At 36.1% G+C, this 57,671-nt stretch carries 55 protein-coding genes (2 of these 55 only partly in view); all 55 read left to right on the plus strand.

Annotated elements, in window-relative coordinates:
- A protein-coding gene (locus tag CIB95_RS03200) for a branched-chain amino acid ABC transporter permease (RefSeq protein WP_094921694.1) crosses the window boundary here: on the plus strand, nt 1-633 show its 3' portion. The gene continues 405 nt to the left of window position 1, outside the view; the window shows 633 of its 1,038 coding nt (coding positions 406-1,038); its start codon lies off the left edge, out of view; the stop codon is at nt 631-633.
- A complete protein-coding gene (locus tag CIB95_RS03205; RefSeq protein ID WP_094921696.1) occupies nt 626-1,408 on the plus strand; it encodes an ABC transporter ATP-binding protein in 783 nt (260 codons plus the stop codon). The genes CIB95_RS03200 and CIB95_RS03205 overlap by 8 nt, the downstream gene beginning before the upstream one ends.
- Nucleotides 1,405-2,142, plus strand: a complete 738-nt coding sequence (locus CIB95_RS03210) for an ABC transporter ATP-binding protein (RefSeq protein ID WP_094921699.1) — start codon at nt 1,405-1,407, stop codon at nt 2,140-2,142. The genes CIB95_RS03205 and CIB95_RS03210 overlap by 4 nt, the downstream gene beginning before the upstream one ends.
- Nucleotides 2,143-2,218: 76 nt before the next feature.
- A complete protein-coding gene (locus CIB95_RS03215; protein WP_094921702.1) occupies nt 2,219-3,376 on the plus strand; it encodes an ABC transporter substrate-binding protein in 1,158 nt (385 codons plus the stop codon).
- Between the two features lie 58 nt (nt 3,377-3,434).
- A complete protein-coding gene (paaI, locus tag CIB95_RS03220; RefSeq protein ID WP_094921705.1) occupies nt 3,435-3,845 on the plus strand; it encodes a hydroxyphenylacetyl-CoA thioesterase PaaI in 411 nt (136 codons plus the stop codon).
- A gap of 50 nt (nt 3,846-3,895) precedes the next feature.
- A complete protein-coding gene (gene dprA / locus CIB95_RS03225; protein WP_094921708.1) occupies nt 3,896-4,786 on the plus strand; it encodes a DNA-processing protein DprA in 891 nt (296 codons plus the stop codon).
- A 100-nt stretch (nt 4,787-4,886) separates the two neighbouring features.
- Entirely contained in the window at nt 4,887-6,959 is a 2,073-nt protein-coding gene (topA, locus tag CIB95_RS03230) for a type I DNA topoisomerase (RefSeq protein ID WP_094921711.1), read from the plus strand.
- An 18-nt stretch (nt 6,960-6,977) separates the two neighbouring features.
- Entirely contained in the window at nt 6,978-8,285 is a 1,308-nt protein-coding gene (gene trmFO, locus CIB95_RS03235; RefSeq protein ID WP_094921714.1) for an FADH(2)-oxidizing methylenetetrahydrofolate--tRNA-(uracil(54)-C(5))-methyltransferase TrmFO, read from the plus strand.
- Nucleotides 8,286-8,346: 61 nt separating this feature from the next.
- Nucleotides 8,347-9,246 (plus strand): tyrosine recombinase XerC, encoded by a 900-nt coding sequence (gene xerC / locus CIB95_RS03240; RefSeq protein WP_094921716.1) that lies wholly within the window; start codon nt 8,347-8,349, stop codon nt 9,244-9,246.
- Between the two features lie 19 nt (nt 9,247-9,265).
- Nucleotides 9,266-9,808, plus strand: a complete 543-nt coding sequence (hslV, locus tag CIB95_RS03245; RefSeq protein WP_094921719.1) for an ATP-dependent protease subunit HslV — start codon at nt 9,266-9,268, stop codon at nt 9,806-9,808.
- 19 nt (nt 9,809-9,827) lie between these two features.
- A complete protein-coding gene (gene hslU / locus CIB95_RS03250) occupies nt 9,828-11,219 on the plus strand; it encodes an ATP-dependent protease ATPase subunit HslU (protein ID WP_094921722.1) in 1,392 nt (463 codons plus the stop codon).
- Nucleotides 11,220-11,255: 36 nt separating this feature from the next.
- On the plus strand, nt 11,256-12,035 hold the full coding sequence (gene codY / locus CIB95_RS03255) for a GTP-sensing pleiotropic transcriptional regulator CodY (RefSeq protein ID WP_094921725.1): 780 nt from the start codon (nt 11,256-11,258) through the stop codon (nt 12,033-12,035).
- 279 nt (nt 12,036-12,314) lie between these two features.
- Nucleotides 12,315-13,040: a 30S ribosomal protein S2 gene (gene rpsB / locus CIB95_RS03260; RefSeq protein WP_094921728.1), complete on the plus strand. Its 726-nt coding sequence runs from the start codon at nt 12,315-12,317 to the stop codon at nt 13,038-13,040.
- A gap of 102 nt (nt 13,041-13,142) precedes the next feature.
- The gene (gene tsf / locus CIB95_RS03265) at nt 13,143-14,027 is read left to right on the plus strand and encodes a translation elongation factor Ts (RefSeq protein ID WP_094921731.1); all 885 of its coding nucleotides are present in this window, start codon (nt 13,143-13,145) and stop codon (nt 14,025-14,027) included.
- 75 nt (nt 14,028-14,102) lie between these two features.
- Nucleotides 14,103-14,825, plus strand: a complete 723-nt coding sequence (gene pyrH, locus CIB95_RS03270; protein ID WP_094921733.1) for a UMP kinase — start codon at nt 14,103-14,105, stop codon at nt 14,823-14,825.
- A 1-nt stretch (nt 14,826) separates the two neighbouring features.
- Nucleotides 14,827-15,384, plus strand: a complete 558-nt coding sequence (gene frr / locus CIB95_RS03275) for a ribosome recycling factor (protein ID WP_094921736.1) — start codon at nt 14,827-14,829, stop codon at nt 15,382-15,384.
- A gap of 154 nt (nt 15,385-15,538) precedes the next feature.
- On the plus strand, nt 15,539-16,315 hold the full coding sequence (locus CIB95_RS03280) for an isoprenyl transferase (RefSeq protein ID WP_094921739.1): 777 nt from the start codon (nt 15,539-15,541) through the stop codon (nt 16,313-16,315).
- Nucleotides 16,316-16,324: 9 nt separating this feature from the next.
- Nucleotides 16,325-17,116, plus strand: coding sequence for a phosphatidate cytidylyltransferase (locus CIB95_RS03285; RefSeq protein ID WP_094921742.1), 792 nt, complete (start codon nt 16,325-16,327; stop codon nt 17,114-17,116).
- Nucleotides 17,117-17,147: 31 nt separating this feature from the next.
- Nucleotides 17,148-18,296, plus strand: coding sequence for a 1-deoxy-D-xylulose-5-phosphate reductoisomerase (gene dxr, locus CIB95_RS03290; RefSeq protein WP_094921745.1), 1,149 nt, complete (start codon nt 17,148-17,150; stop codon nt 18,294-18,296).
- Between the two features lie 15 nt (nt 18,297-18,311).
- Nucleotides 18,312-19,577, plus strand: coding sequence for an RIP metalloprotease RseP (gene rseP / locus CIB95_RS03295; protein ID WP_094921748.1), 1,266 nt, complete (start codon nt 18,312-18,314; stop codon nt 19,575-19,577).
- A 101-nt stretch (nt 19,578-19,678) separates the two neighbouring features.
- Nucleotides 19,679-21,379: a proline--tRNA ligase gene (locus CIB95_RS03300; protein WP_094921751.1), complete on the plus strand. Its 1,701-nt coding sequence runs from the start codon at nt 19,679-19,681 to the stop codon at nt 21,377-21,379.
- 137 nt (nt 21,380-21,516) lie between these two features.
- Nucleotides 21,517-25,824, plus strand: coding sequence for a PolC-type DNA polymerase III (locus tag CIB95_RS03305; RefSeq protein ID WP_094921754.1), 4,308 nt, complete (start codon nt 21,517-21,519; stop codon nt 25,822-25,824).
- A gap of 147 nt (nt 25,825-25,971) precedes the next feature.
- Nucleotides 25,972-26,445 carry a ribosome maturation factor RimP gene (gene rimP, locus CIB95_RS03310; RefSeq protein ID WP_142296458.1) on the plus strand — a complete coding sequence of 158 codons (474 nt, stop codon included), beginning with the start codon at nt 25,972-25,974 and terminating at the stop codon, nt 26,443-26,445.
- Between the two features lie 18 nt (nt 26,446-26,463).
- Nucleotides 26,464-27,543, plus strand: coding sequence for a transcription termination factor NusA (gene nusA, locus CIB95_RS03315; protein WP_094921757.1), 1,080 nt, complete (start codon nt 26,464-26,466; stop codon nt 27,541-27,543).
- 19 nt (nt 27,544-27,562) lie between these two features.
- Complete coding sequence (gene rnpM, locus CIB95_RS03320) at nt 27,563-27,832, plus strand: RNase P modulator RnpM (RefSeq protein ID WP_094921760.1); 270 nt, start codon at nt 27,563-27,565, stop codon at nt 27,830-27,832.
- Between the two features lie 5 nt (nt 27,833-27,837).
- A complete protein-coding gene (locus CIB95_RS03325; protein WP_094922165.1) occupies nt 27,838-28,137 on the plus strand; it encodes a YlxQ family RNA-binding protein in 300 nt (99 codons plus the stop codon).
- Nucleotides 28,138-28,153: 16 nt separating this feature from the next.
- Nucleotides 28,154-30,388 (plus strand): translation initiation factor IF-2, encoded by a 2,235-nt coding sequence (gene infB / locus CIB95_RS03330; RefSeq protein ID WP_094921763.1) that lies wholly within the window; start codon nt 28,154-28,156, stop codon nt 30,386-30,388.
- On the plus strand, nt 30,385-30,663 hold the full coding sequence (locus CIB95_RS03335) for a DUF503 domain-containing protein (RefSeq protein WP_094921766.1): 279 nt from the start codon (nt 30,385-30,387) through the stop codon (nt 30,661-30,663). Before infB ends, CIB95_RS03335 begins: the two co-directional genes overlap by 4 nt.
- 19 nt (nt 30,664-30,682) lie before the next feature.
- Complete coding sequence (rbfA, locus tag CIB95_RS03340; RefSeq protein ID WP_094921769.1) at nt 30,683-31,027, plus strand: 30S ribosome-binding factor RbfA; 345 nt, start codon at nt 30,683-30,685, stop codon at nt 31,025-31,027.
- Nucleotides 31,028-31,163: 136 nt separating this feature from the next.
- A complete protein-coding gene (truB, locus tag CIB95_RS03345; RefSeq protein ID WP_094921772.1) occupies nt 31,164-32,069 on the plus strand; it encodes a tRNA pseudouridine(55) synthase TruB in 906 nt (301 codons plus the stop codon).
- Nucleotides 32,070-32,080: 11 nt separating this feature from the next.
- Nucleotides 32,081-33,019, plus strand: a complete 939-nt coding sequence (locus CIB95_RS03350) for a bifunctional riboflavin kinase/FAD synthetase (protein ID WP_094921775.1) — start codon at nt 32,081-32,083, stop codon at nt 33,017-33,019.
- Nucleotides 33,020-33,156: 137 nt separating this feature from the next.
- Nucleotides 33,157-33,426: a 30S ribosomal protein S15 gene (rpsO, locus tag CIB95_RS03355; protein ID WP_094921777.1), complete on the plus strand. Its 270-nt coding sequence runs from the start codon at nt 33,157-33,159 to the stop codon at nt 33,424-33,426.
- 155 nt (nt 33,427-33,581) lie between these two features.
- Nucleotides 33,582-35,708: a polyribonucleotide nucleotidyltransferase gene (gene pnp, locus CIB95_RS03360; RefSeq protein ID WP_094921780.1), complete on the plus strand. Its 2,127-nt coding sequence runs from the start codon at nt 33,582-33,584 to the stop codon at nt 35,706-35,708.
- Nucleotides 35,709-35,851: 143 nt separating this feature from the next.
- A complete protein-coding gene (locus tag CIB95_RS03365; RefSeq protein WP_094921783.1) occupies nt 35,852-36,811 on the plus strand; it encodes a polysaccharide deacetylase family protein in 960 nt (319 codons plus the stop codon).
- A gap of 101 nt (nt 36,812-36,912) precedes the next feature.
- Nucleotides 36,913-38,130, plus strand: a complete 1,218-nt coding sequence (locus tag CIB95_RS03370; protein ID WP_094921785.1) for a M16 family metallopeptidase — start codon at nt 36,913-36,915, stop codon at nt 38,128-38,130.
- A gap of 86 nt (nt 38,131-38,216) precedes the next feature.
- Complete coding sequence (locus CIB95_RS03375; RefSeq protein ID WP_094921788.1) at nt 38,217-39,152, plus strand: hypothetical protein; 936 nt, start codon at nt 38,217-38,219, stop codon at nt 39,150-39,152.
- A 146-nt stretch (nt 39,153-39,298) separates the two neighbouring features.
- Nucleotides 39,299-39,538, plus strand: a complete 240-nt coding sequence (locus tag CIB95_RS03380; RefSeq protein WP_094921791.1) for a YlmC/YmxH family sporulation protein — start codon at nt 39,299-39,301, stop codon at nt 39,536-39,538.
- Between the two features lie 134 nt (nt 39,539-39,672).
- Complete coding sequence (gene dpaA, locus CIB95_RS03385) at nt 39,673-40,575, plus strand: dipicolinic acid synthetase subunit A (RefSeq protein WP_094921794.1); 903 nt, start codon at nt 39,673-39,675, stop codon at nt 40,573-40,575.
- On the plus strand, nt 40,572-41,174 hold the full coding sequence (gene dpaB, locus CIB95_RS03390; RefSeq protein WP_094921796.1) for a dipicolinate synthase subunit B: 603 nt from the start codon (nt 40,572-40,574) through the stop codon (nt 41,172-41,174). The genes dpaA and dpaB overlap by 4 nt, the downstream gene beginning before the upstream one ends.
- Nucleotides 41,175-41,296: 122 nt before the next feature.
- Nucleotides 41,297-42,328, plus strand: coding sequence for an aspartate-semialdehyde dehydrogenase (locus tag CIB95_RS03395; RefSeq protein ID WP_094921799.1), 1,032 nt, complete (start codon nt 41,297-41,299; stop codon nt 42,326-42,328).
- A gap of 17 nt (nt 42,329-42,345) precedes the next feature.
- Nucleotides 42,346-43,578, plus strand: a complete 1,233-nt coding sequence (gene dapG, locus CIB95_RS03400; RefSeq protein WP_094921801.1) for an aspartate kinase — start codon at nt 42,346-42,348, stop codon at nt 43,576-43,578.
- Nucleotides 43,579-43,593: 15 nt separating this feature from the next.
- Nucleotides 43,594-44,457, plus strand: a complete 864-nt coding sequence (gene dapA / locus CIB95_RS03405) for a 4-hydroxy-tetrahydrodipicolinate synthase (RefSeq protein WP_269844950.1) — start codon at nt 43,594-43,596, stop codon at nt 44,455-44,457.
- A gap of 285 nt (nt 44,458-44,742) precedes the next feature.
- Nucleotides 44,743-46,410 (plus strand): ribonuclease J, encoded by a 1,668-nt coding sequence (locus tag CIB95_RS03410; RefSeq protein ID WP_094921823.1) that lies wholly within the window; start codon nt 44,743-44,745, stop codon nt 46,408-46,410.
- 141 nt (nt 46,411-46,551) lie between these two features.
- Complete coding sequence (locus CIB95_RS03415) at nt 46,552-47,268, plus strand: ClpP family protease (protein WP_094921826.1); 717 nt, start codon at nt 46,552-46,554, stop codon at nt 47,266-47,268.
- Nucleotides 47,265-47,480, plus strand: a complete 216-nt coding sequence (locus tag CIB95_RS03420) for a YlzJ-like family protein (RefSeq protein ID WP_094921829.1) — start codon at nt 47,265-47,267, stop codon at nt 47,478-47,480. The genes CIB95_RS03415 and CIB95_RS03420 overlap by 4 nt, the downstream gene beginning before the upstream one ends.
- 150 nt (nt 47,481-47,630) lie before the next feature.
- Nucleotides 47,631-50,000, plus strand: a complete 2,370-nt coding sequence (locus tag CIB95_RS03425; RefSeq protein WP_094921832.1) for an FtsK/SpoIIIE family DNA translocase — start codon at nt 47,631-47,633, stop codon at nt 49,998-50,000.
- A gap of 13 nt (nt 50,001-50,013) precedes the next feature.
- The gene (locus CIB95_RS03430; protein ID WP_094921835.1) at nt 50,014-50,739 is read left to right on the plus strand and encodes a GntR family transcriptional regulator; all 726 of its coding nucleotides are present in this window, start codon (nt 50,014-50,016) and stop codon (nt 50,737-50,739) included.
- 138 nt (nt 50,740-50,877) lie between these two features.
- Nucleotides 50,878-52,158, plus strand: coding sequence for an EF-P 5-aminopentanol modification-associated protein YfmF (yfmF, locus tag CIB95_RS03435; RefSeq protein WP_094921837.1), 1,281 nt, complete (start codon nt 50,878-50,880; stop codon nt 52,156-52,158).
- Complete coding sequence (gene yfmH / locus CIB95_RS03440) at nt 52,155-53,438, plus strand: EF-P 5-aminopentanol modification-associated protein YfmH (RefSeq protein ID WP_094921839.1); 1,284 nt, start codon at nt 52,155-52,157, stop codon at nt 53,436-53,438. Before yfmF ends, yfmH begins: the two co-directional genes overlap by 4 nt.
- A gap of 63 nt (nt 53,439-53,501) precedes the next feature.
- The gene (ymfI, locus tag CIB95_RS03445) at nt 53,502-54,227 is read left to right on the plus strand and encodes an elongation factor P 5-aminopentanone reductase (protein ID WP_094921842.1); all 726 of its coding nucleotides are present in this window, start codon (nt 53,502-53,504) and stop codon (nt 54,225-54,227) included.
- Nucleotides 54,228-54,294: 67 nt separating this feature from the next.
- The gene (locus CIB95_RS03450) at nt 54,295-54,552 is read left to right on the plus strand and encodes a DUF3243 domain-containing protein (RefSeq protein ID WP_094921845.1); all 258 of its coding nucleotides are present in this window, start codon (nt 54,295-54,297) and stop codon (nt 54,550-54,552) included.
- 158 nt (nt 54,553-54,710) lie between these two features.
- Complete coding sequence (locus tag CIB95_RS03455) at nt 54,711-55,499, plus strand: DUF3388 domain-containing protein (RefSeq protein WP_094921847.1); 789 nt, start codon at nt 54,711-54,713, stop codon at nt 55,497-55,499.
- Nucleotides 55,500-55,517: 18 nt separating this feature from the next.
- Nucleotides 55,518-56,372 carry a helix-turn-helix domain-containing protein gene (locus tag CIB95_RS03460; protein WP_094921849.1) on the plus strand — a complete coding sequence of 285 codons (855 nt, stop codon included), beginning with the start codon at nt 55,518-55,520 and terminating at the stop codon, nt 56,370-56,372.
- Between the two features lie 148 nt (nt 56,373-56,520).
- On the plus strand, nt 56,521-57,099 hold the full coding sequence (gene pgsA / locus CIB95_RS03465) for a CDP-diacylglycerol--glycerol-3-phosphate 3-phosphatidyltransferase (RefSeq protein WP_094921852.1): 579 nt from the start codon (nt 56,521-56,523) through the stop codon (nt 57,097-57,099).
- A gap of 21 nt (nt 57,100-57,120) precedes the next feature.
- Nucleotides 57,121-57,671, plus strand: partial view of a competence/damage-inducible protein A gene (locus CIB95_RS03470; RefSeq protein WP_094921854.1) — the 5' end (the start) only. The gene runs 688 nt beyond the window's last position; only the first 551 of its 1,239 coding nucleotides appear in the window; the start codon lies at nt 57,121-57,123; its stop codon lies off the right edge, out of view.

Consider the following 57,671-nt stretch of genomic DNA (forward strand, 5'->3'; position numbering starts at 1 on the left):
TCTGTCACAAAAGGTGCTTCAGGACTATATGGTGTACCTAAAATTGAAATCTTTGGTTTTGCTTTTAAACAAGGTCTTTCCTATTACTACTTAGTATGGACTTTTGCGTTAATTGTTATTATTATCTCTTTAAATATTATCCACTCTCGCATCGGTCGAGCACTTCGTTCCATCCATGATAGTGAAATTGCATCTAGTGCAATGGGAGTTGATACAGGTAAATATAAGATGCAAGTGTTCATTATCAGTGCAATGTTTGCAGGTCTTGCAGGCTGGCTGTTTGCACATATGAGTTACAGTATTTCTCCGACATCGTTCGGTTTAAACCATTCGATTCTCTTTTTAACAATGGTTGTACTAGGAGGAGCAACATCGGTATGGGGGGCGGTTTTTGGAGCTTTCCTTATTTCTTTAATAAACATTCTAGTACATACATTAGGTTCTCATATTTCCTTTATAACTAGTGATTTTGAACATGTGTTATACGGCTTAATTTTAATGCTTGTCGTTATTTTCTTGCCTCGTGGAGTATTTCCTTCATTAGTATCACTGCTCAAAAGTTACGATTATAAAGGGAAGAAGAAAAAAGAAAAAGGGCAAGTGGAAGCAGTAAAGGGGGAACATCATGTCTAATCTTCTCGAAGTAAAAGGTGTTACAAAACGGTTTGGAGGAGTAATAGCAAACAAAGATGTTACTTTCAGTGTTGAAACTGGTAATATAACCGGGCTTATAGGACCAAATGGTGCAGGGAAGAGCACAATGTTTAATATGGTATCTGCTGTTTTTCCGCCAACAGAAGGAGAAATTTGGTTTCAAGGAAAAAGGATTGATCAATTGCCTTCCTATAAAGTTGCTCCACTTGGTATTTCTCGAACATTTCAAAACTTGCAAGTATTTAAAACAATGACAGTCCTTGAAAATGTCATGGTAGGGTTACATACGAAAACTAAGTCTGGAATAGTGGCAGCGGCATTGAAAACGAAAAAAATGAGACAAGAAGAAGAGGATATGTATGAAAATGCCTTACAGTGGATCGATTTTGTCGGTTTAAGTGATGTAGTAGCAACAGAGGCTAGTAATCTCCCTTTAGGGAAGTTGAGATTACTAGAATTAGCACGAGCACTTGCAACTAGTCCTTCGTTATTATTGTTAGATGAAATTGCAGCTGGATTAAATAATCAGGAAACATTGGAAATGGCGAATTTAATAAAAGCGATTCGTGACAAAGGTATTTCTATCTTCGTCGTAGAACACGACATGGACTTAGTAATGACGATATGCGATAAAATCATTGTTTTAGATCAAGGGGAAAAAATCGCCGAAGGTACACCGAAGGAAGTTCAAAGTAATGAACGAGTTGTTGAGGCTTACCTCGGTGCAAGTGAAGATGAGGAGGTAATATCATGAGTACTTCTCTCTTGCAAGTTAGAGATGTTTCTTTTAGCTACGGTCCGATAAAAGCACTCGATCAAGTTAATTTTCAAGTTAACAAAGGAGAAATTGTAGCCTTGCTAGGAGCAAATGGTTCTGGGAAAACAACGATGTTAAAAAACATCTCTGGATTATTAAGGCCTTCAAAAGGAGCAATCCTTTTTAATGAAGAGGATGTTACTAAGCTTGAAGCAGAAAGTATTGTAGAAAGAAGTTTAATACAAGTACCAGAACATCGCCAAGTCTTTTCAACTATGTCTGTTGTAGAAAACTTATATTTGGGAGCTTACCACCACTACCGTAAAACTGGTAAAAAGAAAGTGGATAGTGATATAGAAAAAGTTTTTGAACTCTTTCCTATATTGAAGGAGAGAAAAGATCAACTTGCTGGTACGCTTTCAGGTGGGCAACAGCAAATGTTAGCAATTGCTAGAGCTGTTATGGCTAGACCAGTTTTACTTTTATTAGATGAGCCATCACTTGGCCTTGCACCACTCATTGTTAAAGAAGTTTTGCAATATGTAAAACGACTAAGAGATGAGTTTGGTGTAACTGTTTTACTTATTGAACAAAACGTATCGGCTTCATTAAAAATAGCTGATCGAGGCTATGTCATGTCACATGGTTCAGTGATTAAACAAGGAAGTGCAAAAGACTTGCTAAATGATCAAGAAGTAAAAGAAGCATTTTTAGGCCATACAGTTTCATAAGCTAATCATTTTGAATTAAGCGCTAACACTAGCGTTTAATATAAATAAAACAAACAAAATTACGGGGGTAAAGACGATGAAAAAGCTTTTAACATTAATGCTAACACTTTTGTTGGCGACAGCTTTAGCTGCATGTAGTAGTTCAGAAGAACAACCTGAAGTTTACAAGATTGGCGCTATTTATTCTAAAACAGGTCCAGCTAGTCCACTAGGAGAACCGGAATGGAACGCTGCCAAGCTATTAGAAAAGCAAATTAATGACGCTGGTGGTATTAATGGGGTACCAGTTGAGATTATTTTAGCGGATGATGAAACTTCTCAAGAAAAAGCAACGGAAGAAATGAATCGTCTAATCCACGATGAAAATGTAGTAGCGATTTTAGGTACAACTACTTCAGGAGCTTCACTAGCTATGAAAGGGATAGCGATGGATAACGAAGTTCCAATGATCTCTGCAGGTGCTTCTGTACATATCGTATCACCTGCAAGTGAAGCTAAGTGGGTTTTTAAAACACCTCACTCAGATGCACATGCTGCAGAACGAGTATTTATGTATTTAAAGGATGCAGGTCTAACTAAGATTGCTGCATTAACAGATTCAAATGCATTTGGTGCTAGTGGTTTAGAACAGATGGAAGCTATTCATAATAAATACGGTATTGAAATTGTAACTTCTGAAACTTACAATACGAAAGATCCTGATATGAAGGCGCAATTAACGAAAATTAACAAATCTAGTGCACAAGCAATTATTGTTTGGGGAACAAATCCAGGTCCAGCGATAATTGCAAAAAATATGAAAGAATTAGGCATCGATATTCCGTTTATCGGAAGCCACGGTATTGCTAACCAATCGTTTATAGATTTAGCTGGTGATGCAGCTGAAGGCGTAGTAATTCCAACTGGAAAGTTGTTATTCCCAACTCAAATTACTGAGAGCGATGCGCAATATGAAGTAATCTCTAGCTTTTATAATGATTACAAAGCTGAGTATGGCAGTGAGCCAACTAATTTCGGTTCATACGGGTATGACAATGTTATGCTAATCGTTGAGGCACTTAAAGCTGGTGCTACTGATCGTGAATCAATTCGTGATTATTTAGAAAAGAATATCAATGGTTATGTTGGAGCGACAGGAATTTTTACATTTAGTGCAGATGATCACAATGGGTTAAAAGCAGATAGTATGGTATTAGCAGAAGTTAAAAATGGTAAGTGGGTATTAAAAAAATAAGTGAAAATGAGAGGCATTCATTCCCGTGAATGCCTTTTATCTACATATAGGAGGGCCTATGAATAAAGCTATCTTTGATTTTATGAGTAATGATCCATTTGCAAGAAGTTTAGGTATGTCAATCACATCAGTTGAAGAAGGGTTTGCAAAACTTTCAATGACAGTTGATGATTCAATGGTAAATTTCCATGGAGCAATGCATGGGGGAGTAATATTTGCATTGGCAGATAGTGCCTTTGCTCTTGCAAGTAATTCTTACGGAAGTGTCGCAGTTGGAATTAATGTTTCGATGAATTTTATTAAAGCAGCGATGCCTGGTGATAAACTTATTGCTGAGGCTAGCGAAGTTTCAAAAAATTTCAAACTAGGAATTTATCAAATGAAGGTGAAAAATGAGTCGGGAGATTTAATTGCGACTGCTGAAGGAATGGTATATCGAAAAAAGGATAAATTCGGAGAATTAGTTTAAAAAAAATGTCCTTTGGGTAAAGCCTCTATATTGAATGGGGGCTTTATTGTATGGATGATATTAAGAAAAGATTAGTACATATTTCAGCATGTAGTCACATTAGTTGGAGTAAACTAGCTGAATTCTTTAAAGATGATACGTCACTTTGTTCCGTTTATAATTACTCTGTTAGCGAATTAATAAAGACATTTAAATGGAAGGAAAAGAATGCAGAAAATTTCATAAAAGATTTGCATTCTCTATCAATCACCCGTATTCTTAACAATTATAAAAGCAAAAACATAAAGGTAGTTACTATTTTTGATGATAATTATCCACGCTTGCTGAAAGAAATATATGATCCGCCTTGGGTTTTATATTGTAAAGGTAATCCTTCATTATTCTCGAATAATAAGAAGATAAGTATTGTAGGTACAAGATATCCATCACAATATGGTTTGAAATGTGTGGAATATCTCACTAAGCCTTTTATTCAACAAGGATGGATGATTATAAGTGGTCTTGCATATGGTATTGATACAGCTGCACATCTTCAAGCAATGAAGAAAAATGGTGCGACAATTGCGGTTCTTGGTTCAGGAATAAATACAATTTATCCTAAAAACAATGAAGAAATCGGTCAAGAAATTGCCAAAAACCATTTACTTATTAGTGAATATACACCAAATACCCTCCCTAAGAGATGGATGTTTCCTAGGAGAAATCGTATAATAAGCGGACTTTCTTTAGCTACTATAGTAATAGAAGCAAATAGAGAAAGCGGTTCTTTAATCACTGCTAACCTTGCAAATATGGAAGGTAGAGAGGTATTTGCAGTTCCAGGATCAATTTTATCGCAAAAAGCGACCGGTACGAATGAACTAATAATGGCAGGTGCACAATTAGCGGTAAATGGGGAGAAAATTATCGAACAATTACAGCCAATGCTAGATAAATATTAAGTAATTACTACCTATCTTAGTAGATATTGTTTGACAAACAATACTCTATATTAAATAATAGTGAGGATTTTAGTTTACCTCTTAAGGGGATGAATGAAACATGGAAGAATATTTAGTAATAGTAGAGTCTCCAGCAAAAGCAAAGACAATTAAACGGTATTTAGGGAAAAAATATGCAGTTAAAGCTTCAATGGGACATGTTCGTGATTTACCACGAAGTCAAATGGGAGTGGACGTTGAAGAAGAATTTAACCCAAAATACATAACAATACGCGGAAAAGGCCCTGTTTTAAAAGAATTAAAAACAGCTGCTAAAAAAGTTAAAAAAATATATCTCGCAGCTGACCCGGATCGCGAAGGGGAAGCTATTGCTTGGCACTTAGCACAATCATTAGATGTAGATGTTACTTCTGATTGTCGAGTTGTTTTCAATGAAATTACAAAAGATGCAATAAAAGCATCATTTAAACATCCAAGAGCAATTAATATGGATCTAGTAGATGCACAACAAGCACGCCGAGTGTTAGACCGATTAGTCGGGTATAACATAAGTCCTTTATTATGGAAGAAAGTGAAAAAAGGATTAAGTGCAGGGAGAGTACAATCGGTTGCCGTGAAACTAATCGTCGATCGAGAAAAAGAAATTGCTGCGTTTGTTCCAGAAGAATATTGGACGATTAAAGGAAACTTCCTGAAAGGAAAGGAAGCGTTTGAAGCACAGTTTTATGGGATAGATGGTAAAAAGGTAGAGTTAAAGTCTCAACAAGAAGTGGAGCAAATTTTATCAAAATTATCAGGTGATGACTTTTCTATTGCTTCCGTTAAGAAAAAAGAAAGAAAAAGAAACCCTGCTGCACCATTTACTACATCATCTCTACAACAAGAAGCTGCTAGAAAATTAAACTTTCGTGCTAAGAAAACAATGATGCTTGCACAGCAACTATACGAAGGTATTGAATTAGGCAAAAAGGGTACTGTCGGTTTAATTACGTATATGAGAACAGATTCAACTCGCGTATCAGAAACAGCTGAAAATGAAGCGCGTAACTATATCGAGAACAAATATGGGCAAGAATACACTAGAACGGCAAAGCGAAATGATAAAAAATCTTCTAATTCACAAGATGCCCATGAAGCAGTTCGTCCAACATACGCTGATAAATCACCTAGCGAATTGAAAGCATATTTAAGTCGTGATCAACTTCGTTTATATAAATTAATTTGGGAGCGATTTATTGCAAGTCAAATGGCACCGGCTGTATTAGATACAGTAGTAGCGGAACTTGTGAATAATGGCGTTACATTCCGTGCAAATGGATCTTCTGTTAAATTCAACGGCTTTATGAAAGTTTATGTGGAAGGTAATGATGATAATAAAAAAGAGGAAGATCGTATTTTACCTGAATTACTTCAAGGTGAAACAGTTAAAAATAGTAAAATAGATCCGAATCAACATTTTACACAACCGCCACCAAGATACTCGGAAGCAAGGCTTGTTAAAACAATGGAAGAGTTAGGTATAGGGAGACCATCAACTTATGCTCCTACATTGGATACAATTCAGAAGCGTGGCTATGTCGCGTTACAAGAAAAACGCTTTGTTCCTACTGAGCTTGGTGAAATTGTGCTAGAATTAATGAATGAATTTTTCCCTGAAATTATTTCTGCTGACTTTACTGCCCAAATGGAGGCAAATCTAGATTCCATTGAAGACGGTAAAATCCGTTGGGTTGAAGTAATGGATAACTTTTATAAAGATTTCGCCAAACGTTTATCTGTTGCCGAAGAAGAAATGAAAGAAGTAGAAATCAAAGATGAGCCTGCAGGAGAAGATTGTGAAAAATGTGGGCATGAAATGGTTTATAAAATGGGGCGATTCGGTAAATTTATGGCTTGTTCGAACTTCCCTGATTGCCGAAATACGAAGGCAATCTTAAAAGAAATTGGTGTGAAATGTCCTGATTGTAAAGAAGGTAATGTCGTAGAACGTAAAAGTAAAAAGCGTCGCATTTTTTACGGCTGTGACCGTTATCCTACATGTGAATATACTTCTTGGGACAAACCAATAGCTAGAGAGTGCCCAAAATGTAGTACTCAGTTAGTGGAAAAGAAACTGAAAAAAGGTGTACAAGTGCAATGTCCAGCTTGTGACTTTTCAGAAAAACCGAATTAATTTAGGAGGTTAGCAACGATGAGTGATCAACATGTAACTGTCATTGGAGCAGGACTTGCAGGTAGTGAAGCTGCTTGGCAAATTGCTGAACAAGGAATTAAAGTTCATTTATATGAAATGCGTCCGAAGCAGCAAACGCCTGCACACCATACTGATAAATTTGCAGAACTAGTTTGTAGTAATTCCTTACGAGGAAATTCCTTAACAAACGCGGTCGGAGTTTTAAAAGAAGAAATGCGTCGTTTAAACTCTGTAATTATTTCTTCAGCTGACAATAGTGCAGTGCCAGCTGGAGGAGCATTAGCAGTAGACCGACATGATTTTGCAGGTCTTGTAACAGAAAACGTAAAGAACCACCCAAACGTAACAGTATTTACAGAAGAATTAACGGAAATTCCAGATGGGCCTACAGTGGTAGCCACTGGCCCATTAACATCACCTGCTTTAGCGGAACAATTAAAGCAACTAACAGGTGAAGATTACTTTTACTTTTATGATGCTGCCGCACCGATCATTGAAAAAGATAGCATTGACATGGACAAGGTGTACTTAAAGTCTCGTTATGATAAAGGTGAAGCTGCATACTTAAACTGTCCTATGACTGAGGAAGAGTTTGACCGTTTTTATGAAGCGCTAATTTCAGCGGAAACAGTTCCATTAAAGGAATTTGAAAAAGAAATTTTCTTTGAAGGTTGTATGCCGATTGAAGTCATGGCTAAGCGTGGTAGAAAAACAATGTTATTCGGTCCAATGAAACCTGTAGGATTGGAAGACCCTCGTACAGGCAAGCGTCCATTTGCAGTCGTTCAATTAAGGCAAGACGATAGTGCTGGAACATTATATAACTTGGTAGGGTTTCAAACGCATTTAAAATGGGGTCCACAAAAAGAAGTATTACAATTAATTCCTGGTTTAGAAAATGCCGAAATCATACGCTATGGTGTAATGCACCGTAATACATTTATAAACTCGCCAAAACTATTGAAGCCAACTTATCAATATAAAGAGCGAGAGAACTTGTTCTTTGCTGGACAAATGACAGGTGTAGAAGGGTATGTTGAATCTGCTGCTTCTGGATTAATTGCGGGGTTAAATGCTGCTCGCCTTGTAAAAGGTGAAGAATTACTAGTTTTCCCTAAAGAAACGACAATTGGTAGCATGGCAAATTATATTACTACGACTAGTAGCAAAAACTTTCAACCAATGAATGCTAACTTCGGTTTATTGCCGGCTTTAGAAGAAAGAATAAAAGCGAAAAAAGATCGATATGAGAAGCTTGCTAATCGTTCATTAGAAACAATTCAGAATTTTGTAAATAATTTGTAATTTAATATTGATTAGAAGAATAATATGTGATAAGATTGAGGTCGCTTAGAGGTGATAACGTATGGAAAATCATCGAGCGGTCTCTTTATTTGTCGAATTTTTGCAAATCGAGAAAAATTGTTCGAAACTAACTATTGAGCATTACTTAAAAGATATCAAACACTTTGAAACATTTATGAAGCAGCAAAAGATTAATACCTTTGCTGCTGTTTCTTATGGTGATATACGAGTTTACTTAACAAAGTTACATAAAGAACAATACGCTAGAGCAACAGTTTCAAGGAAAATTTCTTGCATGAGAAGTTTGTTTAAATTTTTAATGCGAGAAAAAATTGTTGAAAGAAATGATTTTACTTTGGCTCCGCTCCCTAAAAAAGAGCAATTGTTACCGAATTTCTTATATGAAGAAGAATTAAAGAAGTTATTTACTATAAGTGATTTAACGAAGCCGATGGGCCAACGTGATCAAGCGATATTAGAACTTTTTTATGCCACTGGAATTCGAGTAAGCGAATGTTCCAATCTTTCATTAAGAGACATTGACTTTCATATAGGGACAATTTTAGTTTTAGGAAAAGGAAACAAAGAAAGGTTCGTACCGTTTGGAAGTTTTGCACAATCATCACTGCAAAATTATGTGAATGATGGACGAAAGAAACTTATGAAACAAAATGAAAATGCGCATGAGTTTTTATTTGTAAACTATCGCGGAGAGAGACTGTCATCAAGAGGAATGCGCACGATATTAAATAAAATGATTGAAAATGCGGCTCTAACGATACAGATTAGTCCACACGTCTTAAGACACACCTTTGCAACTCATATGTTAAATGCAGGTGCCGACCTTCGTGGAGTTCAAGAAATGTTAGGTCATGCACATTTATCATCAACTCAGATTTACACGCACGTGACTAAAGACCGTCTGCAAACCGTGTACAAAAATTTTCATCCACGAGCTTAATTTCAAAGGAGGAAAACCAATGGAACATTCTTTTCATGCTACGACAATATTTGCCATTCAACATAATGGGGAATGTGCAATGTCAGGTGATGGTCAAGTAACATTCGGTAATGCTGTAGTTATGAAACATACTGCACGAAAAGTTAGAAAACTTTACCAAGGGAAAGTGATAGCAGGCTTTGCAGGTTCTGTTGCGGATGCTTTTACATTGTTTGAAAAGTTTGAAAGCAGACTTGAAGAATTTAATGGGAATTTGCAACGTGCAGCTGTCGAATTAGCTAAAGAATGGCGAAGTGATAAGGTGCTTCGTAAACTTGAAGCAATGTTAATTGTCATGAATAAAGAACATCTCTTATTAGTTTCAGGTACTGGAGAGGTTATTGAACCAGATGATGGAATTTTAGCCATTGGCTCCGGAGGGAATTACGCATTGTCAGCTGGCCGAGCGCTAAAACAATATGCAGATCACTTAACTGCAGTAGATATAGCGAAAGGTGCTTTAAATATCGCTGGTGATATTTGTGTATATACAAATAAAGAGATAGTTGTCGAGCAGTTATAAAATCATTGGAGGGTGAACAATGAAAAATACGATGACGCCTAGGCAAATTGTTGAACAACTAAACAAGTATATTATTGGTCAAGAAAAAGCGAAGAAATCAGTAGCAATAGCTTTGAGGAATCGCTATAGACGTAGTTTGTTAAATGAAACGCTAAAAGAAGAAATTGCACCAAAAAACATCTTAATGATTGGTTCAACTGGTGTAGGTAAAACAGAAATTGCTCGCCGATTAGCAAAGCTTGTTGGTGCGCCGTTCATCAAAGTTGAAGCAACTAAATTCACTGAAGTTGGCTATGTTGGTCGTGATGTAGAATCAATGGTTCGAGATTTAGTGGAAACATCAATTCGTATGGTAAAAGAGGCGAAGATGGAACAAGTGATGGACAAAGCGACTGAGAATGCAAACAAACGTCTTGTTGAACTTTTAGTTCCCTCTAAGCAAAAAAAGCAACAGATGAAAAACCCTTTGGAGATGTTTTTTGGTGGAAATACTGCTGCTCAACAGCATGAGCCTGAAGATAAGGAAGAAGAGAACATCGTTCATCGCCGCCAACAAATTAGACAACAATTAGCACTAGGTGAGCTTGAAGATCACTTAGTTACTATTGAAGTGGAAGAACAACAACAGTCAATGTTTGATTTAATGTCCAATGCGGGTATGGATCAAATGGGCGCAAATATGCAAGATATGCTTGGAAACTTAATGCCAAAAAAGAAAAAGAAAAGAAAGTGCACTGTTCGTGAAGCGCGCAAGGTACTAAAGCAAGAGGAAGCGCAAAAACTAATTGATATGGATGAAGTGCACCAAGAAGCAATTTATATAGCGGAACAATCTGGGATTATCTTTATAGATGAGATTGATAAAGTAGCTGGGAAAAGCCAAGGTGGTTCTCCCGATGTATCAAGAGAAGGTGTGCAGCGAGATATTTTGCCAATTGTTGAAGGGTCGACAGTAAATACGAAATACGGTCCTGTGAAAACAGATCATGTTCTTTTTGTTGCTGCTGGAGCTTTCCATATTGCGAAACCATCGGATTTAATTCCTGAATTACAAGGGAGATTTCCAATCCGTGTAGAATTGCAAAACTTAACGGTAGATGACTTTGTGAAAATATTAGTTGAACCACAATTCTCACTTTTAAAACAATATGAAGCTCTTTTAAAAACAGAAGGTATAAATATAAAATTTTCTGACGAAGCTATTCGTAAGATTGCGACAATTGCTCAAGAAGTGAATCAGGAAACTGATAACATAGGTGCTCGAAGGTTACATACAATTATGGAGCGTTTACTAGAAGATTTATCTTTTGAAGCGGACACACAAATTGAATTAACAATTACACCAGAATATGTTGAAGAAAAATTAGCGAACGTAGCAAAAAATCGAGATTTATCACAATTTATTCTTTAGGAAAAAGCTTTTCAAAGTGAACAGGAGGAGAAAAAAATGGATTTACTTACAAAAACGAGTATGATTAATGCAATGTTACAAAAAACAGGGGGAAAACCTGTAAACTTTAAAGAAATGGCAACAACTTTACGCGATGTTATTGAGGCTAATACGTTTGTGTTAAGCAGACGTGGGAAGTTGCTTGGTTATGCAATTAAGCAAGAGATTGAAAATGAAAGAATGAAAAAAATGCTGGAAGAGCGCCAATTCCCAGCTGAATATACAAACAGCTTATTTAATATTACAGAAACTTCATCTAACTTAGATATCACGAGTGAATATACAGCATTTCCAGTTGAAAATGGAGATTTATTTAAAGAAGGCCTAACGACGATTGTCCCTATTATCGGTGGTGGTGAACGCTTAGGAACATTAATCTTAGCTAGAGTGACAGATTCGTTCTCTGACGATGATTTAATTTTAGGAGAATACGGTGCTACTGTAGTAGGTATGGAAATTCTTCGCGAAAAAGCAGAAGAAATTGAAGAAGAAGCTCGTAGCAAAGCTGTTGTACAAATGGCAATTAGCTCATTGTCATATAGTGAACTTGAAGCAATCGAGCACATTTTCGAAGAACTTAATGGAAAAGAAGGTTTATTAGTTGCTAGTAAGGTAGCTGACCGTGTAGGTATTACTAGATCGGTTATCGTAAATGCACTCCGTAAATTAGAAAGTGCTGGAGTTATTGAGTCTCGTTCGCTTGGTATGAAAGGAACGTACTTAAAAGTTCTTAATGATAAGTTCCTACTTGAACTAAGTAAATTAAAAACAAACTAATAGATAGTTAATAAGAGGCTGGCACTTGTGTCCCGGTCTCTTTTCTTTTTCTCAAAAACTTAATGGGTATATTATGAAAAAAATGGCTACAATAGTATTAGGTTTTTTGAAACTATTATTTTGTAAAAAAATCTAGTTGCACGCCCCTAAGCAATTATGTTATAGTTACTAACGGTGTTAAATACACACGTCTACGGATTTAGGCATTGGTGCTGCTAGTTCAGTCTTGCTTAAATATGAAATAGACGGAGGATAAAAAACCATAAGGAGGTGTTGAGGATGGGAGTCATTTCTATGAAACAGCTTTTAGAAGCTGGGGTACACTTCGGACATCAAACTCGTCGTTGGAACCCAAAAATGGCACGTTACATCTTCACGGAAAGAAACGGAATTTATATTATTGATCTTCAAAAGACGGTCAAGAAAGTTGATGAAGCTTATAACTTCATTAAAAGTGTTGCTGCTGAAGGCGGTAAAGTATTATTTGTTGGAACGAAAAAGCAAGCTCAAGAAGCAATTAAAGAGGAAGCAATTCGTTCAGGTATGTACTATGTTAACCAACGTTGGTTAGGTGGTACTTTAACAAACTTCTCTACTATCCAAAAGCGTGTACAACGTTTAAAGAAAATTGAGCAAATGGAAGTTGACGGAACTTTTGAAGTTCTACCTAAGAAAGAAGTTGTTGGTCTTAAAAAAGAACAAGAACGTCTTGAAAAATTCTTAGGTGGAGTTAAAGATATGAACGGTGCACCAGATGTACTATTCATCGTTGACCCACGTAAAGAACGCATTGCAGTTCAAGAAGCTCATAAATTACACATTCCTATCGTTGCTATCGTTGATACTAACTGTGATCCTGATGAAATCGATTATGTGATTCCAGGTAATGACGATGCAATCCGTGCGGTAAAACTTCTTACTGCTAAAATGGCTGATGCTATTATTGAAGCTAACCAAGGTGAAGCTGAAGAAGTTGCAGAAGAAACTGCTGCATCTGCTGAATAAGCGATAAAACAAATAAAGGGTGGTAAAGGTTAAAAATTACCTTTTATCACCCTTTTTTAAAAGAAAACTAATAATTACATATTCAATAAGGAGGAATTTACGATGGCCGTTACTGCTCAAATGGTAAAGGAATTACGTGAAAAAACTGGTGCTGGAATGATGGATTGTAAAAAAGCACTTACAGAAACTAATGGTGATATGGAAAAAGCGATTGACTTCCTACGTGAAAAAGGAATCGCGAAAGCTGCTAAAAAAGCTGACCGTATTGCTGCTGAGGGATTAGCTGCAGTTAAAGTTGATGGAAACAAAGCTGTTATCCTTGAAGTTAACTCTGAGACTGACTTCGTTGCTAAAAACGAAAACTTCCAAGGGTTAGTTCAAGAACTTGCTGGTCACATTTTAACACAAGGACCTGCTACAGTTGAGGAAGCTTTAGAGCAACCATTAAACGGTACTGGAGAAAAAATCCAAGACTATCTAAATACTAACATTGCGAAAATTGGAGAGAAAATCTCTTTACGTCGCTTCAATGTTGTTGAAAAAGAAGATGGAGATGCATTTGGTGCTTACCTTCACATGGGTGGTCGTATCGCTGTATTAACATTATTAGGTGGAACAACTGACGAAGACGTAGCAAAAGATGTTGCAATGCACGTAGCTGCTGTTAACCCTAAATATGTAACTCGTGATCAAGTTTCTGAAGAAGAAGTTGAGCGTGAGCGTGAAGTATTAACTCAACAAGCTCTTAACGAAGGTAAACCTGCAAATATCGTTGAGAAAATGGTTGTTGGTCGTATTAACAAGTTCTTTGAAGAAATTTGCTTAGATTCTCAAAGCTTCGTTAAAGATCCAGATCAAAAAGTTGGTAAATATGTAGCTAGCAAAGGTGCTACATTAAAAGGATTCACTCGTTTTGAAGTTGGAGAAGGTATGGAAAAACGTGAAGAAAACTTTGCTGATGAAGTAATGTCACAAGTGAAAAAATAAGTGATTAAAGGGGAACACAGTGTGTTCCCTCTTTTTCAAGATAAAAAGAATTAATTAGACGAGATGGAGGTAATTATGAGCGAAGCTAAATATAAGCGAATAGTTCTTAAATTAAGCGGGGAAGCGTTATCGGGTAAACTAGGATATGGAATTGATCCTAACATTATTCGTTCGATTGCAGCGCAAATAAAAGAAATAGCTCAAATGAATGTCGAAGTTGCCGTTGTTGTCGGTGCAGGTAACATTTGGAGAGGTAAATCAGGTAGTGAGATGGGGATGGATAGAGCAAACGCTGATTATATGGGAATGCTTGCTACTGTCATGAACTCACTTGCACTGCAAGATAGCCTTGAAAACATTGGAATTCAAACTCGAGTACAAACTTCTATTGAAATGCGACAGGTAGCTGAACCATATATACGTCGTAAAGCAATTCGTCATCTTGAAAAAGGGCGCGTAGTTATATTTGCAGCAGGAACTGGTAATCCTTATTTTACAACAGATACGACAGCTGCTCTCCGTGCTGCTGAAGTAGAAGCTGAAGTAATATTAATGGCTAAAAACGAAGTTGATGGTGTATATAGTGCTGATCCGAAGCTTGATGCAAGTGCGACGAAGTATAAAGAGTTAACTTACTTAGATGTCCTTAATGAAGGGCTACAAGTAATGGATACAACAGCATCTTCTTTATGTATGGACAATGATATTCCTTTAATTGTCTTCTCGATAATGGAAGAAGGAAATATTAAGCGAGTTATTACTGGTGAAAAAATTGGAACAATTGTTAGGGGGAAATAACATGGTACAAGAAATTATGAACGATACGAAAAACCGTATGGAAAAAGCAATTCAATCTTTAAAGCGTGAATTCACTACTATTCGTACAGGTCGTGCTAATCCTGCAATTTTGGATAAAATTACAGTTGATTATTATGGTGCACCAACGCCACTTAACCAATTAGCAACGATTTCTGTTCCTGAAGCTAGACTTTTAGTAATTCAACCATTTGATAAATCAGTTATTGCTGATATTGAAAAACAAATTCAAAAATCAGACTTAGGATTAACGCCTGCGAATGATGGAAATGTAATTCGTATTGCTATTCCTGCACTAACTGAAGAGCGTCGTAAAGAGTTAGTTAAAGTTGTGAAAAAATATGCTGAAGATGCAAAAATTGCAATTCGTAACATTCGTCGTGATGCTAACGATTCTTTAAAGAAAGCTGAAAAAGATGGTGAAATTACTGAAGACGAATTACGTCGTCAATCAGATGATGTGCAAAAGCTTACAGATAAACAAATTTCTGAAGTAGATGCTGTTACTGAAAATAAAGAGAAAGAAATCATGGAAGTATAATACCTTTCCATGTAAAATAAAGTATAGAAGAAACCCTCTGAATTATAGGGGGTTTTTTTTCACAATCATGCAATGTTGTAAAATAGGACTGTCCTTTTTTATAAAGCTTGAAATATAGAGAGCAATAATTTGCTTAGGTGATGGGGGAAAAGTAATGCTTGAGATGTTTACAAAGTGGAGAGCTAATAAAAAGCGATCTGATATAGAGCATAACAGCATTGATGCAACACGTGTACCAAACCATGTAGCTATCATTATGGATGGAAATGGAAGATGGGCGAAAAAGCGTAACCTTCCTAGAATTGCTGGTCACGGAGAAGGAATGAAAGTCGTAAAGAAGGTTGCTAAATACTCAAACAAAATTGGTGTGAAAGTGCTAACTGTTTATGCATTTTCAACTGAAAATTGGAAACGACCAAAAACTGAGATAGATTTTATTATGAAACTACCTGAACAGTTTTTAACATCTTTCCTACCTGAGTTAATGGAAGAAGAAATTCAAGTCCGAGTCATTGGGGACTTAAATCATCTACCTAATCATACGAGACAAGCGGTAGAAAAAGCGGTAGAACAAACAAAAAATAATAAGCGATTAATATTAAATTTTGCACTTAATTACGGAAGTCGTGTTGAAATTCTTAATGCTGTAAAAGGGATTTCAGATGATGTGAAAAATAATAATATTGCGTTAGAGGATATAAATGAAGAACTATTTTCAAATTATCTATTAACAAAAGATATTGCAGATCCTGATCTGTTAATTCGGACAAGTGGCGAATTACGTATTAGTAACTTTTTAATGTGGCAAATTGCCTATTCTGAGTTATGGTTCACTGATGTGTTATGGCCTGATTTCGATGAAGAGCATTTAGCAAAAGCAATTCAAGATTATCAGCAAAGAAAAAGACGTTTTGGTGGTTTGCAGTCATAGGAGGTTTACATGAAACAAAGAGTGTTAACAGGAATAATAGCAGGAGCAGCATTTATTGCATTAACTGTATTAGGTGGATATCCATTTGCAATCTTAGTATGTTTAATGGCTATTATCGGATTAAAAGAATTATTAGCAATGAAAAAGAAATCTATTTTCTCATTATCTGGACTAATTAGTGTTCTTATTCTGCTCGTGCTAGTTATTCCTAATGACTACTTTTCACAACTAGATTTACACCTTAATGTGTTCAATATAGTTGTTATCGGTACTTTAGCGTTATTAATCATAACGGTGTTAAGTAAAAACGAATATACTTTTGAAGATGCAGCAGTGTCTTTATTAACTATTTTGTATGTTGGGTACGGTTTTCACGCTTTCCTAGATGTTAGATTAAATGAAAATGGTTTACCAATGTTATTCTTTATTCTATTTATGATATGGGCGACTGATTCTGGGGCTTATTTTGTTGGGAAATCGCTAGGAAAAACAAAACTTTGGCCCGCAATTAGTCCAAACAAAACAATCGAAGGGTCACTAGGGGGAGTCTTTGCTGCTGTAATTGTAGCTGTAGTTTTCCAAATGATCCAACCTTTATTTGATTCAATGGCATATGTATTAGTAATTGCAATTATCGTTGGGGTATCTGGTCAACTTGGAGACCTCATTCAATCAGCATTTAAAAGATATTATGGTGTGAAAGATTCCGGGACTTTATTACCGGGACACGGTGGAATTTTAGACCGTTTTGATAGCACTATTTTTGTTTTTTCTCTTTTATATGTATTACAACTGATATAACTGCATGTACTAATAAGAAAGGAGCAGTGCAATGAAAAAAATTAGCTTATTAGGAGCGACAGGGTCAATCGGAACACAGACATTAGAAGTACTACGCGCTCATCCTGAAAAGCTTTCATTAGTAGCTCTTTCTCTAGGCAGAAACATTTCATTAGGTTTAAGTATTATTAATGAATTTAAGCCGAAACTAGTTTGTGTTTTGGAACAGGAAGATGCAAAAAACTTACAGGAATTAGCTCCTAGTGGTACAAAAATTATATTTGGAGAAGAAGGATTGGTTGAAGTGGCAACCTATCACGAAGCAGATACAGTCGTAAATGCTGTTATTGGTAGTGTTGGCTTACTTCCTACACTCGCTGCAATTAGAGAAAGAAAAAACGTAGCGATAGCCAATAAAGAGACGCTAGTTACAGCTGGTCACCTCGTTATGGGTGAAGCTAACAAATACGGTGTTAACTTATTACCCGTAGACAGTGAACATTCTGCAATTTTTCAATGTTTAAATGGAGATAGAAATAATGATATATCTAGATTAATTTTGACAGCTTCAGGTGGGAGTTTTCGTGATAAAACACGAGAGGAGTTACAAGGTGTTACGATAGAGGATGCACTAAATCATCCGAATTGGTCAATGGGTGCGAAAATTACAATTGATTCAGCAACAATGATGAATAAAGGGTTAGAAGTGATTGAAGCACACTGGCTTTTTAATATGCCTTATGAAAAAATTGATGTACTATTACATAAAGAAAGTATAATTCATTCCTTAGTGGAGTTTTCTGATAATAGTGTTCTGGCTCAGCTTGGTACACCAGATATGAAAGTACCAATCCAATATGCATTAACATATCCTAATCGTTATAATGTAGAAAATTCTGAACAGCTTCAATTATGGCAGTTGGGAACACTTCACTTTGAAAAAATGGATGTCAATCGTTTTAAATGTTTAGACTTTGCATTTGAAGCAGGTCGCATAGGCGGAACAATGCCAACAGTATTAAATGCGGCGAATGAAATTGCAGTAGACCGCTTTTTAAAAGGGGAAATTTCATTTTTAGCAATTGAAGAACTAATTGAAAGAGCAATGGAAATGCATAATGTTTTACCACACCCTTCATTAGAGTTAATTCAAGAGGTAGATCAGAAAACGCGAGAACGTGTAAGATCACTACAAATATAAAGGTGGGGAACGAGAGTGAATACTGTAATATCAATTATTATTATTTTAGGTGCGCTCATATTTTTTCATGAATTAGGTCATTTATGGTTTGCTAAACGAGCAGGAATTTTATGTAGAGAATTTGCAATTGGATTCGGTCCGAAAGTTTTTTCATTTAAAAAGAATGAAACGACATATACAATTCGTTTATTACCTTTAGGTGGATTCGTCCGAATGGCTGGGGAAGATCCAGAAACGGTTGATGTTAAACCTGGTCAACGAATAGGCTTAATATTCAATGAAGCAGGAAAAGTTTCTAAAATTATAATTAACAACAAAGAAAAACATCCCAATGCGAAAATAATCACTGTTGAGAAAGCAGAACTTGAACATAAGCTAATCATTGAAGGACAATCGCTTGATGAAGAAGTAGTAGAATATAAAGTCGATGAACGATGTGACTTTATTATTGATGAACAGCCATACCAAATAGCGCCGTATAATCGTCAGTTTGGTTCAAAAACATTATGGCAGCGTACGCTTGCAATTGCTGCTGGACCATTAATGAACTTTGCTCTAGCTCTCGTTATTCTAGCTGTTTTTGGATATTTGCAAGGTCCGCCTATTGATGAACCTATTTTAGGTGAATTAACGGAAGATGGAGCAGCGGTTCAAGCGGGATTAAAAGAAGGCGATAGAGTCTTACAAATTGAAGAAAATAAAATTGAATCATGGGAAGACTTAGTCAATATCGTTAGTGAAAACCCAGAAAAAGAATTAACATTTTCTATTTTAAGACCTAGCACAGAAGAAGAGATGGAAATCAATGTGACACCAGGCACAAGAGAGATGGAAGATGGCAATACTCGCGGGTATATTGGTGTTTACATGCCAACAGAACAGTTATCCATTTTTGGGGCTATCTATTATGGCTTTGATCAAACTGTTTTTATTACAAAGCTTATTTTTAAAGCTTTAGGTGGATTAGTTACAGGAGATATTGGCTTTGATCAATTATCGGGACCAGTAGGGATTTATAAATTTACCGATGTAGCTGCGCAACAAGGCATTTACGTATTAATGAAATGGGCTGCAATGTTAAGCATTAACTTAGCAATCTTTAACCTATTACCTTTGCCAGCATTAGATGGTGGGCGACTATTATTTTTAGGTGTAGAAGCTGTAAGAGGGAAGCCAATTGATCCACAAAAAGAGGGTATCATTCATTTTATTGGATTTGCCTTATTAATGCTGTTAATGTTAGTAGTCACATGGAATGATATTCAAAAGTTTTTCTTGTAAAATCATCTAACTGAGAGCACCAACGGGATTAGATGTTGAATTGTCAAACTCCGGTGTTCTCGCTTTTTTATTAAAAAGAAGTAGAATTTTGAGGTGGAACTATGAAACAATCACAATTATTTATGCCAACAATGAAAGAAGTACCAACAGGCGCAGACGTAGTAAGCCATCAGTTGTTACTTCGTGCAGGATATATTCGCCAAATAGCTGCAGGTGTATACTCTTATTTACCACTTGCTAAGCGAGTACTTCATAAAGTAGAGACAATTGTCCGAGAAGAACTAGATAAAGTAGGAGCAGTCGAGCTTACAATGCCAGCGATTCACCCTGCTGAGTTATGGCAAGAAACTGGTCGTTGGGATTTATATGGTCCTGAGATGATGCGTTTGCAAGATAGACATGGACGCGACTTTGCGTTAGGGCCAACGCATGAAGAAGTAATTACTAGCTTATTGCGTTCGGAGATTAATTCTTATAAAAAATTACCTTTAACGTTATATCAAATTCAAACAAAATATCGTGACGAGCGTCGTCCTCGCTTTGGCTTGCTACGCGGTCGTGAATTTATTATGAAAGATGCATACTCTTTCCATGCATCGCAAGAAGATGTTGATGCTATGTATGATAAAATGTATCAAGCTTATAGCAATATCTTTACTCGTTGTGGTATTGATTTTCGTCCTGTAATCGCTGACTCTGGTGAAATGGGTGGGAAAGACACGCATGAGTTTATGGCGCTCGCAGATGTTGGAGAAGATACGATTGCCTACTCTGATAGCTCTGATTATGCTGCAAACATTGAAATGGCAGCTGTAAACACAAACTATGTGAAAAGTAATGAAGAATTAAGAGAGCTTGAAAAAGTGAATACAGGTTCAGCAAAAACAATTGAAGAAGTAAGTGAACTGCTAGCAATTTCAAAAGATCGATTGATTAAGTCTTTATTGTATATCGTTGACGAAGAACCTATGCTCATATTAGTTCGTGGAGATCATGAACTTAATGAAATTAAACTAAAGCATGAACTAAATGCTTCAACTGTTGAACTTGCTTCTTCAGAAAAAACGCATGAATTGTTACAAGTAGAAGTTGGAAATGTTGGACCAATTAATATTCCATCTACTATAAAAGTGTATGCCGATCATGCGGTAGCTGCTGTTGTCAATGGTGTTTGTGGTGCGAATGAAAGTGAAATGCACTTTAAGAATGTAAATATTGAGCGAGATGTTGCAACTGTTGAATACGGTGACATCCGTATGATACAAGAAGGTGATGTTTCTCCTGACGGAAAAGGCATCATCAAATTTGCCCGTGGTATTGAAGTTGGACAAGTCTTTAAATTAGGAACTCATTACTCAGAAAAAATGGGCGCATCATTCTTAGATGAAAACGGTAAGTCGAAACCAATGATCATGGGATGTTATGGAATTGGAATTTCTCGTACCGTTTCTGCCATTATTGAACAACATAACGATGAGAATGGAATTGTTTGGCCGAAAGATGTAGCTCCTTATGCTGTTCATGTCATTGCAGTAAATGTGAAAAATGATGAGCAACGTGAACTTTCTGAAGCAGTTTATGAGCGTTTAAAAGGTGTAAGTATCGAAGTGTTATATGATGACCGAAAAGAACGCGCAGGTGTGAAATTTGCTGACTCTGACCTAATTGGTATGCCTATTCGTGTAACAGTAGGAAAGCAAGCTAATGAAGGTATTGTTGAAGTTAAACTGCGTCATAGTGGAGAAACATTTGAAGTTCACGAATCTGAGCTTGTCGAAAAGATTCAACAACTACTTAAGTAAGAAACAAATTTTACAGGTGGTCTTTCAATTCAAGAAACGATAAAATAAAGGTATCTCTTTTTGAGGTGCCTTATTTTTTTCGTTATTAATGAAATTTAAAAATAGATTATTTGAGAGAGAAACAGGAGGACAAAATGATGAGCACAGAAAATGATGTGAAAAATGAAAGATTTCATATTCTCCTCCAACAACTAGGATTGGAAGATTTTCAAACTAATGAGATTTTACGTAGTGGAAAGATAGAAAAACTACAAGTTAATAAGTCAACAAAGGCATGGCATTTTCACTTTAACTTTTCGACAGTCATACCAGCTGAAATGTATCAAGTTTTTAGCGCATCAATGGAAAAATCTTTTGCACATATTGCTACTGTCTCTTTTGAGATTTCGACCGAGACTAAAACTGTTAAAGAAGAAGATGTGAAAAGCTATTGGCCAATCGTTTTAGCAAAATTAACGGAACTTTCACCGTCGCTACTTTCGTTGTTACAAGAACAACGTCCAAAATTAGAAGGCAATAAATTGTCCATAGCGTGTAGAAATGAAACAGAAGCTACGGCATTAAAACGGAAGCTTTCAGAATTAATTAGTTCTGGTTATGAAAAACACGGTTTTCCTAGCTTGTCTTTTGATACGACAGTAGAACATTCTAAACAAGAATATGATCAGTTTATCGAACAGAAGGCAGAAGAAGATCGAACAAAAAGTATGGCGGCAATAATTGAAAAGCAAAAGCAAGCGACGACTAAGTCTGCTGAAAATGCTAAAGTTGAATCCGTTTCTTTAGGCTACTCCATTAAGGATCAACCTGTCAGTATTCAAACGATTCAAGAAGAAGAAGGTAAGATTGCGATCGAAGGGTATGTGTTCTTCGCTGAAACGAGAGAATTGCGCTCGGGTAGAACATTACTAACGTTTAAAATTACAGATTACACGGATTCGATAATGGTTAAGATTTTCTCTCGCGATAAAGATGATGTACCAATTTTAAATGCAATTTCTAAAGGTATGTGGTTAAAAGTTCGTGGTAGTGTTCAAAACGACACCTTTGTTAGAGATCTAGTAATGATTGCAAAAGATATTCAAGAAATTCAACCGCAAGTTCGCATAGATGAAGGACTTGATGGTGAAAAGAGAATTGAGTTACACGCGCATACACATATGAGTACAATGGACGCGGTAATGTCTGCTAGTCAGCTTGTATCTCAAGCAAGTAAATGGGGACATAAGGCAGTTGCAATTACAGATCACGCTGGATTACAAGCTTTTCCTGAAGCTTATTCTACCGGGAAGAAAAATGATATTAAAGTGCTTTATGGTGTGGAAGCTAACCTCGTTGATGATGGTGTACCTGTAGCATACAATGAAGCCCATCGAGATCTTGTCGAAGCGACATATGTCGTTTTCGACGTCGAGACAACTGGTTTATCTGCTGTTTACGATACAATCATTGAACTTGCCGCAGTCAAAGTAAAAGGTAATGAGATTATTGATAAATTTGAGTCATTTGCAAACCCTCATCACCCACTTTCGCAAATTACGACTGATCTTACTGGGATTACAGATGAAATGGTAGAAAATGCCCCAGAAGTCGAAGAAGTACTTAGGAAGTTCCACGCTTGGATTGGTGATGATATTTTAGTAGCACATAATGCGAGCTTTGATATGGGGTTCTTAAACGAAGGTTATCGCAAGATAGGATTAGGGAAAGCAGAAAATCCGGTCATTGATACGTTAGAACTTGGGCGCTTTTTATACCCGCAATTTAAAAATCATCGCTTAAACACGTTATGTAAGAAGTTTGACATTGAATTAACGCAACATCACCGAGCGATTTACGATGCAGAAGCTACAGGACATTTACTATTAAAAATGTTAAAGGATGTTAAAGAAAAAGGTATCGTTTTCCACGATGAAATTAATGAAAAATCAAAAAGTGAAACAGCTTACCAACGATCTAGACCGTCACACTGTATTTTGTTTGCGCAAAATGAAGTAGGGTTAAAAAATCTGTTTAAACTTGTATCATTCTCGCACATCAATTATTTCTATCGTGTCCCACGTATTCCACGATCTGTTCTAAGTAAATATCGCGAAGGTATTTTAGTTGGATCAGGATGTGATAAAGGGGAAGTTTTTGAAGGAATGATGCAAAAAAATCCAGAGGAAGTTGAAGAGATTGCTAAATTTTATGACTATCTCGAGATTCAGCCTTTGGAAAACTATCAGCATTTATTAGAAATGGATTTGATCCATGATGAACATTCTTTGCGTGAAATAGTAGCCAATATTGTTAAGTTAGGTGAAAAACTAAATAAGCCGGTTGTTGCAACTGGAAATGCTCATTATATTAATCCTGTTGATAAAACATATCGTCAAATCTTAATAGGCTCTCAAGGTGGGGCTAACCCATTAAATCGACATAAGCTACCTGATGTGCATTTTAGAACTACAAATGAAATGCTAGAATGTATGTCGTTTTTAGGCAAAGAAAAAGCGAAAGAAGTTGTTATAACAAATCCGCAAATAGTCTCAGACCTAATAGAAGATGTGAAGCCGATAAGAGATGAACTATATACACCAAAGATTGAAGGCGCTAATGAAGAGATACGTGAAATGACTTACTCGATGGCTCGTAGCATTTATGGAGAAGACTTGCCAGAAATTGTCGAAGCGCGAATAGAGAAAGAGCTAAAAAGCATTATTGGTCACGGATTTGCTGTTATTTATTTAATATCGGCAAAACTCGTAAAAAAATCGCTTAATGACGGATATCTCGTTGGTTCACGTGGATCTGTAGGTTCTTCTTTTGTCGCAACGATGACAGAAATTACAGAAGTAAACCCATTACCTCCGCACTACGTTTGTCCGAATTGTAAGCATTCGCATTTCTTCGATGATGGTTCTGTCGGGTCCGGCTACGACCTTCCTGATAAGGATTGTGAAAAGTGTGGAACAAACTATACAAAAGACGGACAAGATATTCCGTTCGAAACATTCCTTGGCTTTAAAGGAGACAAGGTACCCGATATCGATCTAAACTTTTCTGGAGAGTATCAGCCGCGAGCACATAATTACACAAAAGAACTGTTTGGTGAAGAGTATGTATATCGTGCGGGAACAATTGGTACAGTTGCTGAAAAGACAGCGTATGGGTATGTTAAAGGCTATGCAGGAGACCATGACATAAACTGGCGAAGTGCCGAGGTTGATCGTTTAGTTGCCGGATGTACTGGTGTAAAAAGAACAACAGGTCAACATCCTGGAGGAATTATTGTAGTTCCAGATTACATGGACATTTACGATTTTTCACCAATTCAATTTCCTGCAGATGATAAAACTAGTGAATGGAAAACGACACATTTTGATTTTCACTCGATTCACGATAATTTGTTAAAGCTTGATATACTAGGGCACGATGACCCAACTGTAATTCGAATGCTACAAGACTTAAGTGGGATTGATCCGAAAACAATACCTGCTAGTGATCCCGAAGTAATGAAGTTATTTGGAGGAACAGAGTCTCTTGGCGTCACGCCAGAACAAATTATGACGAAAACAGGAACACTAGCAATCCCTGAATTCGGAACAAGATTCGTAAGACAAATGCTTGAAGAAACAAAGCCGACAACGTTTTCCGAATTAGTTCAGATTTCTGGATTATCACATGGAACTGATGTATGGCTCGGAAATGCTAATGAACTTATTTATAATGGAACGTGTGAGCTAAAAGATGTAATTGGATGTCGTGACGACATCATGGTTTATCTTATTTATAAAGGTTTAGAACCTTCATTAGCCTTTAAGATCATGGAGTTTGTTCGTAAAGGAAAAGGGCTGCAAGATGAGTGGATAGACGAAATGAAGAAGCACAATGTACCTGACTGGTATATTGATTCATGTAATAAAATAAAGTATATGTTCCCGAAAGCACATGCTGCGGCTTATGTACTGATGGCTGTAAGGATTGCATATTTTAAAGTTCATCACCCAATTTTATTTTATGCAGCATATTTTACTGTCCGAGCTGATGATTTTGATGTCGATGCAATGGCGAAAGGTTCTACAGCTTTAAGAGCAAGAATTGAAGAAATTAATGGCAAAGGACTAGACGCTGCACCGAAAGAAAAAAGTTTATTAACAGTTCTCGAGGTTTGCCTAGAAATGTGTGAACGTGGATTCCGCTTCCAAAGAGTTGATTTATATCGTTCTAGTGCAACGGACTTTATCGTTGATGGGGATTCGTTAATTCCACCGTTCAATTCAATTCCTGGATTAGGAACAAATGCTGCCCTTAATATCGTAAATGCTCGTGAGAATGGGGAATTTTTATCAAAAGAAGACTTACAACAACGTAGTAAAATTTCAAAAACAGTACTAGAGTATTTGGATAGCCAAGGTTGTCTAGAAGGTTTACCTGAAGCGAACCAGTTATCGTTGTTCTAATGGGATTTGTTGCAAGAAACCTATGGTTATGGTATATTTAACTTGGGTATACTATCAATAGACGCGAAAAAAGAGTGGGGAAACCCACTCTTTCGTTTTTGTAAAAAAGAAAAAATGTTCCAATTAAAGAAAAAAGGGGGAACAAGAGTGAGCTCTAAAGCAACAGATGTTACAGAGCAACTAGTAAAACCAATTCTTGAAGAATTGAACCTCGAATTAGTCGATGTTGAATTTGTGAAGGAAGGAAAGAACTGGTTCTTACGTGTTTATATTGACTCAGCAACCGGAGTAGATATAGAGGATTGCGGTAAAGTAAGTGAAAAATTAAGTGAACTATTAGATGAACATGACCCTATAACACAAGCGTATTTTCTAGAAGTGTCATCCCCAGGAGCAGAAAGACCTCTGAAGAAAGAAAAGGACTTCTACAATGCTGTTGGGAAGAATGTTCACGTTAAGCTTTATGAACCGATTGAAGGAGCAAAAGCTTTTGAAGGGGAACTTACACAATTTAACGGTGAGACATTATTTATTACTGTTAAAGTGAAAGCGATAGCAAAAAAATTTGAAATACCTTTAGATAAGGTTGCTAGTGCAAGACTGGCAGTTGTTTTCAATTAAGAAGGGGAGAACGAAATAATGAGCAGTGAATTGTTAGATGCATTAACACTTTTAGAAAAAGAAAAAGGAATCGACAAAGAAATTATCATTGAAGCTTTAGAAGCTGCCTTAGTATCGGCATATAAAAAGAATTTTAATCAGGCGCAAAATGTTCGTGTCGATTTCAATCGTGATACTGGACAAATTCGTGTCTTCGCTCGTAAAGATGTAGTGGAAGAGGTTTTAGACACGACGACTGAAATTTCACTTGCTGAAGCTAGATCGATGGATCCTGCATATAATTTAGAAGATGTAGTAGAACTTGAAGTTACACCTAAAGACTTTGGACGAATTGCTGCTCAAAATGCGAAACAAGTGGTTACACAACGTGTACGTGAAGCGGAACGTGGTGTCATTTATTCTGAATTTATTGAACGTGAAGAAGATATTATGACGGGAATTGTTCAACGTCAAGATGCTCGTTTTATTTACGTAAACTTAGGGAAGATTGAGGCATTATTACCTGCATCTGAACAAATGCCTAATGAGCGATACAATGCACACGATCGTATTAAAGTATTAATTACTAAAGTTGAAAACACAACGAAAGGGCCACAAGTATACGTTTCTCGTACACACCCAGGTCTTTTAAAGCGTTTGTTTGAATTAGAAGTTCCTGAAATTTTTGACGGGACAGTGGAATTACGTAGCGTTGCTCGTGAAGCTGGGGATCGTTCGAAAATTGCTGTTTATGCAGAAAATGCTGATGTTGATCCAGTTGGCTCTTGTGTTGGTCAAAAAGGTGTTCGCGTACAAGCAATTGTTGATGAATTAAAAGGTGAGAAAATTGATATCGTACGTTGGTCTGAAGATACTGTGGAATATGTGGCAAATGCACTTAGCCCTTCAAAAGTATTAAAGGTTGATGTTAATGAAGAAGATAAAGCAACGTTAGTAATTGTTCCTGACTATCAATTGTCATTAGCTATTGGTAAAAGAGGGCAAAATGCACGCTTAGCTGCTAAACTTACTGGTTGGAAAATTGATATTAAGAGTGAGACAGAAGCGAGAGAATTAGGGCTTCTGACTGATGAAGATGTTATCGTAGAAAGAGATTAAATGTGAGAGGTGAAATCGGATGCAAAAGCGCAAAATCCCATTACGTAAATGTGTTGTGACACAAGAAATGAAACCTAAACAAGAAATGATTCGCGTTGTCCGCTCACCTGAAGGAATTGTTTCCGTAGATCCAACAGGCAAGAAGGCTGGCCGTGGTACATATTTGACGAAAACGGTTGAAGTAATTAATTTAGCAAAACAGAGAAATGTTCTAGGAAAGCAATTACAAGCTAATGTTGATCCTTCTGTTTATGAAGATTTAATCAATCTTGTTGGAAATGAAAGTTGATTGCGATGGAGAAATGGCTATCAATTCTTGGACTCGCATATCGGGCACGAAAAATCATTTCTGGCGAAGAGCTAGTAATCAAGGATGTTCGGAACAAAAATGCGAAATTAGTTTTACTAGCTGAAGACGGTTCGCAGAATACGAAGAAAAAAGTGATGGATAAATGTACGTTTTATAATGTGCCGTTTCGAATCGTTACAGATAGACAACGTTTAGGGAAGGCAATCGGGAAAAGTGAGCGTGTCGTTGTTGGGGTAAATGATCAAGGCTTTGCAACGAAATTAATAGCTTTACTCGATGAATAAACTCGGGGGTGAATGTATGAGCAAAATACGTGTATATGAATACGCAAAAGAAAAGAACGTTTCAAGTAAAGAAGTAATTACAAAGTTAAAGGAATTAAACATTCCAGTTTCCAATCATATGTCTACAATTGATAATGATGTTATTCAAAAGTTAGATAGTAAAATTGCTAGTGCAACAAAGGAAAAGGCAGCAAAGCAAGAAAATAACAAGCCTGATTCTAAGCAACAAGCTACTAACCAAAATAATGCGAAAAAACCTACAAATCAAGGTAATAAACAACCTAGTAACCAGGGTGCTAAAAACACTTCAAACAAGCCAGCTGGGAATACCAACCGACCAGGTGGACAAAACAATAACAATCGCCCGGGAAATAACAATCGTCCGAACAACAATAATCGTCCAAACAACAATAATCGAAACAATAACAAAAATAAGCAAAAGCCTAATAAAGGTGCTCAACAACAACAACAAGTTCAACAGCCTAAAAAAGTGGAAATGCCTTCTAAAATTACGTTTACTGGCTCTTTAACTGTTGGTGAGCTTGCGAAGAAAATTCACAAAGAACCTACAGAAATTATTAAAAAGCTATTTATGCTTGGAACGATGGCGACAATTAATCAAGAACTTGATGCAGACTCAATTGAATTAATTGCAGGCGAATATGGTGTTGAGGTAGAAGAAGAAATCATCCTTGAAAACACTGACTTCGCAAAATACGAAATGGATGAAAAGGAAGAAGACTTACAAATTCGTCCACCAGTCGTTACTATTATGGGTCACGTTGACCATGGTAAAACTACATTATTAGACTCGATTCGTAACACAAAAGTAACAGCTGGAGAAGCTGGTGGAATTACGCAGCATATCGGTGCTTATCAAATTGAGGAGCAAGGTAAGAAGATTACATTCCTTGATACACCTGGTCACGCCGCATTTACTACAATGCGTGCACGTGGAGCACAAGTAACTGATATTACAATTCTAGTTGTTGCAGCTGATGATGGAGTAATGCCACAAACGATTGAAGCGATTAATCATGCGAAAGCAGCTGAAGTTCCTATTATCGTTGCAGTTAATAAAATGGATAAAGAGGGCGCTAACCCTGACCGAGTGATGCAAGAACTTACGGAACACGGTTTAGTTTCAGAAGAGTGGGGTGGAGACACAATCTTCACTAAGCTATCTGCGATTAAAGGTGAAGGTATTGATGAATTACTGGAAATGATACTGTTAGTTGCTGAAGTAGAAGAATATAAAGCAAATCCTAATCGACTTGCTGCTGGTACGGTAATTGAGGCAGAACTTGATAAAGGAAAAGGTGCTGTAGCGACTTTACTAGTTCAAAACGGTACATTGAGAGTTGGAGATCCAATCGTTGTAGGTAATGCATTCGGTCGTGTTCGTGCAATGGTTAATGATTTAGGTCGCCGCGTGAAAGCAGCACCACCTTCAACACCTGTAGAAATTACTGGATTAAATGAAGTTCCTCATGCTGGGGATCAATTCCTTGTATTCCAGGATGAAAAACAAGCACGTGCAGTTGGTGAAGCTCGTGCTACAAAACAACGAGAAGAAGATCGTGGAGAAAAATCTAAAGTTAGCTTAGATGATCTATTCAACAAAATCAAAGAAGGCGAAATGAAAGAAATTAACGTCATCGTTAAAGCAGACGTACAAGGTTCTGTTGAAGCAATGGCAGCTTCCCTTCAAAAGATAGATGTAGAAGGTGTGAAAATTAACATCATTCATACGGGTGTTGGGGCAATTACAGAATCAGATATTATTTTAGCTTCTGCTTCTAGTGCAATCGTAATCGGATTTAATGTTCGCCCTGATGTAAATGCTAAGCGTACTGCAGATGTAGAAGATGTTGATGTACGTCTTCACCGTATTATTTATAAGGCGATTGAAGAAATGGAAGCGGCTATGAAGGGTATGCTTGACCCAGAATACGAAGAAAAAGTAATTGGTCAAGTACAAGTACGTGAAATCTTCAAAGTTTCTAAAGTTGGAACAATTGCTGGATGTTACGTAACTGAAGGAAAAGTAACACGTGACTCAAGTGTTCGTCTTATCCGTGATGGTATCGTTGTTTATGAAGGTGAACTTGATACACTTCGCAGATTTAAGGATGATGTGAAGGAAGTTGCACAAAACTATGAGTGTGGTATTACATTAGAGAAATTCAATGATATTAAAGAAGGCGATATAATCGAAGCTTACGTTATGGAAGAAATTAAACGTAAATGATAGGATTTGTTCGCTGTGAATGCATATTATATAATCTGCACTCATTAAAAGATAAACGCTCTGTGTTAAAAAGACTTATGAACCGCATTTCACAAAGTGGTAATATCGCATTAACTGAGGCTGATTTCCATGATTTGTGGCAGCGGACAGCTTTAGAAATGGTAACTGTTTCTAAAGATAAAGTTCAAGCTGAAAAAGAGCTTAATCGTGCTTTAAAAATTATTGATTCTCACGGAGATTTGGAAAGAACAGTTACTCACTTTGAGTGGTTATAATGAAGCGAGGTGTTGCAACATGAGCAAAATTCGTGCAAACCGCATCGGCGAACAGATGAAAAAAGAACTTGGGGATATTATTGGACGTAAATTAAAAGATCCTCGAGTAGGCTTTGTCACTGTTACTGCTGTTGATGTTACAGGAGACTTGCAACAAGCAACTGTATTTATTACAGTACTTGGAGATAGTGAACAAAAAGAAGCTACGCTCGGAGCTTTAATAAAAGCTACCGGATTTATTCGTTCAGAAATTGGTAAGCGTGTTCGATTAAGAAAGACACCAGAATTATCTTTCCAATTTGATGAATCGATTGAATATGGTAATAAAATTGAACGTCTTTTAGGAGATTTAAATAAAGAGTAAATGATTGGGGATAGACATTTCGTCTATCCTTTTCTTTAATAAATCGATATAAAAAGATAAAGTAAAAGTGGAACCACGGAAAGGCTTCACCGAAAGGTTCGCCAATTCGTGCTTTTTTATTAAAGGAGGATCCTAAATGGAACAGTACAATGGTGTTTTACCGTTGCACAAGCCAAGAGGTATGACGTCCCATGATTGTGTTGCGATTATTAGAAGGATGCTTAAGACGCGTAAAGTTGGTCATACAGGAACACTAGATCCAGAAGTAAATGGCGTCTTGCCAATTTGTATCGGGAAGGCAACCAAAATAGTTCAATACGTAACAGATTTTCCAAAAGAATACGAAGCGGAAATTTCACTTGGGAAATCAACAACGACTGAAGATCAAACTGGAGAAACAGTCGAGGAAGTAGCGGTAACTAATTCTTTTACAAAAGAAGAGATTAATGCTGTATTACAAAAGTTCACTGGTGAAATTACTCAAATTCCTCCAATGTATTCTGCAGTAAAAGTAAACGGTAGAAAACTTTATGAATATGCAAGGGCTGGAGAAACAGTAGAAAGACCAGAACGGACAATTAAGATACATAATATTGAACTTCTAGACAATACAGAAATTTTTTCGGGTAATCCTTTAACATTTTCTATACGTGTTGCATGCAGTAAAGGGACTTACATTAGAACGTTAGCTACTGACATTGGAAAAGCCTTAGGGTATCCAGCGCACATGTCTTCACTTGTAAGAACAGCTTCAGGTCCGTTTACATTAGAAGATACATTTACGTTTGAGCAGTTAGAAGAGTTACTAAAAGAAGATAATCATGGTTTTTTAGTGTCAGTTGAAGAAGCGCTTAAACACTTTCCTAAATGGGTTGTAAATGATAAACTTGCACTTAAGATTAGTAATGGGGCTGTGCTAGAAATAACAGAGGACTTGCCTGAAAAATTTGTTGTTTATGATGAAAGCGGACGTTGTTTAGCTATCTACCAAAAACATCCAACAAAAACAGGATTAATTAAGCCCGAAAAAGTATTTAGTTAGTAGGTGGAATCGTGGAAACATACAACATCACTCATCCACATGAATTTATAGAAGAGATGAAACCAAAAGTAATCGCATTAGGATTTTTTGACGGCGTTCATCTAGGACATCAAAAAGTCATTAACACTGCCGTTAATACAGCGAATGTAAGAGGTGTAGAAGCTGCTGTTATGACCTTCCATCCTCATCCTTTAGTAGTTTTGAGTAATGGGAAAAGAGAAGTTGAATACCTAACTCCGCTTCAAGAAAAATTAAAAAGAATTGCTTCATTAGGTGTACATAAATGCTATGTAATAAAATTTGATAAAGACTTTGCAAAGCTAACACCACAACAGTTTGTAGACCAATATATCATTGCATTAAATACAGTACATGTTGTCGCCGGTTTTGATTTTAGTTATGGATCACTTGGCAGAGGAACAATGGAGACATTACCTTTTCATTCTAGAGGGGCCTTTGATCAAACAGAAATCGGTAAAGTTGTCAAAAGTGATGAAAAAATAAGTTCAACTTTAATAAGGTCACTTATTATTGATGGCAAAGTAAGTGATGTTGTGGACTACTTAGGTCGTTTCTACGAAGTTGAAGGGACCGTAATCAAAGGTGAACAACGAGGCAGGCAACTTGGTTTTCCTACAGCTAATATTAAGTTAGATGAAAACTACATATGTCCAAAAAATGGCGTTTATAGTGTAAATGTACTCGTTGAAGGGGAATGGTATAAAGGCGTATGTAATATAGGGAAAAAGCCAACATTTCACGATACATTTGAACAAACGGTAGAAGTGCACATCCTTGATTTTTCCGAAGATATATATGGGAAAACAGTAAAAATAACTTGGTTAACAAGACTAAGAGATGAAAAAAAGTTTTCTTCAATCGACGAACTCTTGGGACAAATTAAGCAAGATATAAAGGATACGGAGCAGTTTTTCAAGAATAGGAAATAAAATGAACTTGCAATTTGTTACGAAAAACTGTATTCTATTGTTTGTACATGATTATTCATGGCAACCTTTGCTTGGCATAGCGATTCACCAACGCATGCGAGGTAACTGGGGATTTTAATATTGAGGAGGTGAACAGGATGGCAATCACAAAAGAACGTAAAAACGAATTAATCAATGAGTTCAAAACTCACGAGGGTGACACTGGTTCTCCAGAGGTCCAAATCGCTATCCTAACAGAAAACATTAATACGTTAAACGATCACTTACGCACTCACAAGAAGGATCACCATTCACGTCGTGGTCTTTTAAAGATGGTTGGTAAGCGTCGTAACTTATTAGCGTATTTACGTAATAAGGACGTATCACGTTACCGTGACCTTATTAACAAACTTGGATTACGTCGATAATGACAAGCAAAAGCGGGGATTTTTTTCCCGCTTTTTTGTTATATTTTGCATAATGGAAATCCTTAGTAACAGTGGTTTGAATTACCTAATATTTAACCGTTATACTTAAGGATATACTAATAATAAATGAAGAAAAGCTCGAGAGGAGTACATAAATGGAACAACAAAAACGTTCGTTTTCAATGGAATGGGCTGGTCGTGAACTTACAGTTGAAACTGGCCAACTTGCAAAACAAGCAAACGGTGCTGTTTTAGTTAAATATGGTGAATCTGTTGTATTATCTACAGCAACAGCTTCAAAGCACCCAAAAGATATTGGTTTTTTCCCACTTCAAGTAAATTATGAAGAGCGATTATACGCAGCTGGTAAAATCCCAGGAGGATTTATTAAGCGTGAGGGAAGACCTAGTGAAAAAGCGGTACTTGCAGGAAGATTAATTGATCGACCGATTCGTCCGTTATTCCCTGATGGTTTCCGTAATGAATTACAAGTTGTTAGTATTGTCATGAGTGTTGATCAAAATTGTTCGACTGAAATGGCTGCAATGGTAGGTTCTTCTTTAGCACTTTCCATTTCTGACATTCCTTTTTCAGGACCAATAGCAGGAGTTACTGTTGGACGAATTGGTGGCGAATTCATCATAAATCCAACTGTAGAACAACAAGAACAAAGTGAAATGAATTTAGTTGTTGCTGGTACAAAGGATGCAATTAACATGGTTGAAGCTGGCGCAAAAGAAGTACCAGAGGAAATTATGTTAGAAGCTATTGTTTTTGGTCATGAAGAAATTAAGAAATTAATTGCTTTCCAAGAACAAATTGTTGCTGAAATTGGTAAAGAGAAAATGGAAGTTGAACTAAAAGGAACGAATGCTTCATTAGAAGAAGATCTACGTCCTAAAGCATATAGCCGTATTCAAGAAGCGGTAAAAGTGTTTGAAAAGCATGCAAGGGAAGAAGCAATATCTACTGTTATAAATGAGGTAGTTGCTGAATATGAAGCGATGGACGAGCTAGAAGAAAAAGACGCTGTCGTTCGTGAAGTAAAAGAAATCTTACAAAAGTTTGTGAAAGAAGAAGTTCGTCGCTTAATTACGAAGGAAAAGGTTCGTCCTGACGGTCGTAATATTGATGAAATTCGTCCACTTTCTACAGAAACTTCTGTTTTACCTAGAACACATGGTTCTGGATTATTTACTAGAGGTCAAACTCAAGCGTTAAGTATTTGTACATTAGGACCATTAGGTGATGTTCAAATTCTTGATGGTTTAGGTATAGAAGAATCGAAACGTTTTATGCACCATTATAATTTCCCTAATTTTAGTGTTGGAGAAACAGGACCAATTCGTGGACCAGGTCGTCGTGAAATTGGCCATGGTGCACTAGGAGAAAAAGCTCTAGAACCTGTTATTCCTTCTGAAGCTGACTTCCCTTACACGATTCGTTTAGTATCTGAAGTATTAGAATCAAATGGATCATCTTCACAGGCTAGTATTTGCGGAAGTACGTTAGCAATGATGGATGCTGGAGTTCCAATTAAAGCACCAGTAGCAGGAATTGCAATGGGCTTAATTATGGAAGGTGAAGATTATACTGTCTTAACTGATATTCAAGGAATGGAAGATCACTTAGGTGATATGGACTTTAAAGTAGCTGGTACAGAGCATGGTATTACTGCCTTACAAATGGATATCAAGATTGCTGGTATTACTCGTGAAATCTTTGAAGAAGCATTAGCACAAGCGAAAAAAGGGCGTATGGAAATTTTAGATCATATGGCAACTACAATTTCTGGTCCTCGCCAAGAGCTTTCTAAACATGCTCCAAAAATTATTACGATGGCAATTAAACCAGACAAGATCCGTGATGTAATTGGACCAAGTGGAAAAATGATTAACAAAATCATTGAAGAAACTGGCGTGAAAATTGACATTGAACAAGATGGTACAGTTTTCATTGCATCAGTGGACCAAGCGATGAATGAAAAAGCGAAGAAAATCATTGAAGATTTAGTTCGCGAAGTGGAAGTAGGAACTACGTATTTAGGTAAAGTAAAACGAATTGAAAAGTTCGGAGCCTTCGTTGAAATCTTCAAAGGAAAAGATGGTTTAGTTCACATTTCGGAACTTGCAGAAGAGCGAGTAGGAAAAGTTGAAGACATCTTAAAGCTTGGAGACGAAATAATGGTTAAGGTTACTGAAATTGATAATCAAGGCCGTGTTAATTTATCTCGTAAAGCAGTTCTTAAAGAACAAAAGGCTGCAGAGGAACAAAAATCATAAAACATACTCAAAAGCTTAAGGAGAATAAAATTCCCCTTAAGCTTTTTTTGTTATTGAGACACTTCTTCTCATACAGATGTATTGTTTCTTTTGTTCTACCTTGTCCGTTTCATACATAATTTTTAGTACAAGGGGGGAACGATATGAGTAAAGGTAGGTATAATGTAATTGCATTTATTATTATTGCGTTAATATCAATTGGTTCAATCGAAAATCCATTTACGACAAGTTATGTCGAGCAAATAAAAGACTTATCAGTAGTAGCTTCAAAACAGAAAGATGAGTTATATATAGAAATACAAGATAAGGCTAGTAAATATGAAGTAAAAGCAAAAGACGCCGTCTTAGATCCCGTTTGGAAGGCTACTCCAGGTTACAATGGAAAACAAGTAGATATAGATGCATCATATAAGGCCATGAAAAAAGATGGGGTATTTAATGAGGAAAAGCTTGTATATAAGCAAGTGAAACCAACCGTTCACTTAGAAGATTTACCTCCATCTCCTGTATATCGTGGTAACCCTGATAAACCAATGGTTGCTCTGCTTATTAATGTAGCTTGGGGAAATGAGTATTTACCTAAAATGGTCGATGTCTTAAAAAAACATCAAGTTCGCAGTACTTTTTTTCTGGAAGGTAATTGGGTGAAAAAAAATGCTGATCTAACCAAAATGCTATACGATGAAGGGCACGAACTTGGTAACCACTCCTTTTCTCACCCAGATATGAAAAAATTAAGTGCTAATCGAATTCGTGAGCAATTACAAAAAACAAATGATGTCATCGAGGAAACGATAGGGAAGAAGCCGAAGTGGTTTGCTCCACCTAGTGGGAGTTACCGAGATGAAGTGGTTAAAATCGCTAATGAAATGGGTATGTACACCATTCTCTGGTCTGTAGATACTGTGGATTGGAAAAAACCAAATGCAACGGAAATGATGAATCGTGTACTTCGCAAAGTTCATCCAGGGGCGATGATATTAATGCATCCTACAGAACCAACTGCAGAAGGGTTGGAATTGTTAATAGAAGGTTTAAAAGCGAAAGGGTATTCCATTGGAACAGTAACGCAATTATTAAGCGAGGCTCGTATTGATAAATAATAAGAAATAGTGGTATATTGAGTCATAGTATTTCATGCCAAATAAAGCATGATTATCCAGTTACTATTTTATTCAACATTATACATGCAGGAGGAACAAATTTGATTACAAAACATACATGTTCAAATGGTGTAAGAATCGTTTTAGAGAAAATCCCAACAGTAAGGTCGGTTGCAATTGGAGTTTGGATCGGTACGGGTTCACGCTCAGAAAATAAAGCTAACAATGGTGTATCACACTTTCTAGAGCACATGTTCTTTAAAGGAACTACAAATCGTTCAGCGAAAGAAATTGCTGAATCATTCGATAGCATTGGTGGTCAAGTAAATGCATTTACTTCAAAAGAGTATACTTGCTATTATGCAAAAGTGTTAGATAGCCACTCACAATATGCTCTAGATGTACTTGGAGATATGTTTTTCAATTCTACTTTTGATGAAGAAGAATTAAAAAAAGAGAAAAATGTAGTCCTTGAAGAGATAAAAATGTACGAAGATGCACCAGATGACATCATTCATGATTTATTGGCGCAAGCAAGTTTCGGCGACCACCCATTAGGGTATCCAATATTAGGTACTCAAGAAACATTAGAGAGTTTCAATGGTGATTCACTTCGAAAGTATATGAATGATTATTATACACCTGAAAACGTTGTAATTTCAGTCGCAGGTAATGTTGAAGATGACTTTATAAATGAAGTAGAAAAGCTATTTGGTACATATAAAACGACTGGAAGCTCAGAAAACATTGAAAAACCTAGCTTCTTAGGAGAACATCTTAAGAGAAAGAAAGAAACAGAACAAGCGCATGTTTGTTTAGGCTTTGACGGACTTGCATTAGGAGATAAGAAAAATTACGACATGATCGTTGTAAACAACGTTCTTGGTGGAAGTATGAGTAGTCGATTATTTCAAGATGTTCGTGAACAACGTGGGTTAGCTTATTCTGTATTTTCTTATCACTCTACTTTCCAAGATAACGGCTTATTGACTATATATGCTGGAACAGCTCCTAAGCAACTTGATTACTTATTAGAAACGATGACGAATTCTTTAGAGCAATTAAAGCGTGAAGGAATAACTGAAAAAGAATTAAATAATAGCAAAGAGCAATTAAAAGGAAACTTAATGCTTAGCTTAGAAAGTACAAATAGTCGAATGAGCAGAAATGGTAAAAATGAATTAATGTTAGGTAGACATCGTTCTTTAGATGAAATTGTTCAATTAATTAACGAAGTTTCAATGGAAAGTGTTAACCAATTAACGAAAGATATCTTTAATGATAAGTATTCAAAAGCAGTAATAAGTCCGTTACAATAAAAGTGAAGCACACAACTAATGTTGTGTGCTTTATTTTATTACGTTAGAATGGAAAGTATATAAATAGGCGGGGGAACGATTTAAGCATGAAAAACTTTATTTTAAAAGCGTTATTATACGTAGGTTTATTAGCATTAATAGCAACGCCAATTTTCTTTTCTGCTAATAAAGATATGACAACGAAAGAAGAACCAGAAATTAAAGAAGAAGAAAATAAAGTAAATCCAGATGATTTACTTAAAGATGATGATGAAGAAGGTAATGAAAAAGAAAATTACGAAGTTGTTAAGTTTTATTCTTATGATGAAAAAGTACGGTTCACAATTTTAAATACAGCCGGATATCCACCGCTTGCTTTAGAGTCATTGAAACGTGATTTGGATATCGTTTATAAAGATATTAACTTTGAAACAAAGGACTATTTTTCACAGCAATCTGAAGTCTATGTTACGTTAAAAGTCGATCTTGGTGCGGAAGATATGTTAGAGGCTGGAAGCGGATATATGAACTTATACAATTATGATCCGGAAACAGAATGGCTGCACTACTTAACCGTTCAAGCGATATTTAAAGATGACCAATATTATAAAGAATATAGCAGGTTGCCGAGAGAAATTTTAGCGCTCTACTTTGAAATTTTTTATGGCGTTGTCGATGCTGATCCATATGCTTCGGAATTTATTTCGTATTTAGATGAGGAAGGTCATCGAATCCCTTTAAAAGATCTGCTATCTGCTGAAAAGTACAACGCATCTGCCTATGATGAATACGTTACTGAAGAAATTTTAATGGAATATGAAATTAATTATTATTGGTTCGTGCATTTACAAGCAATCTCATTTGCAACTTTCTTTATAGATACGTATGGGATGGATGACTTTGCTTCTTTATATGATCATGAAGACTTAGTAATGGCGGTCGAAGAAATTTCAGGTAAGTCATTATCAGCACTTGAGAAAGAGTGGCTCGATTATATCGAACTGAATTATATGGAAAGCGATAATGATTCTGACAGTTTATAATACAAGGAATTGGAACCTCTTAGAAAGCTGCTATAGGCTTTTAAAGGGGTTTTTTAGTGCCAAAATCAACTTCGATACTAAAATGTTCTAACTAATAATTTCTATCCATAAACTAGTAGTAGTACAATCACAAGGGGTGTATTGCTGTGAGACTAAGTCAATTAGGTGGAAAAGAAATTATCGACTTAAAGAATGGAGAACGGCTTGGAGTACTTGGTGAAACAGATTTAGAAATTGATGATCGAACAGGTCATATTAAAGCACTTTTAATTCCAGTACCTAGAGTGTTTGGTTTTAAAAAAGATAAAGAAGAAGTAAAAATATATTGGAAACACATAAAAAAAATTGGTACTGACATGATTATTATTGATGATACTAATCGCTAAGGCGCACTGCAAATTTGCAGTGCGTTTTTTAATTCACCAACTTATTAATTAGTACATAAGATGTGATGAAGAACGAGAAAATTGAGCATTTCCCCTATTTTAAAAGACATAGGAATGGGAAGGGGGATTTTATTATGTTAACTGGAATGCATATTGCAATTATTGGTGGGGATGCTAGACAGCTTGAAATTATCCGGAAGTTCACTGAAATGGACGCGAAACTTTCATTAATAGGTTTTGACCAATTGGACCACGGCTTTACTGGAGCGACGAAAGGAAAAATGGAAGAAGTTGATTTTTCCGAATTTGACGCGATTATTTTACCAGTAAGCGGTACTAGTGATAAAGGTGAAGTGGATACGATATTTTCAAATGAAACGATAAGGCTTACTGAAGAACAATTAAAGAATACACCAGCACATTGTACAGTTTATTCAGGAATTAGTAATGAATACTTGGAAAACTGTACGAAAGATGCTCAAAGAAATCTAATAAAACTATTTGAGCGTGATGATGTTGCCATTTATAATTCGATTCCTACAGTAGAAGGAACGATTATGATGGTAATCCAAAATACAGATATAACTATTCATCAATCAAACCTTATTGTATTAGGTTTAGGGAGAGTTGGAATGTCTGTAGCTAGGACATTTGCTGCATTGGGAGCTAATGTTAAAGTAGGTGCCCGTCGTACTGAACACCTTGCAAGAATTTCAGAAATGGGATTAAAGCCATTTCATATTTCAGAATTAGAAAATGAAGTATGTGATACAGACGTATGTATCAATACGATTCCATACCAAGTGTTAACGGCTTCCGTTTTATCGAAAATGCCGTCACATACATTAATTATTGATTTGGCATCAAAGCCAGGTGGTACCGATTTTAGGTACGCAGAAAAAAGAGGCATTAAAGCATTTTTAGCACCTGGTCTACCAGGGATTGTAGCACCTAAAACAGCAGGTAAAATTGTTGCAAATGTACTCTCATCATTATTATTAGAGTTAAACGAAAAGCGAGAGGAGAGTGACTCATGAGTGTAAAAGGAAAGCGCATCGGCTTTGGTTTAACAGGATCCCATTGTACGTATGAAGCGGTTATGCCACAAATTGAGCGACTAATGAAAGAAGGCGCAGAAGTAGTTCCTGTCGCCACATATACAGTAGAAAATACTAATACTCGTTTTGGTGATGGGTCTCTATGGTTTGAAAAAGTAGAAGAAGTTACAGGGAAGAAAATTATTAATTCTATTGTAGCTGCAGAGCCATTAGGACCTAAAATGCCATTAGATTGTATGGTAATTGCCCCTTTAACGGGAAATTCAATGAGTAAGCTTGCCAATGCATTAACAGATTCAGCAGTAATTATGGCAGCAAAGGCAACGTTGAGAAATTTAAAACCTGTCGTACTCGGAATATCAACAAATGACGGACTCGGATTAAACGGAATGAATTTAATGAAATTAATGGCAACTAAAAACATCTATTTTATCCCCTATGGCCAAGATGCTCCTGAAAAGAAACCTAATTCACTAGTAGCTAGAATGGATGAATTAGTACCTACCGTGGAAGCTGCCCTTGAAGGAAAGCAACTTCAACCAGTGTTAGTTGAAAGATATTTAGATGATATTAAGTAGTCAGTTGAAACGAATCCTGTTTATTGTGATAGAATGATTTTATATTCTTTATGCTAGTAAAGGGGAAACGCATTGTTTCTCCTTCATTGATGTATAAATGTTCTATTTAGGAGGAAATAAACATGACAACAACTAACAAAAAATTCCACGTTGCTGTAGTAGGTGCTACTGGAGCAGTTGGGCAAACAATGATTTCAACACTTATTGAAAGAAATTTTCCAATCGGGAAACTAACTTTACTTTCGTCAAAACGTTCAGCTGGTAAAGAAGTTGAAGTAAATGGAGAAATGATAACGGTAAAAGAAGCAACACCTGAAAGCTTTGAAGGAGTGGATATTGCACTATTTTCTGCTGGTGGATCTGTTTCAAAAGAGTTAGCTCCAGAAGCGGTAAAAAGAGGAGCAATAGTTGTCGATAATACGAGTGCTTTTCGTATGACTGAAAATGTCCCTTTAGTAGTTCCAGAAGTAAACCCAGAAGATTTAGATACGCATGAAGGAATTATTGCTAATCCAAACTGCTCTACTATTCAAATGGTTGTAGCACTTGAGCCTATTCGTAAACAATATGGCTTAAAGAAAGTAATTGTATCAACGTATCAAGCAGTATCAGGTTCTGGTGCAAAAGCAATCCAAGAGTTAGAAAAGCAAACGAAAGCTTACTTTGATGAAGGTGAAATCAAGGCTGAAGTTTATCCACATCAAATAGCATTTAACGCAATACCACAAATTGATGTCTTTCAAGACAATGGATTTACGTATGAAGAAATGAAAATGATTAATGAAACGAAAAAAATAATGCATATGCCTGGTCTTGAAGTGGCCGCTACTTGTGTACGTATACCTGTACAAAATAGCCACTCAGAGTCGGTATATATTGAAATTGAGAATGAAGAAGTATCTGTGAGTGAGCTTCAGCAATTAATGAAAACAGCTGAAGGAATTACATTACAAGATGACCCAGCGCAACTTGAATATCCGATGCCATTTCCTGCAGCAGGTAAAAAAGATGTATTTGTCGGTCGCATCAGAAAAGATTTAGACCGAAAAAATGGATTTCATTTATGGATTGTTTCCGACAATCTATTAAAAGGTGCTGCGTGGAATTCCGTACAAATAGCTGAAACTCTAGTAAAGCGGGGTCTCTTGAATTAACATTAAGAGGTGTCCGAATGAATATTATCGTTCAAAAATTTGGAGGTACATCCTTAAAGGATGAAGATGGTAGAAAGCATGCACTAAAACATGTTAATAAAGCCATTAAACAAGGAAATAAAGTTGTAGTTGTCGTTTCTGCAATGGGCCGTAATGGTGATCCATATGCAACGGACACACTATTTAGCTTAATTGCAGCAAGGCAATCATACACTTCATATAGAGAGCAAGATTTACTGTTATCTTGCGGTGAGACGATTTCATCCATCGTCTTTTCAAGTTTACTAAATCAAGCGAATATTAAAGCGACTGCGCTAACTGGCGGTCAGGCAGGTTTTAAAACGAATAATGATTTTGGTAACGCGAAGATCATTAATATGAAATGCGATCGAATCATGAATGAGTTAAAAAGTCATGATGTTGTCGTAGTAACGGGCTTTCAAGGAGCAACAGAGAGTGGCGAAATTACTACACTTGGACGTGGAGGAAGTGACACTTCTGCAGCTGCGTTAGGAGCAGCATTAGAAGCGGAATATATTGATATTTTTACAGATGTTGAAGGTGTAATGACTGCTGATCCAAGGATTGTTTCCGATGCTAGACCACTTTCAGTTGTTACGTATACGGAAATATGCAACATGGCTTACCAAGGAGCAAAGGTAATTCATCCTCGGGCAGTTGAAATTGCTATGCAGGCTAAAATTCCAATGCGAATTAGGTCTACTTATTCCGATGGTGTCGGTACTTTAGTAACGACATTAACAAAACGAACTGGTTTAAATATAAACGAACGCTTAGTGACAGGTATTGCGCAAGTATCCAATGTTACACAAATAAAAGTATTTGCAAAAGAAGGACAATACGACTTACAGGCGAAAGTATTTAAAGCAATGGCCGAAGAAAAGATTAGCGTTGATTTTATAAATATATCACCGCTAGGGGTCGTATATACTGTAATGGATGGAATGGCAAATCGAGCACAAAACAAACTTGAATCATTAGGGTATGAGCCTCAAGTCACTCGTAAATGTGCTAAAATATCTGCAGTAGGTGCTTCTATCGCTGGCGTGCCAGGAGTAACAGCTAAAATTGTTGATGCCTTAGCAAATGAAGGTGTGCAAATTTTACAGTCTGCAGATAGTCATACGACAATATGGGTATTAGTAAAAGAAGAAGAAATGGCTAGTGCAGTAAATGCCTTGCACAAAGCTTTTGAATTACAAATTGATAAACAACGCAAATCTGTATAAAGGAGTTGGGGGAAATTGAATTTTGGGCAAGTGTTAACAGCAATGGTAACTCCGTTCGATAATAAGTTAAACATTGATTTTCAAAAAACTACAAAATTGGTGAACTACTTAATTGAAAACGGAACGGATGCATTAGTGATATGTGGGACGACAGGGGAGTCTCCGACATTGACGACAGAGGAAAAGGTAGCTTTATATCAGCACGTTGTAAAAACAGTGGATGGTAGGGTACCTGTAATAGCTGGAACAGGATCAAACAATACAAAAGCTTCAATCGATTTAACAAAGAAAGCTGAAGAAGCTGGTGTTGACGCCGTAATGTTGGTAGCACCTTACTATAATAAACCTAGTCAAGAAGGGCTATATCAACATTTTAAACAGATAGCAAGTTCAACTAAATTACCGGTTATGATCTATAATATTCCTGGTAGATCTGTTGTCGATATTCAGCTAGATACGATCATTAGTTTATCGAAAATTAGCAATATTGTTTCCATTAAAGAAGCGACAAACAATTTAGATCGAATGGCTGCAATAATTGATCAAACGCCAGATGACTTCTCTGTCTATTCAGGAGACGATAGTTTAACATTGCCAGTATTAGCTATAGGTGGAACGGGAATTGTTTCAGTTGCCTCACACGTATTAGGATTGGAAATGCAACAAATGGTTAATGATTTTAAGTCAGGAAAAGTAGAAGAAGCAGCAAAGCTTCATCGAAGTCTTGTTCCTAAAATGAATGGACTATTTATGGCACCAAGTCCTGGCCCAGTGAAAACAGCATTACAGATAAAAGGGCTTGATGTTGGGTCAGTAAGACTTCCACTAGTTCCTTTAACAGAAAAAGAACGTAAGATGGTAGTAGATTTAATTAAATAACCAAGAAAGAAAAGCAAACGGTTGAAGGAATCGTTTGCTTTTCTTATTTTTCTGTAAAGCATTGGTAGGTTCGTCGCTTGTTTTATCGGCTGTTCATCATGTATAATGTCTTTAATGTGGTTGGTCGGGAATTAAGTTCGTTTTTTTATTGTTCTTTTTTTACATAGGTACGGAAAAAAATAATGTAATTGCGACATAACAACATTTTTTATTTCTTATTTTTGCTGGAAATAAAAACATGTCAATCGTGTATACAGATATATATATAAATTAGGAGGAACAACAGTGGCAGTAGATAACAAAGAGAATATAAAAGTTTTTGCCTTAGGAGGAGTAGGTGAAATCGGGAAAAACATGTACGTCGTTGAAGTCAATGAAGACATCATTATCATCGACGCCGGTTTGATGTTCCCGAAAGAAGAAATGTTAGGAATTGATAAGGTTATTCCTGATATCACTTATTTACTTGAAAATGAAAAACGTATTAGAGGAATTTTCCTTACTCATGGACATGAAGATCATATTGGCGGATTACCGTACGTTTTAAGAGAATTATCAGTCCCAGTATACGGCACTAAGCTTACGCTTGGATTAGTTGGGCATAAGTTAACAGAAGCTGGCTTAATTGAAAAAGTGAAATTAGTTGAGATAAATTCAAACTCAATAATTAAAGCGGGAGATACTAAAGTTACATTTTTCCGTACAAATCATAGTATTCCAGATTCTGTTGGAGTTAGTGTCCACACTAGTAAGGGTGCTATTGTCCATACAGGTGACTTTAAATTTGATTTTACACCTGCTGATGGAAAACATGCAGATATGCAAAAAATGGCTCAACTCGGAGAGAATGGTGTTTTATGCTTACTTTCAGACAGTACAAATGCTGAAAAAGCTGGATACACTGGTTCAGAAACATCTGTCGGTCATAAAATCTCTGATGTTTTTTATGAATCGAAAGGTCGAGTAATTATTGCTTCATTCGCTTCCAATATTCATCGTATTCAACAAATATTAGATGCAGCAATTGCGAATCAACGTAAAGTTGCCGTAGTCGGCAGAAGTATGGAAAACGTCGTTAGAATTGCTTCTGAATTAGGATACCTATCGTTCCCGAAAGAACAAATTATTGATATTACGGAAGTGCCTAATTATGATGATGACAAAGTAGCAATCTTATCAACAGGTAGCCAAGGTGAGCCGATGGCAGCACTTTCTAGAATGGCTAGACATGCACACCGCCAAGTTCAAATTAAACATGGTGATACTGTCATTATTGCAGCCACTCCAATCCCAGGTAATGAAACATCAATTTCTAAAATAATCGACTTATTGTTCCGTGCTGGTGCGAATGTTATTTATGGTCAGGATGTTGTCCATGTATCAGGACACGGAAGTCAAGAAGAACTAAAACTGATGCTAAACTTAATGAAACCAAAATACTTAGTGCCAGTTCATGGTGAATATCGTATGCAAAAAGCCCATGCTGACTTAGCAGTTAGTGTCGGTACCCCGAGACATCATATTTTCTTAGTAGAAAAAGGTGATGTCATCGAAATTAAAGATGGTCATGCACGTAAAGGTAGTAAAGTACCATCAGGAGATGTATTAATTGATGGTTTAGGTGTCGGTGACATCGGCAATATCGTATTAAGAGATAGACGATTACTTTCGCAAGATGGAGCTTTAGTAGTGGTCGTTACGTTAAGCAAAGGTAAACGAAAAGTTCTTGCTGGACCAGAAGTTATAACACGTGGATTTGTTTATGTTCGTGAATCTGAAGAACTTTTAGTAGAAGCGAATAAAGTCGTTTCAAAAGTGTTAGATGGATGGATGTCTAATCAAGGGCATGAATGGTCTTCGTTAAAAGCAGGAATTCGCGATGGTTTAGGCCAATATTTATTTGAAAAAACACGTCGTCGTCCAATGATCTTACCTATAATTATGGAAGTTTAAATATAACTAACAGTGTCAAAGTACTGATTTAATCAGAGCTTTGGCATTTTTTATTTCTATCTTGGAAGAAACGAAGAGTTCGTATGAAACAACTTAGACGTGTTTATACTAGAAATAGCGTTAGGAAAGGAGACAGGGAACATGGCCGAAGAACCGCAGAAAAAAGAAGAAACGAAAGATTCAATTGTAGATAAAATTCAACAGCTAGGTCAAACGAATATACCACAAATGGAACAATCCAATATTCATTGCTTAACCATTATTGGGCAAATTGAAGGACATATACAATTGCCGCCGCAAAATAAAACGACTAAATATGAACATATCATCCCTCAAATTGTTGCTCTTGAACAAAACCCGAAAATAGAGGGTGTTTTGTTGTTGTTAAATACAGTAGGTGGAGATGTCGAAGCTGGGTTAGCACTTTCTGAAATGATTGCTTCACTCTCAAAACCTACCGTTTCTTTAGTATTAGGTGGTGGACATTCCATAGGTGTACCTATTGCTGTATCGTCTGATTATTCATTCATTGCGCCATCTGCTACAATGACGATTCATCCAGTTCGGTTAACAGGTTTGGTAATAGGTGTGCCACAAACATTTGAATACTTAGACAAAATGCAAGAACGTGTCGTTAATTTTGTAATTGACCATTCTAATATTTCTGAAGAAAAATTCAAAGAGTTAATGTTATCCAAAGGGAACTTAACTCGAGATATTGGAACTAATGTCGTAGGAAATGATGCGGTAAGCTATGGCTTAATTGATGAAGTAGGTGGAGTTGGAGAAGCAATAAGAAAGTTAAATGAACTTATTGAAGAATATCGTGGTAATAAAAACGGAGAGATTTTACAATGATCTTATATACGTGTATGCCCCAAGAAATGGTCTATCCAACTGCTAGCGATGAATTTTTAAATCAATCAATTATTACTTATAAAGGTGTTCCAGTAGTTGTTGATAAATCGGAAGAAGGACAATATAAAATTGTTAGATTACTGAGTACAGACCCAAATGATTATTTAAATGGAGCATATTCACCAGGAACAATGATTGAACTTACTTTCTAGGGCTCTCTTTAAACAGTAGTTTGTCCGATTGCATTATGCTATAATTAATACAACTTTTTAAGCAGCCAGAATACGCTTGGCTGCTTTTTCTATCATTACATAACTAGAGGCGTATGTTCGCTTTAAAGGCGGATAATGGGGTGAACAAGCATGGCAAAACGAAAAAGAAAATCAAAAAAGAAGCAAAATTGGAAAGAGCAAATCACTTATGAACTGCTTGGGCTTTTAATGCTTGCTTCTGTAGTTATTGCGTTTGAAAAACTTGGTGTTGTAGGTAAAGTAATAAATCACGCCTTGTTGTTTCTAGCAGGTTCCTATTATGGACTATTACTTTTCGGATTATTTTTATTGTCCTTATACTTAATTATTAAAAGAAAATGGCCGAAATTTTTCTCTCGTAGGTTAATCGGCGCCTATATACTAGTTTTCTCATTATTGTTGTTAAGTCATGTAACACTATTTGAAATCCTTTCAAACGGTGTTGGTTGGAGAAAGCCGTCTGTTCTTTATCAAACTTGGGACTCATTTTTTATTCAATTAAACAATGGCTATTCTGATGTAAACGCACTTGGCGGAGGTATGATTGGAGCTATTGGGTATGCGTTTTTCCACGTACTATTCGATTCGGTTGGAACAAAGATTGTTGCGTTTTTCTTAATGATTATCTCCTTTATGCTAATTACAGGAAAATCTTTAAACGAAGTGGCCCAAAAATACTTTTCACCGATTTATAAAAATATGAAAATCTTCAGTAGGAATCGCGTTAATGCAAGTAAGAAAGGTGTAACAAATCTATTTACAAAGTTAAAAACAATGAAAGAAAAAGATGCAGAAAATGATGAAGATGAAACAGATGTGGAATATATTGTTCCTACAGAAGAAATTGTAGAAACAATTGATATTAGGAATGTCGACAATGAAAAACATGAACCAATCATAGCTGATTTTCAAGAAAATACGAAAACGGAAAATGAAAATAATATAGCACAACAATCTGAAACCGAATCTCCTGTCCAACAAAATATAAATAAAGATGGTGGGAAAGAAGATTTACCAAAGAAAGCACTAGTCTTAAATGAAGTAGAAAATAAAGATTATAAGCTGCCACCACATTCGCTATTGTCTTCACCAAAAGCAAAGGGGCAGCATCGAGAGCGACAACAAATTCAAGCAAATGCAAAAAAACTAGAACGAACTTTTCAGAGCTTCGGTGTGAAAGCTAAAGTATTGAAAATCCACTTAGGACCTGCAGTTACAAAATATGAAGTGTACCCTGATGTTGGAGTTAAAGTTAGTAAGATAGTAAATTTAGCAGATGATTTGGCTTTAGCATTAGCAGCAAAAGATATTCGAATTGAAGCACCAATTCCAGGTAAATCGGCTGTAGGTATCGAAGTGCCAAACAGTGAAGTTTCAATGGTCTCGTTGCGAGAAGTTCTTGAAGCAGGAAACATAAAAGAAAGTGCTTCAAAACTTGCTATTGTCCTAGGTCGTGATATTTCTGGTGAACCAATTGTTGCAGAACTAAATAAAATGCCTCACTTATTAGTTGCGGGTTCAACTGGTAGTGGGAAAAGTGTTTGTATCAATGGAATAATTACTAGTATATTGATGAGGGCTAAACCTCATGAAGTTAAATTAATGATGATTGATCCAAAAATGGTAGAATTGAATGTCTACAATGGTATTCCTCATTTGCTATCACCAGTTGTCACAGAACCTAAACGTGCTGCCCAGGCATTAAAGCGTGTTGTAAATGAAATGGAACGCCGGTATGAACTTTTCTCACATTCAGGAACTAGAAATATTGAAGGGTATAACGAGTATATTCGTCGTCACAATAAAGAAAGTGAAGCTAAACAGCCTGAGTTACCATATATCGTTGTAATTGTTGATGAATTAGCAGATTTGATGATGGTTGCATCTGGAGATGTTGAAGATGCGATTACAAGACTTGCGCAAATGGCTCGTGCGGCAGGAATTCATTTAATTATTGCAACACAACGTCCGTCAGTTGATGTTATTACTGGTGTAATTAAAGCAAATATACCATCTAGAATTGCCTTCGGTGTTTCATCACAAACGGATTCTAGAACAATAATTGATATGGGTGGAGCGGAAAAACTTCTAGGACGAGGAGACATGTTATTCTTACCTGTAGGCTCATCGAAACCTACAAGGATTCAAGGTGCTTTCCTATCTGATGAAGAGGTTGAAGCAGTAGTAAATTATGTAATTTCTCAACAAAAAGCACAATACCAACAAGATATGATTCCTACGGATAATGAAGTGCAACAACAACCAGAAGTGGAAGATGAACTTTACGATGATGCTGTTCAATTGGTAACAGAAATGCAAACAGCATCCGTTTCTATGCTACAACGCCGTTTTCGTATTGGATATACAAGAGCTGCGAGGTTAATTGATGCAATGGAATTACATGGTGTAGTAGGCCCATATGAAGGTAGTAAGCCTAGAGAAGTATTAGTATCGAAATTAGAAGAAGCAAGCTCAGAATAAGTGAGGAACGTAAATGTCAATAAAGTCCGATAATCGCCATTTATATTTACAAGTAATAGACCATTTGAAAAAAGATATTAATGGAGGTGAATACAAAGAAGGTGAAAAACTGCCGTCTGAATTTATCTTGTCAAAAAAATTAGGCATTAGCCGTGCCACATTAAGAGAAGCACTGCGAATTTTGGAAGATGAAGGGTTTGTCACTAGAAGGCATGGCGTAGGTACATTCGTTAATGCAAAGCCACTTTTCACATCTGGGATTGAAGAATTATACAGTGTAACTGAAATGATAAATAGGGTAGGTAAAAAAGCGGGTACGACTTTTTTATCGTCTAATTTTGAAGAAGGCTCAGAGGAAGAGTTAAAAAGGTTTAACATTCAAGAAAAAGAGGATATGCTTGTCGTTGAACGAGTGCGAACAGCCGATGGTTTGCCGGTTGTCTACTGCTTGGATAAAATTCCGTCTTCAGTTCTCCCTGAAGCTTATCAATATTCTGAGGAATCGCTTTTTAATGTGTTAGAAGTAGAGGCGAATCGTCATGTTGCCTATGCAGTTACGAAAATAGAGCCGATCGGCTATCATGAAAAAATCTCACCAATCTTACAGTGCGATCCTGAGACAGCACTTTTAGTATTAAAACAAATGCATTATGATGATGGAGACCAACCAATATTATATTCTGTAAACTACTTTAGAGCAGATAAATTTAGTTTCCATGTCATGCGCAAGCGTGTATAAATTAACCCGTTCATCTTGAATGGGTTTTTCTTTTACGCTGCTAATCGCTCGCATTTCGCTTTTCTTATTTGCATATGTTTACTGTAGCATTGGATACAATAGGTATAATTAAGTTTTTAGATAGAAGGGAGATATTTAATGAGCGCTGTTGTACATAACAAAGTAGAATTACATGGCATAACTTTACATGCGATAGAAACCCCAAAGTATAAAACAAATACGATTGTCTTAAAATGTAAAGCTCCTCTTTCGGAAGAAACTGTTACAGCAAGAGCATTAATACCTCATGTTTTACAAAGTGGAACTAAAAATCATCCTAGTCGAGAGAAATTAAGAAGTGCTTTAGAGGAATTATATGGAGCTACGTTTACAGTTGATCTAAGCAAAAAGGGTGATAACCATATCATTACGTTTCGAATGGATGTTGCAAATGAAAAGTTCTTATCAGATCAAACTCCTCTCTTAGAAAAAGCTCTTCAATTGTTTTCAGATATTATTCTACAGCCACTTGTAGAAAACAATGCATTTAAGGAATCGATTGTTGAAGAAGAGAAGCGGGCATTAAAGCAACGTATTCAAGCTATTTATAATGATAAAATGCGTTATGCTAACATGCGTCTAATTCAAGAAATGTGTAAGGAGGAACCTTACCGATTAAATGTGCAAGGAACAATTGAAAAAGCAGATTCGTTAAGTGCTAATCAATTGTATCAGACGTATGAAAATATGTTACGTGCAGATTGTATAGATCTATTCATAGTTGGTGATATCGAATTAAATAAGGTCCAACAAATAACATCTAAATATTTTAAAATTCCTGAGAAACAAAAAGTTAGAGAAGATAACGTAGTGAAACATATCGTTCCGAATAAAGAAAATGTCGTTTTTGAAGAACAAGAAATAAACCAAGGGAAATTACATATTGGCTATCGAACAAATGTAACTTTCAAAGATGAGGATTATTATCCTTTGCAAGTATTCAATGGTATTTACGGTGGATTTTCACATTCAAAGTTATTTATTAACGTTCGTGAAAAAGCTAGCTTAGCGTACTATGCTGCCTCTAGAGTCGAAAGTCATAAAGGATTGTTGCTCGTCATAGCGGGTATTGAATTTTCTAATTATGACCAAGCATTATCAATAATAAAAGAACAAATGCAAGCAATGAAGAGTGGTAACTTTAGCGAAGAAGAATTGTTACAAACGAAATCAGTAATTCGAAACCAAATATTAGAAACGTTAGATAATGCACGGGGAGTAGTAGAAATTTTATATCATAATGTCATTGCTAATACGGATTTATCAATAGATGACATGTTAAGTGGAATTGAAAAAGTTACAAAAGAAGAAGTAATTGAAGTCGCAAATAAAATCCAACTTGACACAGTGTATTTCTTAAGAGGGGAGGGTAAGGAATGAGAGAGATAGTCTTTGAGCAGTTAAATGAAACATTGTATTACGAAAAACTAGAAAACGGCTTAGATGTTTATATTTTACCGAAAGAAGGGTTCAATAAAACATACGCTACCTTCACTACTAAATACGGTTCGATCGACAATCATTTCGTTCCCTTGAAAGAAAAAGATGCAATTAGAGTTCCAGACGGTATTGCACATTTCTTAGAGCATAAATTATTTGAAAAAGAAGATGGAGATGTGTTCCAATCGTTTAGTAAACAAGGTGCATCTGCGAATGCATTTACATCATTTACGAGAACTGCCTATTTATTTTCAAGTACATCAAATGTACTTCCTAATTTAGAAACGCTATTGGACTTCGTGCAAGAGCCATACTTTACCGACCAGACAGTTGAAAAGGAAAAAGGTATAATCGGTCAAGAAATTCGAATGTACGACGACAATGCGGATACAAGGCTGTTTTATGGTTTGATAGGAAACATGTATCACAATCACCCAGTTAAGATAGATATTGCTGGGACAATTGAATCAATTTCAGAAACTACAAAAGAGCATTTATATCAATGTTATGAAACATTCTACCACCCAAGTAATATGCTATTGTTTGTTGTAGGACCTGTTAATCCAAATGAATATTTTTCATTTATTAAAGAAAATCAACAGAAGAAGCAGTTTGAAAAAGAACAACCAATTCAACGATTCTTTGAGAATGAGCCTGAGGCAGTAGTTAAAGCAAAAAGTGAAATAAAAATGCCTATCCAAACACCAAAATGTATGATTGGGTATAAGGCAAAAAAACCTAATCGAAAAGGCAATGAATTATTAAAACATGAGCTTACTGCCAACGTTGCTTTGGATATGTTATTTGGTCAAAGTTCACCACATTACACAATGTTGTATGAAAAAGGATTAATTGATGATTCCTTTTCGTTTGACTATACAGAAGAATATGGTTTTGGTTTTGCGATGATTGGCGGAGATACAACTGATCCTGACGGCTTTGAAAAAGCAATAAAAAATATTATTGCTGAACAAAAGGCGAATGGGTTTGATGAGAAAGTTCTCGACCGGATTCGTAAAAAGAAAATTGGATCTTTTTTAAGGGCACTTAATTCACCTGAGTATATTGCCAACCAATTTACGAGATATAAGTTCAATGACATGGATTTATTTGCTATAGTGAATGTATTGGAGAGCATGACGATTAAAGACGTAAATGATGTCTTACATGTATTATTTGAAAAAGATAGAGAAACAGTTTTTACAATTATGCCAAAGTAAAATATGTAAAGAGAGGCATTGCCTCTCTTTTGTCATTCTTAAGCAAATGGGAGCGGGAGAAAATTGAATAAAACATTACTGATAACAGGAGCAAGTGGTGACATTGGTCAAGCTATCGCGCGTGAACTTGCAACGCAATACCAAACCATTTATTTACATTACAATAAAAATCGTCAGTCAGTTGAAGAAATGAAAAAGGAACTTAACCTAAAAGGAATAAATGTATTTCTAGTTCAGGCCAACTTCTCTAAAAGAGAGGGTGTTTCAACTGCCCTTAAGCAAATACATGATCCAATTGATACTATCATACATAATAGTGGTTCAAGTCAATTTGGTCTTGTGACAGATTTAGAAAATGAGGAGGTTGAAACTTTTGTTCAGCTTCACGTAACTAGTCCTTTCTTATTGTCAAAAGCATTATTACCAAACATGATAAGGGAGAAACAGGGGAAAATTGTTGTTGTTTCTTCTATTTGGGGGCTAACTGGTGCTGCATGTGAAGTTTTATATTCAATGGTAAAAGGTAGCCAAAATGCTTTTGTAAAAGGATTAGCAAAAGAAGTGGCTAGAAGCGGTGTATCCGTTAATGCAGTGGCTCCAGGCGCTATTGAAACAAAAATGATGAGTGGATTTTCAGAAGTTGAAAAAGATGACTTAGCTGATGAAATTCCTCAAGGTAGATTAGGTACACCTAGCGAAGTTGCAAATGTCGTGGCATTTTTAACCTCTGAAAAATCAACATACATTAATGGGCAAATTATCTCGATAAATGGAGCTTGGCATTGTTAACTTTATGGAATAAAAATCTCCCAAAAGCGCATTCTAAGTACGAAGGAACATAAAAGGAGGGAGAACAATGTCTGTTTTAGACAATTGGGATCAATGGAAAAACTTTTTAGGTGACCGCCTTCAACAGGCGCAAGGTGAAGGTATGGATGGTAAGGTAATTTCAGAGGTTGCTTATGAGGTTGGAGAATATTTAGCAGAACAAGTACAAGCGAAAAATCCACAAGAGCAAGTACTTGCTGACTTGTGGAAAGTAGCTTCTGAAGAAGAGCAGCATGCCATTGCAAACATGATGGTTAAGTTAGTTCAAAACGATGGAACACATTAATGAATAATTTGTAGAAGAGAGGATGATTTACATCCTCTTTTCTTATACGCGAATACAAAAAATAGAAAATTCAAAATATTCATCTTTATCCTTTAATTATTGAGAGAAATGCTTTATTATTAAAGTAAATGCGAGTATGCGTCTATAGGGAGAAAAATATGGAGAAAAAAGAATGGTACTTAGAGTATGAAATTCATAAAAATCGCCCAGGCTTACTTGGCGACATCTCGTCTTTGTTAGGGATGCTATCTGTAAACATAATTGCAATTAACGGTGTAAATGATAGTAGAAGAGGAATGCTTCTATTAAGTGATAGCAAAGAACAAATGGAACAAATCCAAGAAATTCTTAATACAATTGAAAATATTACTGTAACAAAATTACGAGAACCAAAGCTACGTGATCGTTTAGCAGTTCGCCATGGGCGATATATTGAAAGAGATGCTGATGAGAAAAATACGTTCCGTTTTGTTAGAGATGAACTAGGATTACTCGTGGATTTTTTAGCTGAACTTCTAAAAAAAGATGGTCATAAGCTTATTGGTGTAAGAGGAATGCCGAGAGTTGGTAAGACAGAATCTATTGTCGCTTCTAGTGTTTGTGCTAATAAACGCTGGCTATTTGTTTCTTCCACGTTACTAAAGCAGACGGTTAGAAAAAAATTAGCTTCAGATGAATATAGTTTAAATAACGTTTTTATTATAGATGGGATTGTCTCAATTAAGCGTTCAGATGAACAGCATTGGCAATTAATACGTGAAATAATGCGTATTCCTGCAACTAAAATTGTTGAGCACCCCGATATTTTTGTAAGGCAAACCGAATACACTTTAGAAGACTTTGATTATATTATTGAATTAAGAAGTGATCCAGATGAGGAAATTACATACGATCTCATTGAAAAAGAAATGGATAAAAGTAGTGATTTTTCGAATTTTGACTTTTAGAAATAGGTAGGTGAGAAAATGACTGAATTAGGAAAATTTTTAGTTGAGAAACGCCAAGAGAAAAATATTTCTTTGGACGAGCTTCAGGCGATTACCAAAATCCAAAAACGATATTTAATAGCAGTTGAGCAAGGGAATTATGAACTGTTGCCAGGAAAGTTCTATGCACGAGCGTTCATTAAAACATATTCAGAAGCAATTGGTGTTTCTCCAACGTATGTCTTTGATACGTTTACAGCTGATCTACCTACAACAGTGGAAAAGAATGCCCATGAAGGGTTATCTCGCGCGAAAAAGAAGTCTAATAATACATTAGCTGATTCAAAATGGTTTACACTGCTTCCAAAATTTTTATTAGTTTGTTTGATTTTAGGTTTAGCAGCATCCTATTGGGTTTATTATCAGAAATTCAATTCAGAGCCAATACAACAAAATAGTGATGAAGAAAATAATTTTGTCGATTATGAAAATGGAAAACAAGACAATGAATTAGATGATGTCGACCAGGAAGATACTGTTGATGAGCCTGAAACAAAAATCGAAGATGATGTTGAGGAAGAACCTAACTTTACAATTACCTTAACTAAGAATAACGGAGAAGATTTTCATTATGATCTAGAAAATAGTGAAAAGTTATCTGTTAAAATTACGTTTAAAGGAGATTGTTATGTGAAAATTCGAAATGGTAAAGAACATGTCTTTCTAAAAGGAACTTACAAAAAAGGCGATGTTATAGAAGAAGATTTCTCTGCTGAAGAATTAGTAATTATGCGTTTTGGTGCAACACAACAAGTGGATATGCTAATTAATGATGAACCGTTTGTTTTTGATTCTGGTAAGACCGTTCAAAATATTTTAATTACAAAAAAATAAACATCTTCAAAGCCTTTATACAATAAAGTGTCTTCTATATTGGGAACACTTTTGAATGTAAAGGCTTTTATTGTCGCATTTCTAGCTTTGTTTTGTTAAAATAAAAAAGATGTTTTTCATATTCTTGTATATCGATAGGAGGTTCACCATGAATTTACCTAATAAAATTACAGTAGCTCGTGTACTGTTAATACCTATTTTTATGGTATTTTTATTAGCACCTTTACCATTGCCTGTAATAGAAATTTACGATATGTCACTTCCCGTTTCACACTTAATCGGTGCTTTAATTTTTATTTTTGCCTCCGCTACTGATTGGGTTGACGGTTATTTAGCTCGTAAATTAGGCCAAGTTACGACTTTAGGAAAGTTTTTAGATCCATTAGCCGATAAACTATTAGTTACTGCAGCGTTTATTTCTTTAGTTGAGCTACAGTTAGCTCCAGCTTGGATGGTCATTGTCATTTTAAGTAGAGAATTTGCTGTTACAGGATTACGTGTCATTGCCGCTATTGATGGTGCCGTTATTGCAGCAAGCAATATTGCTAAGTGGAAAACGACACTTCAAATTATTGCTATTTCAGCGTTAATATTACATAACATTCCTTTTGGTTTAATAAGTATTCCGTTTGCTGAAATTACGCTTTGGCTTGCTGTTATTATTACTATTGTTTCAGGTGTAGATTATTTTGTTAAAAATAAACACGTAATGTTAAAAACAAAATAACGCAATAGAGGAGATTATTGCATGAATGCTGAAATTATTGCAATTGGCTCTGAGTTATTGTTAGGGCAAATTGCAAATACCAATGCGCAATACATTTCAAAAAAACTCGCTGAATTAGGGGTAAATGTCTATTATCACCAAGTGGTAGGCGATAATAAGGACCGGCTAAAAAATTTAGTTGAGTCAGCTAAAAATAGATCTGATCTCATTATTTTTACAGGTGGACTTGGACCGACTAAAGATGATCTAACTAAAGAAACGATAGCTTCATGCTTAAATAAGAAGTTAGTATTAGATCATCGTGCACTAGAACTTATTAAAGACTATTTTGTAAAGGTCAATAGAGATATGACCGAAAATAATAAGAAACAAGCATTAGTCATAGAAGGAAGTCATGTCCTAGCAAATGATTTCGGTATGGCTCCAGGTATGGCTATTAAAGTTGATAAAAAAACCTTTATGCTTTTCCCTGGGCCACCGAAGGAATTATATCCAATGTTTGATAATTATGCTGTTCCTTATATAAAACAACATATAGGTGAATCGAATGTTATTCATTCGAAAGTTTTGCG

This window comes from Lottiidibacillus patelloidae, assembly GCF_002262935.1.
Lineage (GTDB): Bacteria > Bacillota > Bacilli > Bacillales > SA5d-4 > Lottiidibacillus > Lottiidibacillus patelloidae.

What these genes read in the sequence shown, in the direction of transcription:
- pnp (WP_094921780.1), top strand. Translation starts at nt 33,582, where the DNA reads ATGGAACAACAAAAACGTTCGTTTTCAATGGAATGGGCTGGTCGTGAA.
- xerC (WP_094921716.1), top strand. Translation starts at nt 8,347, where the DNA reads ATGGAAAATCATCGAGCGGTCTCTTTATTTGTCGAATTTTTGCAAATC.
- rnpM (WP_094921760.1), top strand. Translation starts at nt 27,563, where the DNA reads ATGCAAAAGCGCAAAATCCCATTACGTAAATGTGTTGTGACACAAGAA.
- CIB95_RS03415 (WP_094921826.1), top strand. Translation starts at nt 46,552, where the DNA reads ATGGCCGAAGAACCGCAGAAAAAAGAAGAAACGAAAGATTCAATTGTA.
- CIB95_RS03420 (WP_094921829.1), top strand. Translation starts at nt 47,265, where the DNA reads ATGATCTTATATACGTGTATGCCCCAAGAAATGGTCTATCCAACTGCT.
- yfmF (WP_094921837.1), top strand. Translation starts at nt 50,878, where the DNA reads ATGAGCGCTGTTGTACATAACAAAGTAGAATTACATGGCATAACTTTA.
- CIB95_RS03455 (WP_094921847.1), top strand. Translation starts at nt 54,711, where the DNA reads ATGGAGAAAAAAGAATGGTACTTAGAGTATGAAATTCATAAAAATCGC.
- hslV (WP_094921719.1), top strand. Translation starts at nt 9,266, where the DNA reads ATGGAACATTCTTTTCATGCTACGACAATATTTGCCATTCAACATAAT.
- CIB95_RS03375 (WP_094921788.1), top strand. Translation starts at nt 38,217, where the DNA reads ATGAAAAACTTTATTTTAAAAGCGTTATTATACGTAGGTTTATTAGCA.
- CIB95_RS03215 (WP_094921702.1), top strand. Translation starts at nt 2,219, where the DNA reads ATGAAAAAGCTTTTAACATTAATGCTAACACTTTTGTTGGCGACAGCT.
- CIB95_RS03205 (WP_094921696.1), top strand. Translation starts at nt 626, where the DNA reads ATGTCTAATCTTCTCGAAGTAAAAGGTGTTACAAAACGGTTTGGAGGA.
- CIB95_RS03335 (WP_094921766.1), top strand. Translation starts at nt 30,385, where the DNA reads ATGATAGGATTTGTTCGCTGTGAATGCATATTATATAATCTGCACTCA.
- tsf (WP_094921731.1), top strand. Translation starts at nt 13,143, where the DNA reads ATGGCCGTTACTGCTCAAATGGTAAAGGAATTACGTGAAAAAACTGGT.
- paaI (WP_094921705.1), top strand. Translation starts at nt 3,435, where the DNA reads ATGAATAAAGCTATCTTTGATTTTATGAGTAATGATCCATTTGCAAGA.
- CIB95_RS03305 (WP_094921754.1), top strand. Translation starts at nt 21,517, where the DNA reads ATGAGCACAGAAAATGATGTGAAAAATGAAAGATTTCATATTCTCCTC.
- hslU (WP_094921722.1), top strand. Translation starts at nt 9,828, where the DNA reads ATGAAAAATACGATGACGCCTAGGCAAATTGTTGAACAACTAAACAAG.
- dpaA (WP_094921794.1), top strand. Translation starts at nt 39,673, where the DNA reads ATGTTAACTGGAATGCATATTGCAATTATTGGTGGGGATGCTAGACAG.
- frr (WP_094921736.1), top strand. Translation starts at nt 14,827, where the DNA reads ATGGTACAAGAAATTATGAACGATACGAAAAACCGTATGGAAAAAGCA.
- dxr (WP_094921745.1), top strand. Translation starts at nt 17,148, where the DNA reads ATGAAAAAAATTAGCTTATTAGGAGCGACAGGGTCAATCGGAACACAG.
- CIB95_RS03285 (WP_094921742.1), top strand. Translation starts at nt 16,325, where the DNA reads ATGAAACAAAGAGTGTTAACAGGAATAATAGCAGGAGCAGCATTTATT.
- CIB95_RS03210 (WP_094921699.1), top strand. Translation starts at nt 1,405, where the DNA reads ATGAGTACTTCTCTCTTGCAAGTTAGAGATGTTTCTTTTAGCTACGGT.
- CIB95_RS03425 (WP_094921832.1), top strand. Translation starts at nt 47,631, where the DNA reads ATGGCAAAACGAAAAAGAAAATCAAAAAAGAAGCAAAATTGGAAAGAG.
- CIB95_RS03460 (WP_094921849.1), top strand. Translation starts at nt 55,518, where the DNA reads ATGACTGAATTAGGAAAATTTTTAGTTGAGAAACGCCAAGAGAAAAAT.
- CIB95_RS03365 (WP_094921783.1), top strand. Translation starts at nt 35,852, where the DNA reads ATGAGTAAAGGTAGGTATAATGTAATTGCATTTATTATTATTGCGTTA.
- CIB95_RS03430 (WP_094921835.1), top strand. Translation starts at nt 50,014, where the DNA reads ATGTCAATAAAGTCCGATAATCGCCATTTATATTTACAAGTAATAGAC.
- dpaB (WP_094921796.1), top strand. Translation starts at nt 40,572, where the DNA reads ATGAGTGTAAAAGGAAAGCGCATCGGCTTTGGTTTAACAGGATCCCAT.
- dapG (WP_094921801.1), top strand. Translation starts at nt 42,346, where the DNA reads ATGAATATTATCGTTCAAAAATTTGGAGGTACATCCTTAAAGGATGAA.
- CIB95_RS03325 (WP_094922165.1), top strand. Translation starts at nt 27,838, where the DNA reads ATGGAGAAATGGCTATCAATTCTTGGACTCGCATATCGGGCACGAAAA.
- rpsO (WP_094921777.1), top strand. Translation starts at nt 33,157, where the DNA reads ATGGCAATCACAAAAGAACGTAAAAACGAATTAATCAATGAGTTCAAA.
- codY (WP_094921725.1), top strand. Translation starts at nt 11,256, where the DNA reads ATGGATTTACTTACAAAAACGAGTATGATTAATGCAATGTTACAAAAA.
- yfmH (WP_094921839.1), top strand. Translation starts at nt 52,155, where the DNA reads ATGAGAGAGATAGTCTTTGAGCAGTTAAATGAAACATTGTATTACGAA.
- truB (WP_094921772.1), top strand. Translation starts at nt 31,164, where the DNA reads ATGGAACAGTACAATGGTGTTTTACCGTTGCACAAGCCAAGAGGTATG.
- rpsB (WP_094921728.1), top strand. Translation starts at nt 12,315, where the DNA reads ATGGGAGTCATTTCTATGAAACAGCTTTTAGAAGCTGGGGTACACTTC.
- CIB95_RS03280 (WP_094921739.1), top strand. Translation starts at nt 15,539, where the DNA reads ATGCTTGAGATGTTTACAAAGTGGAGAGCTAATAAAAAGCGATCTGAT.
- CIB95_RS03395 (WP_094921799.1), top strand. Translation starts at nt 41,297, where the DNA reads ATGACAACAACTAACAAAAAATTCCACGTTGCTGTAGTAGGTGCTACT.
- trmFO (WP_094921714.1), top strand. Translation starts at nt 6,978, where the DNA reads ATGAGTGATCAACATGTAACTGTCATTGGAGCAGGACTTGCAGGTAGT.
- dprA (WP_094921708.1), top strand. Translation starts at nt 3,896, where the DNA reads ATGGATGATATTAAGAAAAGATTAGTACATATTTCAGCATGTAGTCAC.
- nusA (WP_094921757.1), top strand. Translation starts at nt 26,464, where the DNA reads ATGAGCAGTGAATTGTTAGATGCATTAACACTTTTAGAAAAAGAAAAA.
- topA (WP_094921711.1), top strand. Translation starts at nt 4,887, where the DNA reads ATGGAAGAATATTTAGTAATAGTAGAGTCTCCAGCAAAAGCAAAGACA.
- pyrH (WP_094921733.1), top strand. Translation starts at nt 14,103, where the DNA reads ATGAGCGAAGCTAAATATAAGCGAATAGTTCTTAAATTAAGCGGGGAA.
- CIB95_RS03450 (WP_094921845.1), top strand. Translation starts at nt 54,295, where the DNA reads ATGTCTGTTTTAGACAATTGGGATCAATGGAAAAACTTTTTAGGTGAC.
- rbfA (WP_094921769.1), top strand. Translation starts at nt 30,683, where the DNA reads ATGAGCAAAATTCGTGCAAACCGCATCGGCGAACAGATGAAAAAAGAA.
- infB (WP_094921763.1), top strand. Translation starts at nt 28,154, where the DNA reads ATGAGCAAAATACGTGTATATGAATACGCAAAAGAAAAGAACGTTTCA.
- pgsA (WP_094921852.1), top strand. Translation starts at nt 56,521, where the DNA reads ATGAATTTACCTAATAAAATTACAGTAGCTCGTGTACTGTTAATACCT.
- CIB95_RS03300 (WP_094921751.1), top strand. Translation starts at nt 19,679, where the DNA reads ATGAAACAATCACAATTATTTATGCCAACAATGAAAGAAGTACCAACA.